Annotated in this window: 52 protein-coding genes (2 of these 52 cut by a window edge); 31 read left to right on the top strand and 21 right to left on the bottom strand. The window is 66.1% G+C overall.

The genetic code is table 11. From position 1 onward, the window contains the following. From nifN to DWA33_RS09790, 15 genes are all read left to right on the top strand, one after another. On the top strand, positions 1–1125 hold the 3' portion of the coding sequence (nifN, locus tag DWA33_RS09860) for a nitrogenase iron-molybdenum cofactor biosynthesis protein NifN (RefSeq protein WP_114357894.1). 249 nt of this gene lie to the left of the window's left edge; 1125 of the gene's 1374 nt are visible here — the last part of the coding sequence; its start codon lies beyond the left edge, outside the window; its stop codon occupies positions 1123–1125. A gap of 55 nt (positions 1126–1180) precedes the next feature. Beyond that, entirely contained in the window at positions 1181–1579 is a 399-nt protein-coding gene (gene nifX, locus DWA33_RS09855) for a nitrogen fixation protein NifX (protein WP_114357893.1), read from the top strand. A gap of 1 nt (position 1580) precedes the next feature. Then, positions 1581–2045: a NifX-associated nitrogen fixation protein gene (locus DWA33_RS09850; RefSeq protein ID WP_114357892.1), complete on the top strand. Its 465-nt coding sequence runs from the start codon at positions 1581–1583 to the stop codon at positions 2043–2045. Between the two features lie 17 nt (positions 2046–2062). Then, positions 2063–2269, top strand: a complete 207-nt coding sequence (locus tag DWA33_RS09845; RefSeq protein WP_114357891.1) for a CCE_0567 family metalloprotein — start codon at positions 2063–2065, stop codon at positions 2267–2269. Positions 2270–2327: 58 nt separating this feature from the next. Beyond that, complete coding sequence (gene fdxB, locus DWA33_RS09840) at positions 2328–2639, top strand: ferredoxin III, nif-specific (RefSeq protein ID WP_114357890.1); 312 nt, start codon at positions 2328–2330, stop codon at positions 2637–2639. Between the two features lie 17 nt (positions 2640–2656). Then, a complete protein-coding gene (locus DWA33_RS09835) occupies positions 2657–3361 on the top strand; it encodes a nitrogen fixation protein NifQ (RefSeq protein WP_114357889.1) in 705 nt (234 codons plus the stop codon). A 361-nt stretch (positions 3362–3722) separates the two neighbouring features. Continuing rightward, positions 3723–4043 (top strand): HesB/IscA family protein, encoded by a 321-nt coding sequence (locus tag DWA33_RS09830; protein WP_013504427.1) that lies wholly within the window; start codon positions 3723–3725, stop codon positions 4041–4043. A gap of 27 nt (positions 4044–4070) precedes the next feature. Continuing rightward, positions 4071–5060 carry a Fe-S cluster assembly protein NifU gene (gene nifU, locus DWA33_RS09825; protein WP_114357888.1) on the top strand — a complete coding sequence of 330 codons (990 nt, stop codon included), beginning with the start codon at positions 4071–4073 and terminating at the stop codon, positions 5058–5060. After that, positions 5057–6289 (top strand): cysteine desulfurase NifS, encoded by a 1233-nt coding sequence (nifS, locus tag DWA33_RS09820; protein WP_114357887.1) that lies wholly within the window; start codon positions 5057–5059, stop codon positions 6287–6289. Before nifU ends, nifS begins: the two co-directional genes overlap by 4 nt. Next, positions 6282–7475 carry a homocitrate synthase gene (gene nifV / locus DWA33_RS09815; RefSeq protein ID WP_114357886.1) on the top strand — a complete coding sequence of 398 codons (1194 nt, stop codon included), beginning with the start codon at positions 6282–6284 and terminating at the stop codon, positions 7473–7475. The genes nifS and nifV overlap by 8 nt, the downstream gene beginning before the upstream one ends. Positions 7476–7504: 29 nt before the next feature. Beyond that, on the top strand, positions 7505–7855 hold the full coding sequence (gene nifW, locus DWA33_RS09810; RefSeq protein WP_114357885.1) for a nitrogenase stabilizing/protective protein NifW: 351 nt from the start codon (positions 7505–7507) through the stop codon (positions 7853–7855). 327 nt (positions 7856–8182) lie between these two features. Then, positions 8183–9028 carry an electron transfer flavoprotein subunit beta/FixA family protein gene (locus DWA33_RS09805; RefSeq protein WP_114357884.1) on the top strand — a complete coding sequence of 282 codons (846 nt, stop codon included), beginning with the start codon at positions 8183–8185 and terminating at the stop codon, positions 9026–9028. Positions 9029–9052: 24 nt separating this feature from the next. Beyond that, entirely contained in the window at positions 9053–10159 is a 1107-nt protein-coding gene (locus tag DWA33_RS09800) for an electron transfer flavoprotein subunit alpha/FixB family protein (RefSeq protein ID WP_110786510.1), read from the top strand. 11 nt (positions 10160–10170) lie between these two features. After that, a complete protein-coding gene (locus tag DWA33_RS09795; RefSeq protein ID WP_114357883.1) occupies positions 10171–11478 on the top strand; it encodes an FAD-dependent monooxygenase in 1308 nt (435 codons plus the stop codon). Between the two features lie 33 nt (positions 11479–11511). Then, the gene (locus DWA33_RS09790; RefSeq protein ID WP_107346146.1) at positions 11512–11808 is read left to right on the top strand and encodes a ferredoxin family protein; all 297 of its coding nucleotides are present in this window, start codon (positions 11512–11514) and stop codon (positions 11806–11808) included. A 324-nt stretch (positions 11809–12132) separates the two neighbouring features. Here DWA33_RS09790 and DWA33_RS09785 read toward each other — a convergent pair whose 3' ends face one another. The 3 genes from DWA33_RS09785 to DWA33_RS09775 form a co-directional block, all read right to left on the bottom strand. Beyond that, positions 12133–12741 (bottom strand): DUF2478 domain-containing protein, encoded by a 609-nt coding sequence (locus DWA33_RS09785; RefSeq protein WP_244601240.1) that lies wholly within the window; start codon positions 12739–12741, stop codon positions 12133–12135. A gap of 153 nt (positions 12742–12894) precedes the next feature. Continuing rightward, positions 12895–13350: a cupin domain-containing protein gene (locus DWA33_RS09780; RefSeq protein ID WP_114357928.1), complete on the bottom strand. Its 456-nt coding sequence runs from the start codon at positions 13348–13350 to the stop codon at positions 12895–12897. 74 nt (positions 13351–13424) lie between these two features. Continuing rightward, on the bottom strand, positions 13425–13697 hold the full coding sequence (locus DWA33_RS09775) for a phosphopantetheine-binding protein (RefSeq protein ID WP_114357882.1): 273 nt from the start codon (positions 13695–13697) through the stop codon (positions 13425–13427). A 364-nt stretch (positions 13698–14061) separates the two neighbouring features. Between DWA33_RS09775 and DWA33_RS09770 the strand changes: the two genes are divergently transcribed. Together DWA33_RS09770 and DWA33_RS09765 are read left to right on the top strand one after the other, a co-directional pair. Then, complete coding sequence (locus DWA33_RS09770; protein ID WP_114357881.1) at positions 14062–15291, top strand: acyl-CoA dehydrogenase family protein; 1230 nt, start codon at positions 14062–14064, stop codon at positions 15289–15291. Between the two features lie 32 nt (positions 15292–15323). Then, positions 15324–16265 (top strand): amino acid--[acyl-carrier-protein] ligase, encoded by a 942-nt coding sequence (locus DWA33_RS09765; RefSeq protein WP_114357880.1) that lies wholly within the window; start codon positions 15324–15326, stop codon positions 16263–16265. Between the two features lie 74 nt (positions 16266–16339). Here DWA33_RS09765 and DWA33_RS09760 read toward each other — a convergent pair whose 3' ends face one another. Genes DWA33_RS09760 through DWA33_RS09750 form a run of 3 tightly spaced genes read right to left on the bottom strand, consistent with a single transcriptional unit; the run spans position 16340 to position 18675 of the window. After that, a complete protein-coding gene (locus DWA33_RS09760; protein ID WP_114357879.1) occupies positions 16340–17071 on the bottom strand; it encodes an SDR family NAD(P)-dependent oxidoreductase in 732 nt (243 codons plus the stop codon). Further along, positions 17064–18443, bottom strand: a complete 1380-nt coding sequence (locus DWA33_RS09755; RefSeq protein ID WP_114357878.1) for a class I adenylate-forming enzyme family protein — start codon at positions 18441–18443, stop codon at positions 17064–17066. The genes DWA33_RS09760 and DWA33_RS09755 overlap by 8 nt, the downstream gene beginning before the upstream one ends. Beyond that, a complete protein-coding gene (locus tag DWA33_RS09750; RefSeq protein ID WP_167443172.1) occupies positions 18430–18675 on the bottom strand; it encodes an acyl carrier protein in 246 nt (81 codons plus the stop codon). Before DWA33_RS09750 ends, DWA33_RS09755 begins: the two co-directional genes overlap by 14 nt. Before the next feature lie 100 nt (positions 18676–18775). Between DWA33_RS09750 and DWA33_RS09745 the strand changes: the two genes are divergently transcribed. After that, the gene (locus DWA33_RS09745) at positions 18776–19657 is read left to right on the top strand and encodes an acyl-CoA acyltransferase (RefSeq protein WP_114357876.1); all 882 of its coding nucleotides are present in this window, start codon (positions 18776–18778) and stop codon (positions 19655–19657) included. Positions 19658–19685: 28 nt separating this feature from the next. On the opposite strand, the gene DWA33_RS09740 is transcribed toward DWA33_RS09745, so the two are convergent. Then, the gene (locus tag DWA33_RS09740) at positions 19686–20558 is read right to left on the bottom strand and encodes a branched-chain amino acid aminotransferase (RefSeq protein WP_167443166.1); all 873 of its coding nucleotides are present in this window, start codon (positions 20556–20558) and stop codon (positions 19686–19688) included. Positions 20559–20569: 11 nt separating this feature from the next. Next, positions 20570–22387 (bottom strand): long-chain-acyl-CoA synthetase, encoded by a 1818-nt coding sequence (locus DWA33_RS09735; protein ID WP_114357875.1) that lies wholly within the window; start codon positions 22385–22387, stop codon positions 20570–20572. A 266-nt stretch (positions 22388–22653) separates the two neighbouring features. On the opposite strand from DWA33_RS09735, the gene DWA33_RS09730 reads away from it, so the two are divergent. After that, complete coding sequence (locus DWA33_RS09730) at positions 22654–23958, top strand: O-acetylhomoserine aminocarboxypropyltransferase/cysteine synthase family protein (RefSeq protein ID WP_114357874.1); 1305 nt, start codon at positions 22654–22656, stop codon at positions 23956–23958. Positions 23959–23967: 9 nt separating this feature from the next. Continuing rightward, positions 23968–24969 (top strand): homoserine O-succinyltransferase MetA, encoded by a 1002-nt coding sequence (gene metA / locus DWA33_RS09725; protein WP_114357873.1) that lies wholly within the window; start codon positions 23968–23970, stop codon positions 24967–24969. Positions 24970–25047: 78 nt separating this feature from the next. On the opposite strand, the gene DWA33_RS09720 is transcribed toward metA, so the two are convergent. Beyond that, positions 25048–26406 (bottom strand): lipopolysaccharide biosynthesis protein, encoded by a 1359-nt coding sequence (locus DWA33_RS09720; RefSeq protein ID WP_244601239.1) that lies wholly within the window; start codon positions 26404–26406, stop codon positions 25048–25050. A 257-nt stretch (positions 26407–26663) separates the two neighbouring features. Here DWA33_RS09720 and DWA33_RS09715 point away from each other — a divergent pair, with 257 nt between their 5' ends. Then, a complete protein-coding gene (locus DWA33_RS09715; RefSeq protein WP_114357872.1) occupies positions 26664–27023 on the top strand; it encodes a hypothetical protein in 360 nt (119 codons plus the stop codon). A gap of 19 nt (positions 27024–27042) precedes the next feature. Here DWA33_RS09715 and DWA33_RS09710 read toward each other — a convergent pair whose 3' ends face one another. Both DWA33_RS09710 and DWA33_RS09705 read right to left on the bottom strand, forming a co-directional pair. Further along, a complete protein-coding gene (locus tag DWA33_RS09710; RefSeq protein WP_114357871.1) occupies positions 27043–28572 on the bottom strand; it encodes a glucosamine inositolphosphorylceramide transferase family protein in 1530 nt (509 codons plus the stop codon). A 26-nt stretch (positions 28573–28598) separates the two neighbouring features. Then, complete coding sequence (locus DWA33_RS09705; protein ID WP_244601241.1) at positions 28599–29705, bottom strand: glycosyltransferase family 4 protein; 1107 nt, start codon at positions 29703–29705, stop codon at positions 28599–28601. A 400-nt stretch (positions 29706–30105) separates the two neighbouring features. Between DWA33_RS09705 and DWA33_RS09700 the strand changes: the two genes are divergently transcribed. Both DWA33_RS09700 and DWA33_RS09695 read left to right on the top strand, forming a co-directional pair. Then, positions 30106–32259: a GumC family protein gene (locus DWA33_RS09700; RefSeq protein WP_114357870.1), complete on the top strand. Its 2154-nt coding sequence runs from the start codon at positions 30106–30108 to the stop codon at positions 32257–32259. Next, positions 32256–33410, top strand: coding sequence for a glycoside hydrolase family 5 protein (locus tag DWA33_RS09695; RefSeq protein WP_244601238.1), 1155 nt, complete (start codon positions 32256–32258; stop codon positions 33408–33410). The genes DWA33_RS09700 and DWA33_RS09695 overlap by 4 nt, the downstream gene beginning before the upstream one ends. Before the next feature lie 15 nt (positions 33411–33425). Here DWA33_RS09695 and DWA33_RS09690 read toward each other — a convergent pair whose 3' ends face one another. The 3 genes from DWA33_RS09690 to DWA33_RS09680 all read right to left on the bottom strand — a co-directional run bounded on the left by DWA33_RS09690 (position 33426) and on the right by DWA33_RS09680 (position 36849). Further along, positions 33426–34343 (bottom strand): WecB/TagA/CpsF family glycosyltransferase, encoded by a 918-nt coding sequence (locus DWA33_RS09690; protein ID WP_114357869.1) that lies wholly within the window; start codon positions 34341–34343, stop codon positions 33426–33428. 225 nt (positions 34344–34568) lie between these two features. Continuing rightward, complete coding sequence (galE, locus tag DWA33_RS09685; protein ID WP_114357868.1) at positions 34569–35552, bottom strand: UDP-glucose 4-epimerase GalE; 984 nt, start codon at positions 35550–35552, stop codon at positions 34569–34571. Between the two features lie 37 nt (positions 35553–35589). Then, positions 35590–36849: an O-antigen ligase family protein gene (locus DWA33_RS09680; RefSeq protein WP_114357867.1), complete on the bottom strand. Its 1260-nt coding sequence runs from the start codon at positions 36847–36849 to the stop codon at positions 35590–35592. A gap of 354 nt (positions 36850–37203) precedes the next feature. Between DWA33_RS09680 and DWA33_RS09675 the strand changes: the two genes are divergently transcribed. Further along, positions 37204–38169: a S1C family serine protease gene (locus tag DWA33_RS09675; RefSeq protein WP_114357866.1), complete on the top strand. Its 966-nt coding sequence runs from the start codon at positions 37204–37206 to the stop codon at positions 38167–38169. A 211-nt stretch (positions 38170–38380) separates the two neighbouring features. On the opposite strand, the gene DWA33_RS09670 is transcribed toward DWA33_RS09675, so the two are convergent. The 4 genes from DWA33_RS09670 to DWA33_RS09655 all read right to left on the bottom strand — a co-directional run bounded on the left by DWA33_RS09670 (position 38381) and on the right by DWA33_RS09655 (position 43109). Then, on the bottom strand, positions 38381–39481 hold the full coding sequence (locus tag DWA33_RS09670; protein ID WP_114357865.1) for a BMP family ABC transporter substrate-binding protein: 1101 nt from the start codon (positions 39479–39481) through the stop codon (positions 38381–38383). An 80-nt stretch (positions 39482–39561) separates the two neighbouring features. After that, on the bottom strand, positions 39562–40479 hold the full coding sequence (locus DWA33_RS09665; protein ID WP_114357864.1) for an ABC transporter permease: 918 nt from the start codon (positions 40477–40479) through the stop codon (positions 39562–39564). Then, on the bottom strand, positions 40466–41557 hold the full coding sequence (locus DWA33_RS09660) for an ABC transporter permease (RefSeq protein ID WP_114357863.1): 1092 nt from the start codon (positions 41555–41557) through the stop codon (positions 40466–40468). The genes DWA33_RS09665 and DWA33_RS09660 overlap by 14 nt, the downstream gene beginning before the upstream one ends. Then, on the bottom strand, positions 41541–43109 hold the full coding sequence (locus tag DWA33_RS09655; protein WP_114357862.1) for an ABC transporter ATP-binding protein: 1569 nt from the start codon (positions 43107–43109) through the stop codon (positions 41541–41543). The genes DWA33_RS09660 and DWA33_RS09655 overlap by 17 nt, the downstream gene beginning before the upstream one ends. Before the next feature lie 158 nt (positions 43110–43267). On the opposite strand from DWA33_RS09655, the gene DWA33_RS09650 reads away from it, so the two are divergent. The 5 genes from DWA33_RS09650 to DWA33_RS09630 all read left to right on the top strand — a co-directional run bounded on the left by DWA33_RS09650 (position 43268) and on the right by DWA33_RS09630 (position 48589). Continuing rightward, complete coding sequence (locus DWA33_RS09650) at positions 43268–43552, top strand: hypothetical protein (RefSeq protein WP_114357861.1); 285 nt, start codon at positions 43268–43270, stop codon at positions 43550–43552. 122 nt (positions 43553–43674) lie between these two features. Beyond that, complete coding sequence (locus tag DWA33_RS09645) at positions 43675–44157, top strand: hypothetical protein (RefSeq protein ID WP_114357860.1); 483 nt, start codon at positions 43675–43677, stop codon at positions 44155–44157. A 235-nt stretch (positions 44158–44392) separates the two neighbouring features. Then, positions 44393–45949, top strand: coding sequence for a Do family serine endopeptidase (locus DWA33_RS09640; protein ID WP_114357859.1), 1557 nt, complete (start codon positions 44393–44395; stop codon positions 45947–45949). A 176-nt stretch (positions 45950–46125) separates the two neighbouring features. Continuing rightward, positions 46126–47169 (top strand): SDR family oxidoreductase, encoded by a 1044-nt coding sequence (locus DWA33_RS09635; RefSeq protein WP_114357858.1) that lies wholly within the window; start codon positions 46126–46128, stop codon positions 47167–47169. 112 nt (positions 47170–47281) lie between these two features. Then, positions 47282–48589: a DUF2254 domain-containing protein gene (locus tag DWA33_RS09630; RefSeq protein ID WP_114357857.1), complete on the top strand. Its 1308-nt coding sequence runs from the start codon at positions 47282–47284 to the stop codon at positions 48587–48589. Here the strand turns inward: DWA33_RS09630 and DWA33_RS09625 are convergent. Then, positions 48586–50808 (bottom strand): alpha,alpha-trehalose-phosphate synthase (UDP-forming), encoded by a 2223-nt coding sequence (locus DWA33_RS09625; protein WP_114357856.1) that lies wholly within the window; start codon positions 50806–50808, stop codon positions 48586–48588. The genes DWA33_RS09630 and DWA33_RS09625 overlap by 4 nt on opposite strands. A 127-nt stretch (positions 50809–50935) precedes the next feature. Beyond that, positions 50936–52081: a mechanosensitive ion channel family protein gene (locus DWA33_RS09620; protein ID WP_244601237.1), complete on the bottom strand. Its 1146-nt coding sequence runs from the start codon at positions 52079–52081 to the stop codon at positions 50936–50938. Positions 52082–52358: 277 nt separating this feature from the next. Here DWA33_RS09620 and DWA33_RS09615 point away from each other — a divergent pair, with 277 nt between their 5' ends. Continuing rightward, positions 52359–52766, top strand: a complete 408-nt coding sequence (locus tag DWA33_RS09615; protein WP_114357922.1) for a BA14K family protein — start codon at positions 52359–52361, stop codon at positions 52764–52766. A gap of 161 nt (positions 52767–52927) precedes the next feature. Next, the gene (locus tag DWA33_RS09610) at positions 52928–55360 is read left to right on the top strand and encodes a membrane-bound PQQ-dependent dehydrogenase, glucose/quinate/shikimate family (RefSeq protein WP_114357855.1); all 2433 of its coding nucleotides are present in this window, start codon (positions 52928–52930) and stop codon (positions 55358–55360) included. Between the two features lie 7 nt (positions 55361–55367). Here DWA33_RS09610 and DWA33_RS09605 read toward each other — a convergent pair whose 3' ends face one another. After that, on the bottom strand, positions 55368–56424 hold the 3' portion of the coding sequence (locus DWA33_RS09605; protein WP_114357854.1) for a cation:proton antiporter. The gene runs 212 nt beyond the window's last position; the window shows 1057 of its 1269 coding nt (coding positions 213–1269); its start codon lies off the right edge, out of view — the gene reads right to left on this strand; it ends in the stop codon at positions 55368–55370.

Genomic DNA, 56424 nt, shown 5'->3' with positions numbered 1-56424 from the left:
ATCGTCAACATCGTCGGCCGCACCAAGCCCGACGTGATCGGGATCTGCACCACCGGCGTCACCGAGATCAAAGGCGACGATCTCGACGGCTACATCAGGGACGTGCGCAAGAAGCATCCGGAACTCGCGCATGTCGCGTTGGTGCCGGTGTCGACGCCGGACTTCAAGGGCGCGTTCGAAGACGGCTTTGCCGCGACGGTGACGCGGATCGTCGAGTACCTGGTCGAGGCGCCGGCAGAAGGCGCCACGCCGGATGCCGGCAAGATCAACGTGCTGGCCGGCAGTCACCTGACGCCGGGCGACATCGATGAATTGCGCGATATCATCGAAGCCTTCGGCCTGACGCCGACCTTCTTGCCGGACATTTCCGGCTCGCTCGACGGCCACGTACCGGACGACTTCACCCCGACCACCCATGGTGGCGTCTCGGTCGCCGACGTCGCCGCGATGGGCGGTGCAGGCCACACGTTGGCGCTCGGCGAGCAGATGCGCAAAGCGGCAGTCGCGCTCGAAGCCAAGGCCGGCGTGCCGTTCACGCTGCTGGCGCGGGTCACAGGACTTGTCGCCGCCGATGAACTGATGGCGACGCTGGCCAGGATCAGCGGCCGTCCGGTGCCGCAGAAGTATCGCCGGCAGCGCAGCCAGCTGGTCGACGCCATGCTCGACGGTCACTTCTATTTCGGCGGCAAGAATGTCGCGATCGGTGCCGAGCCGGACATGCTGCTGAATATCGGCGGCTGGCTCGCCGACATGGGCTGCACCGTCAGCGCCGCGGTGACCACCACCACCTCGCCGGTCCTGGCGCGGGTGCCGGCCGACGAGGTGCTGATCGGTGACCTCGAAGATCTCGAATGCCGCGCCGAGGACTGCGACCTGCTGGTGACGCACTCGCACGGTCGGCAGGCCGCAGAACGGCTCGGCGTGCCGCTGTTCCGGATGGGCCTGCCGATGTTCGACCGGCTCGGCGCCGCGCACCAGGTCGCGGTCGGCTATCGCGGCACCCGCGATCTGATCTTCGCGATCGGCAATTTGTTCATCGCCAACATCAAGGAGCCGGACGTGAACAGCTGGCGGAGTGCCTCTGCTCGTCCGGATCAGACCGATGCGCCGGCTACGGCTCATTAGCAACGACGATCGTCAAGCGAAGGAGAGCGCCGATGTACAACCCAGGAGAACCGGCATGAAAGTCGCCTTCGCCACTCAGGATCTTGCGCGCGTCGACGCGCATTTCGGCTGGGCCCGGAACATCGCGATCTACGAAGTCACCGCCGACGATTATCGCTTCGTCGAAGCGGTCCAGTTCGCCGAGGAAAAGGAAGACGGCAACGAGGACAAGCTGGTCGCCAAGATCGAGGCGATCCGCGACTGCGCCATCATGTACTGCACGGCGATCGGCGGCTCCGGCGCGGCGCGTGTCGTCGCCGCTCAGGTGCATCCGCTGAAGCTGGCGCAGCCGGAGCTGATCACGGATCTGATCACCAAGCTGCAGGGCGTGCTGCGCGGCGTGCCGCCGCCGTGGCTGCGTAAGGCGCTGATGAAGGGTGAAGAGCGCACCTTCGATTTTGCCGACGAGGCCTGACATGACCGACACCACCACTGCTTCCGACGCCGCGCTCGACTCGCTGTTCGTCAAGGAATTGGTCAAGCAGCTCCGCGCCCAGGACACCCACGGTGTCTGGGAGGGCAAGACCGATCTCAAACTGCTGGAGCCGTTCATCGTCGACAAGGCCAAGCGCCGCGAGATCCCGATCATGGGCGATCCGGATCCCGAGACGTTGTGGCGGCTCGAGCTGTTCTACAACGCGGTCGCTTTGTCGATCGAGCGCGAGACCAAGGTCATGGTGTCGCCGATGATGAAGATGCACCACGAGGGCTTCGGCCGACTGATCCTCAGTGCCGGCCGGCTGATCGTCATCAACAAGCACATGCGCGACGTCCATCGCTTCGGCTTCGACAACCTCGGCAAGCTGGCCGAGGAGGGCGACAAGTTGGTCGCCGCGGGCGTGCAGATGATCCTGAAATATCCCGATGTCGCCAATCTCTGAACCGGAGCGAACGCAGCATGTCCGAGATCGAAACGCTGAAGGCCGAGATCAAGAAGCTGTCCGCCCGCGCGACCACGATGAAAATGAATCTGCATGACCTGTCCGAGGAGCTGCCGATCAATTGGCAGACCATCATGACGGTGGCGCAGGAAACCCAGGATGCCTACGCGGCCCTTGAAGCCGCGCGGAAGGCTTTGAAGGAGCTGGAAGCGAAAGCCGCCTGAACGCGGTCGGCTGCTTCAGCCCGAACGGCGCGGCCGCGAGCCGTGCGAGGAGCGAGCAATGGCGATCTTTTCCACCCGCGACGGTCAGCCGTGGGAACCGACTTATCTCACCGCGATCGACGACAAGAAGTGCATCGGCTGCGGCCGCTGCCACAAGGTCTGCTCGCGCGACGTGATGCATCTGATGGGCGTCAACGAGGACGGCGAACTGGTCGCCTGTACGCTCGACGATGACGATGACGACGAGGAATTCGTCCGCAAGGTGATGGTGCTCGACGCGGCCGGCAATTGCATCGGCTGCTCGGCGTGTGTCCGGGTCTGTCCGAAGGCGTGCCAGACCCACGTCAAGGCCAGCGAACTCGGGCTCTAAACAAGGGAGCGACGGGCATGCTCGGCGCGGCGGGAATCCAGACGGCAGGGGCGGCGGCGCTGCCGCTGCGCGTGACGGCGTCGAGCTTCGCGTCCTCTCCGGCGGTGGTGTACCGGGCCTTGACCGGCTGCACCCCGGCCGAAGCCCAGATCGATGACGATCGGGCATTCGATCGTCACGTGCTGGCGTCGATCCTGTCGGTTGCGGTCACCGAACCCGGCTCGATCACGGAGTCCAGCGGTCTGACGGCCGACGATTTCGCGGCGCTGATCGTCGGCTGGTTCCCGCATGTCTCGGTCCTGTTGTCAGTGCTGGCGGTCGGCGAGCACGACGGGGACGAGGAAGCCGCGATGGTCTGCGATCTGCTGCTCAAGCATCGCTCGACCTCTGGCGACGTCGGTCGCTGGCTCGCCGCGATGGTGGCGCGCCGGGCAATGCAGCCGGAGCATCTGTGGGAAGATCTCGGCCTGCGCAGCCGCGCCGAGTTGAGCCGGCTGCTGATGCGGCATTTCGAGCCGCTGGCCCGCGACAACACCCGCAACATGCGCTGGAAGCGGTTCTTCTACCGCAAGCTCTGCGAAGACGATGGTATGGTGATGTGTAGCACCCCGGTCTGCTCGCAGTGCGGCGACTTCGCCGAGTGCTTCGGTGAAGAGAGCGGCGAAAGCCGGATGGCGATCCGCCGCCGTGAGGTCGACCTGCGGGGGACCGGCGCGGCTTGACGGAGTGACGCTGCTCTTCACCCCCCCGGAGGGGGGGCGCTCGCGCAGCGAGCCGGGTGGGGTGGCGGAGAGTTCATCCGCCGTGCCCGCAGCTCCCCCCCAAGCCCGTCACGCACTCCGCTTCGCGGCCTGCGTGCCAACCCTCCCCCTCCAGGGGAGGGTGAAGGGGGCGCGGTGCTTGCGGCCTTGAGATGAATAGCTGCGAGCGATTGTTGGAAACCGTCGGCTTCACGACCATGTCGGACCTCCGACATTGTCGTGTGCTGATAATCTTGCACGAAATCAGTAGCTTGTCGTTCGCGCCCGTGCTGGCACAGCGGTTGCACCAGTTCATGTCGGACCCAACCGATGGAGGCCGACCATGATCATTCTCACCGAACAAGCCGGGACCGCCGTGAAGGCCGCGATGTCGCGCGCCGGCAAGCTCGAAGCCGGGCTGCGCGTCATGGTCGAGGCGGGCGGCTGCGCCGGCTACAAATACCTGATCGGTCTCGACGCCGAGCCGCGGGTTGACGACGCGGTGGTCGAAGCCGGTGGCGTCAAAGTGTTCATCGATCCCGACTCGCAGCCGCTGCTGTCCGGCATGACGATCGACTTCGTCGAAAGCCTGGAGGGCTCGGGCTTCACCTTCGACAATCCCAATGCCGGCACCAAGTGCGGTTGCGGCAAGTCGTTCGGTTAAGCGCAACGCCAGCTACGGGAGCGGGCCATGCTCAGCCTCGGCAAGTTCGACCATCACTTCTCCACCTCCGCAAATGCCGGTCCGTTGCCGCAGGCCAACGCGGTCGGACGCTTCGGCAGCATCGGCTGGGGTGATGCCGTCAAGCTGATGCTGAAGGTCGAACCCGACGACGGGCGGATCGCACAGGCTCGCTTTCAGGCGTTCGGCTGCAGCTCGGCGATCGCCGCTTCGGCGGCGCTGACCGACATGATCACGGGCAAAACCATCGACGAAGCCAGCGGCATCAGCGCCGCGGCGATTGCCGACTATCTGGGCGATCTGCCGCGCGAGCGGATGTATTGCGCGGTGATGACTTTCGAGGCCCTGCAGCAGGCGATCGGGTCATATCGTGGCAAGGCAGCGGTGAGCGAGGCGGATGCGCCGCCGGCCTGCAAATGCCTCGGCGTCGGCCAGATGATGATCGAGCGCACCATCCGCTTCAACCGGCTGACCAGCCTCGACGACGTGACCGCCTACACCAAGGCCGCGGGCAGCTGCAGCACCTGTTTCAAGCAGATCGAATCCCTGCTGGCGCGTGTGAACGCCGAGATGGTCGAGGACGGCCTGATCCCGGCCGAAGACGCCTACCGGATCGGCTCCGCGACACCGCGCGCCACCGAGTTGAAGCCGCATGGCGCGCCGCCGCCGGGCGCCAATATTTTCGCCGCCAAGACGACGCCCGCGCATCTGCGCCCGATCGCCAAGGCCACGCCGCCGCGTCCGGCAACTCCGCCGGCGGGACTGGTGGATGCGCCGCCGCAGGAGATGCTGATTGCCGCCGCGGTCGAGGAACTGCGCCCGCTACTGCAGCGCGACGGCGGTGACTGCGAATTCGTCAGCCTGGACGGCAACATCGTCTATGTCCGGTTGTCCGGCAATTGCGTCGGCTGTCAGCTTTCGTCGGTGACGCTGTCGGGCGTTCAGGCCAAGCTCAGCGAAAAGTTCGGCCGGCCGCTCCGCGTGGTGCCGGTGTCATGAACGAGCAGGCAGACATCGTTTATCTCGACGCCAATGCCACGACGCGGACCGATCCGCGCGTCGTCGAAGCGATGCTGCCGTACTTCTCGCTGTATTACGGCAACCCGTCGTCCAAATACGCGCTCGGCGGCCATGCAGCGCTCGCCGTCAAGCGCGCCCGCGAACGGGTTCAGGCGCTGCTCGGCGCCGCGCAGCCGCACGAGCTGATCTTCACCTCGGGCGGTACCGAGAGCAACAATGCCGCGATCCTCTCCGCGCTGGAAGCGGCGCCGCGCCGGCGCGAAGTGATCATCTCGGCGGTGGAACATCCGGCGGTGCTGTCGCTGTGCGCCTGGCTAGAAAAGAACAAGGGCATCCGCGTCCATCTGATCCCAGTCGATCGCCAGGGCCGGCTCGACATCGTCGCGTATCGCGAGGCGCTGTCGGATCGGGTCGCGATCGCCTCGATCATGTGGGCCAACAACGAGACCGGCGTGATCCAGCCGGTGGCCGATCTTGCCGAACTCGCCAAGGAGGTCGGCGCGCTGTTCCACACCGACGCGGTGCAGGCTGTCGGCAAGTGCCCGATCGACCTGCAGTCCACCATGATCGACATGCTGTCGCTGTCCGCACACAAGCTGCACGGACCGAAGGGCGTCGGCGCGCTGTATGTCCGCAGCGGCCTCCGCTTCAAGCCGCAGATCAAGGGCGGCCAGCAGGAGCGCGGCCGTCGCGCCGGCACTGAGAACGTGCCGGGCATCGTCGGCCTCGGCATCGCGGCGGAACTTGCCGCCGCCGCGATGGCCGACGAGGACATCCGCGTGCGCGGGCTTCGCGACCGGCTCGAACGCGGGATCCTGGAGCGGGTCGATCACTGCGTCGCCGTCGGCGCACGCGCCGAGCGGCTGCCCAACACATCGAACCTCGCGTTCTCGTTCATCGACAGCGAGGCGATCATCACCCTGCTGGACCGTTCTGGCATCGCCGCGTCGATGGGCTCGGCCTGCGCGACCGGCTCGTTCGAGCCGTCGCATGTGCTGATGGCGATGAAGGTCGCCGAGGACGCGGTCCGCGGCGGCGTCCGGTTTTCGCTGTCACGCGACAACACCGATGCCGACATCGACCGAGCCCTCGAAGTCGTTCCCGCCATCGTCGCAAAGCTGCGGGCGATCTCACCGTTTGGGGCCGACGATGCTCCGCGGGCGGTCGGGCGTTCGTCAGGAAGTGCGCAAGGAACGCCCCATGTCTGAGATCAAGTCTGAGATCGTCCGGCCGGATCAGTCATGCGGTTTCCAGTCCGCGCCGATCGTGCTCAACGACACCACGTTGCGCGACGGCGAACAGGCGCCGGGAGTTGCGTTCACCACCGCTGAAAAGGTCGCGATCGCGCGCGCGCTGGCGCGGGCCGGCGTGCCGGAAATCGAGGCGGGAACGCCGGCGATGGGTGCCGACGAGATCTCCGCGATTCGCGCTATCGTCGAAGCCGGGCTGCCGCTGACCACCATCGCGTGGTGCCGGATGCGCACCGAAGACGTCGATGCCGCGCTGAAGGCCGGCGTCTCGATGGTCAACGTCTCGGTGCCGGTGTCGGACGTACAGATTGCCGCCAAGCTCGGCGGCAAGCGGTCGAATGCGATCGAGACCGTCAAGCGCGTGGTCGGTTATGCCCGGGACTGCGGCCTCGATGTCGCGGTCGGCGGCGAGGATTCGTCGCGGGCCGATCCCGAATTCCTCGCCGAGGTGATCGCCACCGCAAAGGCGTCCGGTGCGCGCCGGTTTCGGATCGCCGATACACTGAGCGTGCTCGACCCGTTCTCCAGCCATGCGCTGCTGGCGACGCTTCGCGCCTCGACCGACCTCGAGCTGGAATTCCATGGCCACGACGATCTCGGCCTCGCCACCGCCAACACCCTGGCGGCGTTGCGCGCCGGCGCCAGCCACGCCTCGGTGACGGTGATCGGTCTTGGTGAGCGTGCCGGAAACGCGCCGCTCGAAGAAGTGGCGGTGGCGCTCAAGCAGCTCTATGGCCGCGACACCGGCATCGTGCTGTCGGAGCTTGGTAACGTCGCCGACCTGGTCGCGACCGCGGCGGCTCGCACCATCCCGCTCAACAAGGCGATCGTCGGCGAACACGTCTTCACCCATGAATCGGGGATACACGTCGACGGCCTGCTCAAGGATCAGCGCACCTACCAGTCGCTCGATCCGAACTTGTTTGGGCGCTCGAACCGCATCGTCATCGGCAAGCATTCCGGGCTGTCGGCGATTACGTCGTCGCTCGCCAAGCTGGATCTGCCGGCGACCGCGGACGAGGCTCAGGGAATTCTAGCCCAGGTCCGCCGTTATGCAGTCACCCACAAGGGCCCGGTCGGCAACGAGACACTGATCGCGATCTGGCGCGAAGTCCGCGAGCGGCCGCTCACCAACTGCGCCTAAGCGGCGACAACAGACCCAAGGAGATCGAGATGAGCGCATCTGCCGTCACCGACCCCGCCGACATCGTCGCCCGGCTGCAGCGCGCCGGCTCGGCCGAGGAGTTCTTCGAGCTGCTCGGCGTGGAATACGATCCGAAGCTGCTCAACGTGGCGCGACTGCACATTCTTCGGCGCATGGGGCAGTATTTGGCCGGCGAAGATCTCGAGCATCTGCCGGGCGACGAAGCCGCGGCGCGCTGCAAGGCGGTGCTGGAGCGGGCCTATGCCGACTTCGTCGCGTCCTCGCCGCTCGATCAGCGGGTGTTCAAGGTGCTGAAGGACGCGGTGGCACCGAAGGCGCCGAAGCGTCCGGCCTTCGTCCCGCTCGACGCACTGAAATAACCACGCGATCTCTTCGCCATCGCCGGCCCGTCGCTCTCGCGGCGGGCCGCTTTGCTGCGGCCGGCTGCTGCGCTTTCTCACATCCACGTTGTGTTCGTCGCGCGATTTCACGCGCCCGTGAAATGTCTGGTCGGTCACGCCGCTGTCGCCTTCCCGACAAGTGTCGCGGTTGTCGGATTGCAACCCTCGGAAGCGCCGGTAACAATCCCAGTCCCTCACAGCAAGTGATTGGTTTGCCGCGATATTCTCTGCGCCGGAAAAGTTGGTACGAGGCTTGCTCATAAGTCTCCGTCGTCAAGCTTCTGTCAGCAAGCGCGGAGCCACTCCATGCATATCGTCGTCTGTATCAAGCAGGTTCCGGACTCGGCCCAAATCCGCGTGCATCCGGTCACCAATACGATCATGCGCCAGGGCGTGCCGACGATCATCAATCCCTACGATCTGTTCGCGCTCGAAGAGGCGCTGCGGCTGCGCGACAATTTCGGCGGCGAAGTCACCGTGCTGACGATGGGGCCGCCGACTGCCGAGGACTCCCTGCGCAAGGCGCTCACCATCGGCGCCAACCGCGCCGTGCTGCTGACCGACCGCTTCTTCGCCGGCTCCGACACGCTGGCGACCAGCTACGCGCTCGCCGCCGCGATCCGCAAGATCGGCTCCACCTTCGGCGCCGTCGACGTGGTGTTCACCGGCAAGCAGACGATCGACGGCGACACCGCCCAGGTCGGCCCCGGCATCTGCAAACGGCTCGACTACCTGCAGCTCACCTACGTCTCGAAGGTGTCTTCGCTCGACCTCGAAGGCCGCACCATCGAAGTCGAGCGCCGCTCCGAAGGCGGCGTCCAGGTGCTGCGCAGCAATCTGCCGTGCCTGATCACCATGCTGGAAGGCACCAATCAGGTGCGTCGCGGCTCGATGATCAATGCGCTCAACGCCGCCCGCGCCGAAGTGGTGAAGTGGAGCGCGCAGGATGCCGGCGTCGAGGACATCCAGAAGTGCGGCCTGCGCGGTTCGCCGACGGTGGTGAAGCGCGTGTTTGCGCCAACTCCGCGCGCCGAGAAGGCCAAGGTCGTCGAGGCCGCCGGCCAGCCGCCGGCCGAGGCGCTGATCGATGAAATCTTCAAGCTCCGGCCCAAGCTCGAGAACGAAATGTTCGAGCTGGCGCGCGGATTCTGACAACCCGAACAGAGAGCCGCTTCGATGAGCCAGCCCGCCAAGCCTGCCCCGCAGCCCGCCGGACGCGCCGCCGCCAAGAAGGAGCTGCCGGAGCATTTCAAAGCCTATAAGCACGTCTGGGTGTTTATCGAGCAGGAGCGTGGTCACGTTCACCCCGTATCCTGGGAGCTGATGGGCTCCGGCCGCCGCCTCGCCGACAAGCTCGGCGTCGAGCTCGCCGCGGTGGTGATCGGCCCGACCGGCGACGCCACCAAGGCCGCGGTCGCCGAGTCGTTCTGCTACGGCGCAGACCTCGCTTACGTCGTCGCCGACGACGTGCTGACCGACTATCGCAACGAGTCCTACACCAAGGCGCTGACCGACCTGGTCAACACCCACAAGCCGGAGATCCTGCTGCTCGGCGCCACCACGCTCGGCCGCGACCTCGCCGGCGCGGTGGCGACCACGCTGCTCACCGGCCTGACCGCCGACTGCACCGAGCTCGAGGTCGATGCCGACAATTCGCTCGCCGCGACCCGCCCGACCTTCGGCGGCTCGCTGCTCTGCACGATCTACACGCTCAACTTCCGGCCGCAGATGGCGACCGTGCGACCGCGGGTGATGTCGATGCCCGAACGGGTCGAAAAGCCGGTCGGCCGCGTCATCGAATTCCCGCTCGGCTTGGTCGAAGCCGATATCGTCACCAAGATCCTGGCCTTCGTACCGGATCGCGACAAGGCGACCTCGAACCTCGCTTACGCCGACGTCGTCGTCGCCGGCGGGCTCGGTCTGGCATCGCCCGAGAACTTCCAGCTGGTCCGCCAGCTCGCCGGCGTACTCGGCGCCGAATACGGCTGCTCGCGGCCACTGGTGCAGAAGGGCTGGGTCTCTGCCGATCGCCAGATCGGCCAGACCGGCAAGACCATCCGGCCGAAGCTGTACATCGCCGCCGGCATCTCCGGCGCGATCCAGCACCGCGTCGGCGTCGACGGCTCCGACCTGATCGTCGCGATCAACACCGACAAGAACGCGCCGATCTTCGATTTCGCCCATCTCGCCCTCGTCACCGATGCGATCCGCCTGCTGCCGGCGCTCACCGAAGCGTTTCGCAAGCGGCTGTCGCCGCACACCCGCGACCGGATCGCGAGCTAAAGGAGGCTGCCATGATCGAAGAACGTTTCGACGCCATCGTCGTCGGGGCCGGCATGGCCGGCAACGCCGCCGCGTTGACCATGGCCAAGCGCGGCATGAAGGTGCTGCAGATCGAGCGCGGCGAATATCCGGGCTCGAAGAACGTGCAGGGCGCGATTCTCTACGCCGATATGCTGGAGAAGCTGGTGCCCGACTTCCGCGAGGATGCGCCGCTGGAGCGTCATCTCGTCGAGCAGCGGTTCTGGATGATGGACGGCAAGTCGCACACCGGCCTGCATCATCGCTCCGAAGACTTCAACGAAGAGAAGCCGAACCGCTACACCATCATCCGTGCACAGTTCGACAAATGGCTGTCGAGCAAGGCGCAGGAGGCCGGCGCGATCGTGCTGTGCGAGACCACCGTCAAGGAACTGGTGCAGGACGCCTACGGCAAGGTGATCGGCGTGATCACAGACCGTGAAGGGGGCCAGGTGCATGCCGATGTCGTGGTGCTGGCCGAAGGCGTCAACGGCCTGCTCGGCACCAAGGCCGAGCTGCGCGAGCGGCCGACGCCCGAGAACGTCGCACTGGCCGTCAAGGAAATGCACTTCCTGCCGCGCGAGACCATCGAAACCCGCTTCAACCTGAAGGGTGACGAGGGCGTGGTGATCGAGGCCGCCGGCACCATCTCGGCCGGCATGACCGGCATGGGCTTCATCTACACCAACAAGGAGTCGATCTCGATCGGTATCGGCTGTCTGGTGTCTGACTTCCAGAAGACCGGAGAGACCCCGTACGACCTGCTCGAGCGCTTCAAGAAGCATCCGTCGGTGGCGCCGTTGATCGAGGGCTCCGAAGTCAAGGAATACGCCGGCCACCTGATCCCGGAAGGCGGCTACAAGGCGATCCCGCAGCTCTACGGCGACGGCTGGGTGGTGGTCGGCGACGCCGCGCAGCTCAACAACGCGATGCATCGCGAGGGCTCGAATCTGGCGATGACCTCGGGCCGGATCGCCGCCGAGGCGATCTTCCAGGTGAAGTCGCGCAAGGATCCGATGACCAAGGAGAACCTCGCGCTCTACAAGAAGATGCTCGACGACTCCTTCGTCATCAAAGATCTCAAGAAGTACAAGGATATGCCGGCGCTGCTGCACATCCAGTCGCAGAATTTCTTCCTGACCTATCCGCAGCTCGTCAACAAGGCGCTGCAGAACTTCGTGCGGGTCGACGGTACGCCGAAGATCGAGAAGGAGAAGACCACGATCAAGTCGTTCGTGGCGGCGCGGTCGTGGGGCGGATTGTTCGGCGACGCGCTCCGCTTCGCGCGGGCGTGGCGATAAATCAGCGAGATTCGAGAGAGCGGAGAACGGACAATGACAACGGAAGCCCCGGTTCGTGTCGAAGACAAGCTGTATCAGAACCGCTATCTGGTCGACGTCGGCAACGCCCACATCAAGGTCAAGCCCCACACCAAGCCATCGCCGCAGCTGTTGGCGCTGCTGAAGATCTGCCCGGCGCACTGCTACGAGCTGAACAGCAACGGCCAGGTCGAAGTGACGCCCGACGGCTGCGTCGAATGCGGCACCTGCCGGGTGCTGGCCGAAGGCGGTGGCGACATCGAGTGGAGCTACCCGCGCGGCGGCTACGGCGTGCTGTTCAAATTCGGCTGAGCATCGCGCCTGCGACGGCGGGGCGTGCGGGCAGGAGAGGCTCGCGCCTCCGAAGCTCTTCGCTTCGGCCATGGTTTGTCACTGGCACATTACACGATGCCCGGGCTGCTCCCGGGCATTGATGTTTCTGGACTAGTCCTGCTGTTGTGGCTGTGTCTGCTCGCAGCGCGTGCAACCTCATAGTGCGAAGAGGCGCGTAGCGCCGTCTCGAACCATGTGCCACAGTTGATGCGATGAAGCGCGACAGATAGAGACCGGAAACACCTGGGCAACCGAACCGCCTCGATCATGAGGCTGCCGAGGACCTCCCGGTCTGCTGTCGCCTCAAGCGGCCGAGTTGAACACGTGCTGTGGGCTCACCGGGCTGCGCCGGAGGCCGAAACCGCGGCGGGCCAGCCATTGCTGGATGCGTGGCGAGTCCAGCGAGGCCTCTTCGGCGAGGCCGCTGGTGAAGCAGCGCCAGCTCGCCAGATGCCGCTCGGGTACGCCGGCGATCACCGGAATTCCCTGATCGACCGCATCGCTGATGACGTCGCTGAGGCCGCCGCCTTCGGCCTCGAGCTGGCCGAATTTGTTGACGATCAGCAGCTCAGGCGCGTTGCGGAACGACGCTGCGATCAGCGCGGCGGCTTCCTGCACGGCTTCCGGATCGACCCGGCAGCCGTGTGGCTGCTTGCCGCGGTCTTCCGCGAGCTGAAGGATGAAGTGGGAGGACAGCTCCTCGACCTCCATGTCGCAGCGTGGGGTGCCGTCGTCGGCCGCGGCCTGATATGGCACCAGCCCCGTGACCATCACCCGGGCGTCGCGCAGCCTGCGGCCGAGATCGGACATCAGCCTGCAAGCGGCCGCGCCGTCGGTGTACACGATCGCGAGAATCGAAGGTCGTCCTGACCTGCCGTGAGAAGAGTCCATCGCGTCTGCTTTGCCCCACATGCGACTTTCGCCTTAGGACATGCCAGAACCCGCAAATTGCTTCTTTGCGTCAAATCAATCCGACTTCAGTAGGGCTGGCGAACGAAGACGGCGGATCGCCGCGCGATCCGCCGTCTGATTTGGGCGGCCTTGCGCCGCGGCGATGGTGATCGGTCAGTTGGCGCCGAGCAGCGACTGCGCCGGCCGATTGGCGGAGGGCAGCAGCAGCGACCGCAGCTTCGCGAACGCCCGCACCGCAAGCCCGACCAGGCGCGGCTGGGTGCGGCGGCAGAACGCAATCTTGCGGATGTGGCCTTCGACATGCCAGCGCGCACTGGCACCGTCCTTGAAGAAGATCACGTCACCGGGACCGTAACGCTTGGCCGGCATGCCCGCGCTCTCGATCACCACCGAGCCTTCGAGAATGCAGATCGTCTCGTCGATGTCGTAGTGCCACTCGAACTTGCCTTCGGTGCACTGCCAGATGATCGTCGACGCCATGCCGTCGGCGCTGCGCGACAGCGTGCAGTTGGTGGCGACCGGATTGCCTTCGATGATCCACGACGGCTCGATCGGCGCCGGCTTCAATTCGACGTCGGTGCGCGAGGTGACGATCAGGTCGTTTGGCATCATGGCGTCTCCTGCTGATTGTTCGTTGGGTTGCGATGCTGGTCGCATCGGGGATTAGTTCAGAAAATCGAGTGCTAAGCGGCTTTGGCATGCTGCCGGCGTAGCACGAGCTGCGCGACGGTTGCTGCCGAGGTGAAATTCTCCGGCGTGATGTCCGACTGCGGCAGCGTCATGTCGAATTCGGATTCGACCGCCAGCATCAGGTTGACCATCTCCATCGAGGTCAGCCCTGCATCGGCGAACGTCGTATCGCGCTGTATGCCGCCGGCCAGCCCGTTCTGTGCCAGGATCGACTCCACCAGAGCGATGATCTTGCTCTCCAGTACAGTCGATGATCCAGCCTGCATGACGCGATCTCCATGATGTGTTCGATGTCTACGGTGCGCGTGCGGATGCTCGAATTCACACGCACGGCTCGCAATGTTGCGATGATGTAATCGCAACTGCCTCGCGGAAACAATCCTCGCGCGCTTGTCGACATATTCATTCGAATTTTAACGCTAACGCGAATCCCGAAAATCTTCGCGATCGGAGCAAACTCCGATTAACCCTCAATTCGAATCCAAATTGATTCACTTTGAATTCGCCTCGACGCGTTGGGGATCGATCCATAACTTGCTACCAGCCGCGATCGACACTTAGGCGCAGCCGACAGACGCCGGGTCGCGAACGAACACAGCGCAACGTCCGCATCAGGGAGCTCACGACGCCATGGCGATCATCACCGACAACGCGGTCCGCGACTTCGCGCGTCAGCCCGCCAACGACAAGTTCGGCACGGAGGCGATGCCCCTGATGCAACGCGTGGTGCAGGTCGCGGCGATCGCCGCCGCTCATGCGGAAGCGGTCGATCGCGAGTCGCGCTTTCCCAAGGCTGCGATCGACGCGGCGCGAGAGCATGGTCTGCTTGGTGCGCAGATCCCGATCGAGTTCGGCGGCGAGAGCGCCTCGATCCACGACATCGCCGAGATGTGTTACGCGCTGGGACGCGCCTGCGCTTCGACCGCGATGATCGTGGCGATGCACCAGACCAAGGTGGCCTGTCTGGTGCGGCACGGCCGCGGCAGCGCCTGGCACGAGCAATTGATGCGACGGATCGCGGCCGAGCAGATGCTGCTGGCGTCGTCGACCACCGAGGGCAACAACGGCGGCAACATTCGCGCCAGCGCAGCGGCGATCGAGCGGACCGAGACCGGCATCACGCTGCTGCGCGACGCGACCGTCATCTCCTATGGCGCCGAAGCCGATGGCGTGATGACTATCGCCCGCCGAGCGGATGACGCGGCGGCGTCGGATCAGGTTCTGGTGGTGTTTACCAAGGACGACTACACGTTGAAGCAGACGCTGGGCTGGGAGACGCTCGGCATGCGCGGCACCTGCAGCACCGGCTTCGAGTTGAGGGCGAGCGGCCGCGCCGAGCAGGTGTTTACCGAACCCTATGATCGCATTCACGCCCAGACCATGACGCCGGTGGCGCATCTGAGCTGGTCGTCGGCCTGGGCTGGCATCGCCGCCGCCGCGGTGGAGCGGGCGCAGGCGTTCGTGCGCAAGGCGGCGCGCGGCGCCGGCGGGCAGTTGCCGCCGGGCGCAGCGCATTTCACCAGCGCCAAGCGCTCGCTGACCAAGCTCCGGGCGATGATCGCCACGCAGCTCGACGCCTACACGGCGCATGAATTCGACGAACGCGCACTGACGTCGCTCGATTTCCAATCGTCGATCAACCTGCTCAAGGTCGAAGCCTCCGAACTCGCCGTCGACACGGTGATGAGCGCACTGCGGGCCTGCGGCCTGTCCGGCTATCGCAACGACGGCGACTTCACGCTCGGTCGCCACCTGCGCGACGTGCTGTCGGCACCGCTGATGATCAACAACGACCGAATCCTCGCCAATATCGGCACCGCGAACCTGATGAGCCCGGTGCCGGCGAGCCTGCGCGACTAATCGACGTCAATCGTCAACGAGGAGGCCGCTTCATGAATATGGCTATCCGCACCCCGCGGGCTGGGGCCGCGCTGCAGCCGGTCGATCCGCTCGACCATCTGGCCGAACACTTGTTCCACAAGCTCGGCGCCGACGGCGTCTATGCGCGCACTGCGCTGTACGAAAACGTGGTCGAGAAGCTGGCGGCGCTGATCTCGCGGCATCGCGAGGACGGCACCGAAGTGATGCGGTTTCCGCCGGTGATGAGCCGGAGCCAGCTCGAGAAGTCGGGCTATCTAAAGAGCTTCCCGAATCTGCTCGGCTGCGTCTGCGGCCTGCACGGCAACGAGCAGGAGATCAACGCGGCGGTCAGCCGGTTCGACGCGGGGGGCGACTGGACGACGTCGCTGTCGCCGGCAGATCTGGTGCTGTCCCCGGCGGCCTGCTACCCGGTATATCCGATCGCGGCCAGCCGCGGCCCGCTGCCGGCAGGCGGCGCGCGTTTCGATGTCGCCGCTGATTGCTTCCGCCGCGAACCGTCCAAGCATCTCGATCGGCTGCAATCCTTCAGGATGCGTGAATATGTCTGCATCGGCGCGCCCCAGGACGTCGCCGACTTCCGTGAACGCTGGATGGTGAAGGCACAGGCGATCGCCCGCGATCTCGGGCTGAAGTTCCGGATCGAGACCGCATCCGATCCGTTCTTTGGTCGCGTCGGCCAGATCAAGGCGATCAGCCAGCAACAGCAGGCGCTGAAATTCGAACTGCTGGTCCCGCTACGCTCGGAAGAGCAGCCGACCGCCTGCATGAGCTTCAATTATCACCGCGAGCACTTCGGCGTCACCTGGGGCATCGAGGACGCGGCCGGCAATCCGGCCCACACCGGCTGCGTCGCCTTCGGCATGGACCGCCTCGCCGTGGCGCTGTTCGCGACCCACGGCATTGACACCGGCGCGTGGCCGGCGAGCGTGCGGGACGTGCTGTCGCTCGACTGAAGTACTCTCCATTCCATTCCGGAGCGCGTGTAGCGCGCGCCCCGGAATGACGAGAGGTTGGCAATTCCGGCGACCTACGCTGTGTTCCCGGCGTCGATGGTTTGAACCGTGCCGGTGATGTTGCGGCCGCCGTCGCCGAGCAGAAATTCGACCATGCGGGCGACGTCGTCCGCCTCCGCCAAGCGCCGTAGCGCGCTGCGGCCGGCGATCTTCTGGCGGCCTTCGCCAGCGAGGCCGGCGGTCAGGTCGGTGTCGATGAAGCCGGGTGCGATGGCGTTGACGGTGATGCCGAGCCGGCCGACCTCGCGTGCCAGCGAGCGGGTGAAGCCGATCGCCGCCGCCTTGGTGGCGCCGTACACCGACAGGCCGTTATAGCCGGTCGAGCCGATAATCGACGACATGTTGATCACGCGCCCGGCGCCATCGGCCATCATCTGCCGCACGATATACTTGGTCAGCACGATCGGCGAGGTGACGTTGATCCGCAGTAGCGTTTCGATTTGGCTGTTGTGCATGGTGGCGAGCACGCCCTCGGTGCCGATGCCGGCGTTGTTGACGAGGCCGTAGATCTTGCCGAAATCCTGGCGCAGCGACTTGGCGAAGCCGGCGAGACCATCGATGTCGCCGAGATCGTAGGCCTTGAACGCGATCGAGCCCGGCCCTTGTGAAACTTCGGCGATCGCCGCGGTCAGTTCCTCGCTCTCGCGCCGCGCCACCGCGATCACGCCGTAGCCGGCAGCGGCAAGGCGCCGCGCGATCGCAAGACCGATGCCGCGGCTGCCGCCGGTCACCACCACCCTATGCATGGCGGGCCAGCTTCCCCGAGGCGGTGACGTCAAGCTGTTGCACGAAGCGGATCGCCGCTGGAACTTTGTGCGGCGGCAGCGCAGCGCGGCAATTGGCGAGAATCGCCTCGCGGATCGCGCCGGTGCGTCCCGCATCGGCGACACTGGCGAGCACCGCTTCGGCGACCACCAGGGCGCCGGTGATCGGACTGCGGCGCGAGCGCACCCGCGACATCCGCACGGAGGGATGCTGATTGATCACGGCTTCGACCTCTTCGGGGTGCACTTTGAGGCCACCGACATTGATCACGCCGTCGCGCCGGCCGACAAAATAATAACGATCGCCGCGGAGCTCGACCATGTCGCCGGTGTCGACGAAGCCGTCGGCGTCGGTCAGCGCTGGCGCGATACGTCCGACATAGCTGTGCGCGGTGCGGTTCGATTTGATGCGCAGCGAGCCGTCGACCACTTTCATGGTGATGCCGGCGGCGTTGCCGACCAGCGACGCGGGAAAGCCTTCGCGGCCGTCGTCGACCGCAAAGCCGACGCCGGCTTCGGTCGATGCGTAGGCATGGCCGATCGAGGCGAGTGGGAAGGCGTGACGCAAACCGTCGAGCACGGCTTGATCGGCGATTTCGCCGGACAGCCGGACGTAGTTCGGGCGGAAGCTGCCGATCGCAGGGTTCATGAGCGCCTTGCGCCAATGCGACGGTGTGCCGGAGATGTGCGTGACGCCGCGCGCGGCGAGGCGCGCCAGATGATCACCGATCGCTTCGCCGGGTGCGGACAGCACCAGCGAGCCGCCGCCGAGCACGGCGCGGAGGAAAATCTGCAGGCCGCCGTAGCGGCGGATATCGTAGAACGTCGCCCAGACCGGGTGTGCGTCCTTCGCGACGGTGTCGCCGACGATCGCGCCGGTCAGCGCCGCCAACGTGTGCGCGACGATCTTCGGCCGGCCGGTGGTGCCGGAGGTCAGCATCAGCCATGAGGTCGCATGCGTGATCGCGACCGGGGCCGCGGGATGCAGCGGCAGGCCCGCTGTGACGATGGTGTCGAGTCCGAGGTCGCGCCAACGCTCTGGCGCGTCGGTGACGATCGCGTCGATCTCCGCGTCTGCGATCAGATCGGCCGCGTAGTTCATTTCGACGTCGGGCGGGCAGAGCAGCATCCGCCGCGCCACGCCGTCGAGCTCGATCATCGCGATTCCGGTGACGAACTGCGTCGACAGCGACAGCAGCACCGAGCGTCCGGCGAGTTCGGAGAGCTCGATACGGAGGCAGCTCGCATGTGCGATGTCGGCGAACGCGACCTCGTCGGTTACGTCCGAGAGGGTTCGGGCGTCCGGTCCGTTTGTGAGATAGTGGCGCAGCGCGACGATCTCACGCGGGGACATTCTCATAGGCTCCGATGAAGTCGCCCAGCGTCTCCGGAAAGAAAGCGTCGTCGGCGGTGCTGAACGGGTCGATGCCGAGTTCGTCCTCGAGGCGGGCCACCAGCACGGCGAAGCCGAGCGAGTCGAAGCCGGACTGATGCAACACCAGATCGTCGGTGAGCTCGGGAGTCTTGAAGCCCTGTTCCTCAGCAACTTGTCGCATGGCCGAGACGATTGTTAACCGTACAGACATCGATACTTCGCCTTTCTGCTCGTTCCGTGAGACAAGGAGCATATGGCGCAAATTCGAAACAAATCCATGCGCTTCACTTGCAATTCGGGCCGCTTGGTAAATGGCTTTGGAAGCCCGCAAGGTGCGTTGCCGTGAGATCGGCAACGCCGACATCGACGCCGTATCGGACCTGCTGACGCGCGGCTTTCCCGGCCGCCGCCGCGACTACTGGTTGCGCGGTCTGCACCGTCACGGTGCGCGCGACCTTCCGGAAGGCTGCCCGCGTTACGGCTATCTGCTGGAGAGCGCCGGCCGTCCCGTCGGTGCGTTGCTGTTGCTGTATTCGGCACGCCGTCCCGGACCTGAACAGATCCTGCGTTGCAACGTCTCGAGCTGGTACGTCGAGCCCCAGTTTCGTAACTACGCCACATTGCTGACCTCGATGGCGCAGAAGAACAAGCAGGTCACCTACGTCAACATTTCGCCCGCCGAAAACACCTGGCCGATCGTCGAAGCGCTCGGCTTCAAGCGCTACTGCAACGGCATGTTCTTCGCGCTGCCGCTGCTGTCGCGCGCAGAGAAGGGCGCCCGCATCGAAGTGGTGACCCGGGCCACCCGCGCCGTCGCGGGACTGAGCGATGCCGAGTGCGAATTGCTCCGCAGCCATGCGGATTACGGATGCCTGGCCTTCGCGGTTCATCTGCGTGATCGCACGATGCCGTTCCTGTTCGTCCCGAAGCGGGTGAAGCACGGCCGTTTCCCGTTCCCGGCGATGCAACTGGTGTACTGCCGCGACGTCGCCGAATTCGTCCGCTGCGCCGGCCCGCTCGGCCGGGCGCTGCTTCGGCGTGGTCGGCCGCTGGTGATCGTCGATGCTCTGGGGCCGATCGAAGGGCTGACCGGATTCTATGTCGATTCGCGCGGCCGCAAATACTACAGGGGGCCGAATCCCCCGCGACTCGCCGACCTCACCGAGACCGAGCTGGTGCTGTTCGGGCCGTGAGCGGCCACGGGCGGCGAAACGCGCCCGCTCAACTGTGCGCAAATTCCCAATACAGCTCTCGGGCCCTGGAGTAGAACGGGCCAGGCTGCAGCGCGCGGTCGTCGATCCGGGTGATCGGCTGCACCTTGGCGAAGTTGCCGCTGGCGAAGATCTCGTCGGCCGTTTCGAAGTCGCGGTAGGTCAGCGAAGTCTCGATCACCGTGACGCCGTCGCCGCGCAGCAGCGCGATCACCCTCTGCCGGGTGACGCCGCTCAGAAACGTCCCGTTCGGCGCCGGCGTATAGACCACGCCGTGCTTGGCCATGAAGATGTTGGCATTGCCGAGCTCGGCGACGTGGCCGAGCATGTCGCGCAACAGGCAGTTGTCGAAGCCTCGGCTCTTGGCCTCCATCATCGCGCGGGAATTGTTCGGATACAGGCAGCCCGCCTTGGCTTCCACCGGGGCGGATTCCGCGGTCGGGCGTCGGAACGGCGACAGCGTGATCGACAGGCCCGTCGGCTTCGGCATCGGCGCTTCGTAGATGCATAGGCACCAATGGGTGGTGTCCGGATCGAACAGCACGCCGCCGCCGATCCCGTTCTGCGCCCAATACATCGGCCGGATGTAGAGCTCCGCGTCGGCGGCGAACCGCTTCAGGCCGTCCTGCACCAGGCCGTGCCAAGTCGCCCCGTCCACCAGCGCCTTCAGCTTGAAGTTGGTCGCCGACCAGTTGATCCGCGCCAGATGCCGGTCCAGATCCGGCGTCACGCCCTCGAACGCGCGGGCACCGTCGAACACCATCGAGCCGAGCCAGGCGGCGTGGGTGCGCGGCCCCATGATCGGCACGTTGCCGTCGTGCCAAGCGCCTTCGAAGAAGGTCCAGGTTCGCGAGTAGTGGATCGGTGCGGCAGTGGCCATCATCGTCAGGTCCATCACAGTCTGAATGCGCCGCGGGCGATGCGGCCGAACATGTCGTCGTCGAGCACCACGTAGCGTCCCGCAGCGGAATCGGCGACATAGAGCGGGTCGCTGACGATCCGCGGGTCGAAGCCGTCGCCGATCAGCGTCTGCTTGGCCTGCTTGAAGGTGCCGGTGAGATCGAGCGCCGGCCGCAGCCGCAGGAACAGCGGCCGCGCATAGGTCGGCAGCCGCTCGGCGAGATGGCGATACAGTGCGGCGAGATCGAATCCGTCGCCCGTCACCAGCGCCGCCATCCCGGCACGGCCGTCGTGGTGTGGAACGCTGACGCCATGGACGCAGGCGTCGATCACGCCGGGGCAGGCAGTGAGCGCGTCGGCGACCTCGCTCGCCGCGACGTTCTCGCCCTTCCAGCGAAAGGTGTCGCCGATCCGGTCGACGAAGCGGAAGAAGCCCTTGGCGTCCTGCAGCATCAGGTCGCCGGTGCGGAACCAAGCGTCGCCCGGCGCGAACACGTCGCGCAGGATCTTACGCTCGCTGTCGCGGTCATTGGTGTAGCCTTCGAATCGGCCGCCGCCACGCTCGGCTTCGCCGATCCGGCCGATCGCTTCGCCGGCCTCGCCGCGTGCGCAGCGGATGCAGCGGCCCTGGTCGTCGCGGACCGGCAGCCCGGTATCGAAATCGAACCTCACCAGCGCGGCCGGGAAGCGGTGCGCCAGAAACGACGGCAGGCGTCCGATGGCGCCGGGCTCGCCCTCGACGTTGTAGAGCGAGAAATTGCCTTCGGTGGAGGCGTAGAATTCGAGGATGCGCGGGATCGCGAACCGGGCCTGAAACACTTCCCAGACGTCGCCGCGCAGGCCGTTGCCGCAGGCGAGCCGGAGACGATGCCGCGTTTCGTTCGGTACGCTCGGCGCCTGCACCAGATAGCGGCACAGCTCGCCGATATATTGAAACAGCGTGCAGTCGAACCGAACGATATCGTCCCAGAATCGTCGCGCGGAAAATTTCTCGGCGATCACCACCGAACCGCCGGCCATCAGCAGGCTGCCGGTCGCGACCACGCCGCCGACGCTGTGATAGATCGGCAGGCTATCGTAAATGCGGTCTTCCGGCGTCGCTCCGGTGAGGCCGGCGAACCAACCGGCCCAGCTCATCACCCGGCGATGACTGACCCGCGCAGCCTTCGGCAGGCCGGTGGTGCCCGAGGTGTAGATCAGCAGCGCAGTATCATCGATCGTGACGGTGGGACGTTCGTCGGCCGTCATCGGACTATCCGTGATCGCCGCCAGCGCGGCGGAGAGGCTGAAATCGGTGGCATCGTCGCCGTGCCGCCACAGCCGTGGCGCAGATGCCAAATGCGGTTTCGCGCTGTCGTAAGCGCCGCCCAGCTCATTCGCCACGATGATGTGGCCGGGCGCGGCGACATCGACGCAATGCGCCAGCGAGGCGCCGGTGAGCTGGGCGTTGAGCAGCGCCACCACGCCGCCGACCTTGGTGATGCCGAGCCAGATCGCCAGATAGTCGGCGCGGTTCGGCATCAGCAGTGCGACGGTGACGCCCTTGCCGATGCCGTGGGCGAGTGCCCAGCGGGCGTAGCGATCGATTTGCCGCGCCAGTTCGAAATAGTTGTATTGCTCTTGATCGGAAAGCAGCGCGGGCGCCTCCGGCGTGCGTGACGCCCAATCGGCGACGGCGTCACACAGAAGGCGCGTGGGCTCACGCTCGATCCGCGCGGTGATCTCGATCGCGCTCAGCCAGCTCTTGGCGGCCGACGGGCGCGCGGTCGCGACGTCAGGAGAGCGGATAGCAGTGGCTGCATGCGCAGTCATCGGCGCCGGTTCCGAAAGTTCGAGACGAGTTTGAGCGCAATTGTAGGCGAATGCGGTTGGGGATTCGTTGCAAATGCCTCGACGAAGCGAGCTTAAGGTAAACAAATCCAGATTGATTCAAATTGTACTCAAATCGGTGAGGGAAATTAGGGTTAGTTTGTCGTCATCTTTGAAATGTGTTGTCGGCTAATGCGGCGCGTTCTAGCAAAGACCAGACGCGGAGCTCTGTGTGTCGAGGTGCAGCCGCGGCGAAGGGAGGACAGCTCATGCGTAAAGAGACGCTTGCCATCCACGCCGGCTACGAGCCCGATCCGACAACCCATGCGGTTGCGGTGCCGATCTATCAGACTGCGTCCTACGCATTCGACAGCGCCGATCACGGCGCGGCTCTGTTCAATCTGGAGACCGAAGGCTATCGATACTCGCGGATCGCAAATCCGACCACCAGTGTGCTGGAAAAGCGCCTCGCCGAGCTGGAAGGCGGCGTCGGCGCCCTGGCTGTGGCGAGCGGCCAGGCGGCGCTGCATTTCGCCTTCGTCAATCTCGCCGATCACGGCGGCAACATCGTCACGGTGCCGCAGCTCTACGGCACCACCCACACCCTGCTGTCGCACATCCTGCCGCGGCAGGGCATCACCGGCCGCTTCGCTGCCAGCGACAAGCCCGACGACATCGCCAGGCTGATCGACGACGACACCCGCGCGGTGTTCTGCGAGACCATCGGCAATCCCGCCGGCAACGTCTGCGACATTGAGGCGATCGCTGACGTGGCGCATCGTGCCGGCGTGCCGCTGATCGTCGACAACACCGTGGCGACGCCGATCCTGCTCAAACCGATCGACTACGGCGCGGACGTCGTAGTGCATTCGCTCACCAAGTTTCTCGGCGGCCACGGCACCACGCTCGGCGGTGCCATCGTCGACAGCGGCCGGTTTGATTGGGCCAGGCAGCCCGAGCGGTTTCCGGCATTCAATCAGCCGGACCACTCCTATCACGGCATGATCTATGCCGAGCGATTCGGTCCGACCGCTTACGTCGAGCGCGCGCGCTCGATCTATCAGCGCACCATGGGGTCGGTGTTGTCGCCGTTCAACGCCTTCCTGCTGCTGCAGGGGATCGAGACGGTGGCGCTGCGGATGGAGCGCCACGTCGAGAATGCTCGCAAGGTCGCCGAATTCCTGCGCGACGATCCGCGCGTCGGCTGGGTCAACTACACCGGATTTCCGGACAGCCCGTACTATCCGCTCGTCCAGAAGTATCTCGATGGCCGTGCGTCGTCGCTGTTCACCTTCGGCATCAAGGGCGGAATGGAATCCGGCAAGGCGTTTTACGATTCACTCAAGCTGATCACCCGGCTGGTGAATATCGGCGACGCCAAATCGCTCGCCTGCCATCCGGCCTCGACCACGCATCGCCAGATGTCGGCCGAGCAGCAGCGCCAGGCGGGGGTACTGCCGGAGACGATCCGGCTGTCGATCGGCATCGAGCACATCTCAGATATCATCGAGGATCTCGATCAGGCGTTGGCGCGGGCCTGCGGGGCGCAGCCGCGGCTTGCCGCGGCCGAGTAAGCGACGCGCATGACCCTGCTGTTCGACAGTGCCGATCCGATCGTCAGCCCGGCCCTGGTTCCGGATGGCGCCGGCGACGGGCGCGGCAGGCGAGGATATTGCGATCGCCGCAAGCCGATCGAGATCGGGTTGGTCAACAACATGGGCGACGCGGCGCTGCGCGCGACCGAGCGGCAATTCGCAAGGTTGCTGCGCGACGGCGCCGGCACCCGGCGGGTCCGGCTGCATTGCTTTGCGCTGCGCTCGGTGCCGCGCTCGGCGACTGCGCGCCACCGCATCGACAGTCTGTATTCCGACATCGCCGATCTCGGCCGCGTGCGGCTCGACGGCCTGATCGTCACCGGCGCCGAGCCGCGTACACCGGCGCTGCGGGACGAGCCGTATTGGGACGAGTTTCGCCGTCTGGTGGATAGGGCCGAAGCGAGCACCCGCTCGACGATCTGGTCGTGCCTTGCGGCTCATGCCGCGGTGCTGCACCTCGACGGCATCGAACGGCGCCGGCTGCCGCAGAAGTGCTCCGGCGTCTACACCTCCGAGGGCTTGCGCGACGATGCGCTGCTGACCGATTTGCCGGCGACCGTTGCGGTGTCGCATTCCCGGCTGAACGATCTCGACGGGGACCAGTTGACCGCCGCCGGTTACGACGTGCTGATGCAGGCTGCGGGAGCCGGTGTCGACGTGTTCGCGCGGTGTGATCGCAGCCGCATGGTGTTCTTCCAGGGTCATCCGGAATACGACGCGACGACGCTGCAGCGCGAATTCCTGCGGGATCTCGGCCGCTATCTTGCCGGCGAACGCGACGATTGTCCGGCACCACCGGAAAACTATTTCTGCGCCCGGACTGAAATGCGGCTCGCCGCGTTTTGCGATCGTGCGCGGGCGGATCGGCGGACGGAGCTGATTGCGGAGCTGCCGCCGCTGGAGCCGCGGCCGGGGCTCGCCGCTGCACTGGACGCGTCCGCTGCGGCGCTGTTCCGGAACTGGCTGTCGCTGCTCGCGACCGCAGCCTGATCTCAGTCTCGATCGACATCGAGGAATCGCAATCCGGAGGCGATGTCGCCGGACGGGCGAGGCTACGGTCAGCGTAGTCTATTCTGCCGGCTGGGACAGTCGGCGCAGTCGCCATCCGTTCAGAAGTCGCAGCACCGAGCCGTCGATCCCGGCAAGGTGTATCGACGCACTGCGCATCAGCAGCGCCAGTGCGATGAACGAGATCGCGGTCGCCGCCACCGCACCGGAGATCCCGAACAGCGGGATCAGCACGAAGAATCCGACCGCACGCATCAGCACCGTGCCTCCGATGATCGCCATATAGCGACCTTCGTGTCCGGTCAGCATCAGGATCGAGCCGCACGGACCCGCCGCGGCGACCGCTGCGGTGCCTGCAGTCAGGATCGCCAGCGCGCCGTAATAGGGCACATAATCGGCATTGAAGAGATATAGAATCCAGTGGCCGCCGCCGAGCACCACCATCAGGCCGCCGGCGACGATCGCCAGCGTCACCAGCGCCACCGAGTCGAGCAGCCCGTCGAGTTCGCGGTGCTGCCGGCTGTAATACAGATGCGGAAAATGCCGGGTCGAAAAGATATACACCGCGCCGGTCGCCATCGCGAAGGCGTTGGCGATCCGGGTGGTGACGAAGTACGCGCCGGCCACGGTCGGGCTCATCAGATATCCGATGATCACGACGTCGGCGTATTGATTGGCGGCTTCCAGGCTGCTGGAAACCCACAGCTTGGCCGATCGCGCGCTCCAGGTGCGCAGTTCGAAGGCCGGGCGCGAGCGGCCGATCTGCGGGAACTGGGCGCGAACCCGTCGCCGCAGCAGTGTCATCTGCACCATCACGGTGACGCAGGAAGCCGCCGCCATCGTCAGGAAGATCGTGTAGATCTGAATGGTCGCGCCGACCGCAAGGCAGCCGAACAGGTACAGGATCGGACAGGTGGCGACCAGGAGGTAGGTCAGGCCGTCACTGACGCCGACGCCGACCGCACCGCGGGTGACGTGCGCCGACGTCAGCATCAGCGCGAAGCAGACGAGGTGCAGCGTCGCCGACAGCGCCAGCAGTGTGTCGTGCTCGGCCGACAGCCAGACGAAGAACGGCAGACCGACCAGGATGCCGCCTGCAAGACAGGCGAGCGCGGTGAAAGCCATCGCGCCCTTCAGCTTCGCCTCGTCGCCGGCGTTGCTGTATTCACTCCACGACCGCATGATGAAGATCTGCTGGCCGAAGGTCGCGACCACGCTCAGCAGGCCGGCGGCGCTGAACAGCATCGAATAGGTGCCGAAGTCGTGGCCGTTGAGGGTCCGCGCGGCCAGAGTGACCAGGCCGAGATTGACGATCGTGATCACGACGCGCAGCGCGAATGCGCCGGTCATGGCGCGGATCCCTGCGTTGTTGCGCAGGTCGATCAGTCTGTCGAGCGTGGCACTGAATTTCAAAGTCATCAACCTCGCCCGACCGATGGGCTTGCGGATTTTCGAGAAGGAGCGCGATCTGGGAACCACCGGTCGGCGACCGGGTTCACCACGTCGACATTCCCGCCGCTACCATCCTGGCGCACTGTGGCAACTTATCGTATTTGAACGATCAGCGAGCGACTGCCGTTCGATATTCGTCAAGGACGGTAAAGATGCTCGCGGACCCGACCGAAGCGGGGGCGCTTTGGCATTAACCATCAGCTCACCAGCGCGGATATCGGATCGTGAACACTCGTATCGTCGAACTTGAAACATTGCTTCGGTTTGCTGCGTGGGGGTGCCTCGCGGTCATCGCCTTCGCGACCCTCAGCCCGATCGGACTGCGGCCGACCACGGGGCTGTCGCCCTCGATCGAACGGTTCGTGGCATTCGCTCTGGTCGGTGCATTGTTCGCTTCGGCTTATTCGCGTTACATCCTGTTCGCCGCCGCCGTCGTGATCGGCGCAGCGGTGCTGTTCGAACTGCTGCAGGTGCTGGAGCCGTCCCGGCACGGCCGGCTGTTCGACGCCAGCGTCAAGCTCGCCGGCGGCACGGCGGGTCTCGCCGTCGGATCGATCGTCGGCCGATGGCTGCGCCGAGGCTGACGTCGGCACCGGCGACCCTTCAGCGCGCTTCGACAGCGACCGGGTCGTTCGCCCGCGCGACCGTTCGCAGGCCGGCCAGCTTGGGCTGGATGATACTGCCGTCGATCAACTCCAGGCGGCCGCAGCGATTGAGCGTGTGCAGCTTGCGGCCCGGCCATCGGGGGCCTGGCTCGACGATGTGGCGCACGGTCTGGGCGAAGCTTGTCGGAGACAGATCGGTGATCTCGGCAAGCCCCAGCGCGCTGCCGTAGCCCCGCGTGCAGTCCTGCACCGGCCGCCATAGCCGCCCGCCGCGCCGAACGAAATGCCCTGCCGGACGCGCGCTGGCGCGGTCGACCAGCGCCGGCCGAAGCGCGTGCGGGCGCCACGGTCCGAACAGGTCGTCTGCGACGAAGATCGACAGCGTGTCGGAATAGCCGCCGTCGCCGTCATCGTCTCGGGTGGCGCCGAACAGATAGTACTGGCCGTCGTGTTGCGTGATGGTTGCGTCGGCCAGCTCGACGCCCGACACTAGCGTTGCGTGCCGTTGCCAGCGGTCGGGAAAGCCGACGCAGCGATAGATCGCGACGTCCTTCTGCGTGCTGCTCTCCGGGATCATCCAGATCGCGTCGCCGTGCACGATCAGGAACGGATAGGAGAGGTGCCACGGTTCTTCGAGCACCGGGATGGCTTCGCCGATGGGACCGTGGTCGCCGAACTCCACCGCCGAGATCGTCCCCTTGCCGACGTGGTGATCGAGATCTTCGAAGAACACAAAGGTTCGGCCCTTCCACGTCACCGCGAATGGATCGGCGTAGAATCGGTGACCCGGGCTCGGCAATGCCTGCCAGCCCGGTCCGGACAGATCGGCGGAACCCCAGATCCCGGCGTCCCCGGTATGGCGCCAGCCGATGCGCCAGTGCGGCGCATAGCAACACATCCGGTAGATCGCTTTGGCGAGCGACATTGTGAGGTTGCGGGCGACGAAACCCGCGGCGGAGTGCGCGTGGCCGAGATTGGCGCCGACGCGGCCGATGGTCTGCGGTCGCGGGCCGGACTCCAGAACGCCCTTCAGCAGCGTCGCGGTGCGAGCCATCGTGGCGCCGAGCGCGCCGCCGAGCCCGCTGGCATTTTCACCGGAAGGCTGACCAGACCACATCACCGCGCCACCGACCTCGTCGCGTATCTCGATCACCGGAAGATCGCCAGCGAGGATCGCTGCGAGTGCGGCGTTCTCACCGGCGTGACCGTCGAACAGCGGACGCAGGTACAGCCGGGCCGCGCAGTCGGCCTCTGGCGCTGCCGTCGTAAAATCGATCACCACGTCGGGCGCGCCGTGCGAGCCGTATGCGTCCTTCAGCAATGCCGGATCGGTGTCGCCGCCGCAACGGCGGCCGCGCCGCAGCAGCATTCGCTCCAGATCAAGCAGCGCCTCGAGTCCGGCCGGGCGTTCCGCCGCATCGTCGACCCAGGAGACCTGAATGGTGCAATTGTCGTTCGTCAAAACACCGATCGCGTGCCGTATCCACGACCGTGGGCGTTGCCTGTCGAAACGAAGCTCAACAATCATTCGTCGATCCGTCGGAGAATACGCGCCTATATCGCCTGTTCGAGAATGCGGACGTATTCATCGACCATGGCCTCGACAGAGTATCTGGTCTTCAAGCCTTCGCCACTGCGCTGAAGTCGCACCCTGAGCTCAGGGTCGTCGAGTACGGCGGCGACAGCGGCGCCGAGCGCCTCGGCGTTCGCAGCGTCGACGATCAGCGCTGCCGGTTCGCCATGATACGACAGCACCTCGCGCAGCACTGGCAGATCGTTGGCGACGACCGGAACCCCGGCATGCGCAGCTTCGACGGCCGCGAGCCCGAAAGTCTCGGCGAGCGAGGGAAACACGAAGACGTCGAGACAGGCGAGAAAGTCGGCGACCTGATCCGGCGTGATCTCGCCGATCAAGAACAGGCGGTCTGCGACGCCGAGCTGCTCGGCGAGCTTGCGCAGCCGCGCCTCGTCCGGCCCGTGGCCGGCCAGAGCCAGCCGCCAGGTGGGATGCGCCGGCAGGACGCGGATAGCGGCATCGAGCTGCTTCAGCGGATGCAGCCGTGCGGCGGTGCCGAGTACGATTTCGTCGACGGGCAGCCCGAACCGGCGGCGGGCCTCGGTCTTGGACAGCGTCGAATGCTTCTGGTCGAAGCCGTGTGGAACATGAGTGAGGTGTTTGCGGTAGGATTCCGGATAGCGCGAATAGTCGCGCATCATCTCGTCGGAATTCACCGTGATGGTGTGGAAGATGCCGAGCCGGCCCATCATCAGGTCGAGTTTCTGCAGCCAGCCCGGCATCGTCAGCCGCGCCGAAACCTGATTCGCGATCACCGGCGCCGGGCTCACCAGCCGCGCGATCGCACCGCCGATGGCGTTGCCGTAATGCTGAAATGTCAGGATCGCATCCGGACGCGTGGCGCGGATACGGCGGCCGAGCGACACCAGGAAGCGCAGAAACGACATCGGATCGCCCGGTCGACGCGGTGCGCAATAGGTCGTATTCGCCGGCTCGTCGAAGCCACGCGACTGCCGGAAGAAGAACAGGTTGTGGACCTCGTAGCCGCGTGCGGCCAGTCCGGCGCCGACGAGACGCGAAATCTCCTGAGCGCCGGCGTTCTCGGCTTGGGTCTGGATCAGCAGAACGCGGCGGCGCGTCGGAATCGCCGAGGATCTCGTGGCCGCCGCACGCGCGTGCGCGCGGGGAGCGCGTGCGTCGGCCGTCAATGCGGGCTCGGCCAGGGTGATTTGATCGTTCACGTGCCTCGTCTCCTCGCCTCGTGCGCGTGCCTCCCGCCTCAGCCGTGGCAGGTCCGGTGGTTAACGAAAGGTGCACGTTCCGGCTGTGTAGTTGTACACGCCCGCGGCTGCGCTTGGACAATTTCGTTGTGGTGCGGTTAATTGGTGCAGAACGCACGGAGCAAGTCGATCGGACCGAATTGGCGGCCGGGTTCCTTAACCATCTGGTCATCAACGATGTGGCCGCTCCCAAGTAACCACGGATTAACCGTAGATATTTACTTTGCTGGAGTGGAAAGACGGGCGGTTCGTGTGGAGTGTGCGTATGTCGGGTAGCCAACCAGGCGGAGACAAGGCGGTCCCTGCCACGCGTCCGACGGCGGACATCTGGGAGAACCCGGACCAGCTTCCGACCGGCCGCAGCGGTCTGATCAAGGCCAGGCTGTCGCCCGCTGTCGTGTCCAAATTTCTCCGCGGCAATCTCAAGCGGATTGCCATTCTGGCCGGCGCGTTGTTCGTGCTCGGCATGGTCGTCCTGTGGCTGCTGCCGGTGCGCTATGCGGCGACCGCCCTGGTGATCGTCGATCCGCGCGAGCAGCGTGTCACCACCGATCAGGAGGTTTTGCCGGGCATCGGCCAGGACGCCGCCGCGCTGCAGAGTCTGATCGAGATCGCCAAGTCGGACGGTTTCCTTCGGCCGCTGGTCGAGAAGCTGAAAGTCGCCGAGGATCGCGAGATCGCCGGCAACGAGACCGATCCCGCACGCGTGCTGGACCGGTTTCGCAAACATCTCGAGATTTCGCGGCGCGGCCTGACTTACGTGATCGAGATGACGTTCGTCGCCAAGGACCCGCAGCGCGCGGCGTACTACGCCAATGCGGTGGCGGAGGCGTTCGTCGCCAACCAGACCAGCGGTCGCACCATCGCGGCCGACGAGGCGGCGGCCTGGCTGAACAACCGGCTGAAAACGCTGAACGAGAAGCTGCGGGCGTCGGAAGACGCGGTGGCGGCGTTCAAGACGCAGTATCGTATCGTGGATGCCGGCCGCGAAAGTACGACCCGCCAGCTTCGCGTCACCGAATTGACCCAGCAGGTCTCTGCGGCGCGGCTGCGCACCGAAGAAGCCAAGAACCGCTACGAGCAGGCACAACGCGATCTGAAGTCCGACGTCGACGGATCGACCGGCTCGAAGTCGGATCTCGTCAGCGTGCTGCGGACCCAGCGGACCCAACTCAACGACCAGATCGCGCAGAAGCGCGCAGTGCTCGGCGATCGGCATCCGGACTTGGTGATGGCGTACAATCAGCTTGCCGAGCTCAACCGCCAGATCGAAACCGAGCGCAAGCGCAACATCGCCAGCGCAAAGTCGGATTACCAGGCGATGCTCGACCAGCAGAAGGCGCTTGAGCAGCAGTTGAAATCGCTCGAGAGCGAGATGCTCGGCGACGATCAGGCGGCCGTGAAGCTGAAGGAGCTGCAGCGCGAGGCCAACGCCAACCGAGTGATCTACGAGCAGTTCCTGGAGCGCTACAATGCCACCAACCAGCAGCGCCTGCTGCAGGCGAGTCAGACCAAGGTGGCGTCGTTCGCGACACCACCGACCCGGCCGACCCGGCCGCCTTTGCTGGTGCTGATCGCCGCCATCGCGGTGGCTTCCGTGCTCGGCGCGATCGCCATCACCGCGATCCTGTCCTCGATGTCGACCCAGCCGGCGACGGCCGACGATGTCAGTCCGCCGGACGATGCGAACGCAGCGGCGCAGGCTGAAACCGCACCGACACCCGCAGTCGCGCCTTCGCCGGCAGGCGATACAAAGCGTGGCGCGGACGACGCCGATCTTCCGATCGTGGCGCGGATTCCCGACCTCGGCGGAGTTCGCACGCTCGGCGGCAAGCTGGCGATGCTGGGCGGCGAACGGCGGCTCGATCACTACGTGGTCGGGGTGCTCGATGCGATCGGCGTCAAGCCGTCGCAGCGCGGCAAGGTCGTTCTGGTGACGTCGGTCGATCCCGGTGCGGGCAAAAGCTCGGTTGCCCGCGCGCTGAACGCGATCGCGGTCGATCGAGGTCTGCTCAGCGTGGTGATCGAGGTCGCCGGGCAGTCGCGGACATCACCGGCGGGCCGCGCCGAGCCCAATGCCGGAGCGCAGGTCCGGGTGCTGAAGACGACGATTCCGTCGGTGGTCCGACTGATTGGACCCGCGCCGGATGCATCGGCGCAGAGCGACGTCCGCAGCGAGTTCGATCTGATCCTGATCGACGCCCCCGCGCTGGCCGAACAGCCGGAGGTCGCGGCCATCACCGCGCACACCGATCTCAGCCTGCTGGTGGTCGATCGCACCGTCACCGAGCCCGGGGCCGCGCTGGAGGCGCAGGCGCTGTTGTCGCGCCGCGGCCGGGCACCGGTCGGCGTCATCGTCAACAGGGCGAACCCCCACCGGCCTCCTGCGGCGACGAGTGCCGCACGGCTGGCGAGTTGATCGGCGTCCGCCGCGTGGCCGCCGCCGGCGCGGTCGCTCGTGCCATCATCTTCATGATGACGCTCGTCTGGGCGGCACAAGCCGGTGCGCAGAGCCGTTGCAGCGGGCCGACCTCCGGCGTTCCTGAGCAGACAATCGCTGCGCTGGCACGCGGCATCAACGTTTCGAACTGGACCGAGAATGCACGCCTGCAGGGACCGCGTCCGGAACTGCTGCGCATAGTGCGGAGCGCGGGCTTCACCCACATCCGACTTCCCGTCGCCGGTGACCTGGTGATGCATGCGTTCAGTCCGCAGGTGACAGTCGAGCGACAGCTTGCCGGCGTCGATGCGGCGCTGACCGAACTGATCGGCCTCGGCTTCCACGTCTCTGTCGATCTCCACCCTGGCGAGGGTTTCGGCCGGCTGCACCGCGACGACCCGAAATCCTCGATGGCCGCAATGATCGACGCTTGGAGTGGTCTCGCAAGGGTGATCCGCAAGCATCCGGTCGAGCGGGTGTTCGCCGAGCTGTTGAACGAGCCGGATGTCGCGCCGGACCGCTGGCAGAGCGAAGTCGAACAACTCGCTGCCTTTGTGCGGGGGCAGTTGCCACAGACCACGCTGATCGTCGGGCCCACCTATTGGCAGCGCGCCGACTCGCTGCCGCAGTTCAGGCCACTCGCCGATCGCAACGTCGTCTATGCGCTGCACTTCTACGATCCGATGGTGTTCACCCATCAGGGCCATTGGGATCCGGCCAATCCGCTCAGCCGGATTCACGACCTGCCGTTCCCGCTGGTTGCGGACGATCCGGCGGTGGTGCGGTTGCGTAGCGAGCTGATCGCGCGTGGCGACACCCAGGCGCTGCAGGCGTTCGACAAGGCGATCGCACAGTCCGGTTCGGCGAGCTACGTGGCGCGCCAACTGGTCCCGGCCGTCGCCTGGCAGGAACGCTACGCGCGGCCGCTGATCATCAACGAGTTCGGCGTATTCAAACAGGCGGCGCCACGCGACAGCCGACTGCGCTGGCTGGAGTCGGTGGTGGATTCGGCCGAAGCCAATTGCTGGGGCTGGACTTATTGGGAGCTGGATCAGGGGTTCGGTCTGACCGATCCGCGCACCGGCAGGTTGGATGCCGATGTGATCGACGCGTTGATGCACCCGCGTTGAACGGGCAAGGCGACGTCAGCGCGACCGCGTCAGCAGCAGATACATCGCGTACGGGTTGGTCTTCAGATAGCGCACGCCGAGGCGGCGCGGCTCCAGCGCCATGCGCCACAGCCATTCCAATCCGACCCGCTGCATCCATTGCGGCGCGCGCGGCTTCGAACCCGACAGGAAGTCGAACAAACCGCCCGAGGTCTTGATCACGCCGATCGTGGTCAGGCGATGACGGTTGCGGACGACGAAAGCCTGCTCGCGCGGAACGCCCATCGACACCCACAGGATGTCCGGCGCCAGCGCGCCGATCTCGCGGCACACCGCGACCTCCTCGGCCTCGTCGGCGAAGTAACCGTGGCGATGCCCGACCAGACGCAATCCCGGATAACGACGCTGCACGCGCTCGACAGCAAGCCGGTTGGACGCCTCGTTGGCGCCGAGCATGTACATCGTCGCGCCGCGTCTGCATGCCTGGCGCGCGACTTCGTGGAACAGATCGGTGGTGGCGACGCGCTCGGGCAGCGACTGGCCGCAGCGGAAGCGCGAGACGAACACCAGCGGCATCCCATCGGCGTGAATCGCGTCGGCTTCCATCACCAGTTCGCGTTCGGTCTCGTCGACCGCGCAACGGTAGGTCACTTCCCCATTTGCCGAGGTCATGTAGGCGGGGTAGCGCCACAACCCGCGGCGCCGCAGTGCCTCGTCGACCATCACCCGTGCGGTCTCGGCCTGATCGCTGACCACGATCGGCAGGCCGCCGAGCAGCACGCGCGGCCACTGTCCGAACCGCTCGCGACGGCGGTCGCCGGAGACGCGGCGTTCGCCGTGCGGCAGATGCCGGTCGAACGGAATCCAAAACGCAGCCTTCCTGCGATCCGACTCGCGCCGATCGGCGCCCGTCGTCGCAGCCGGCGTGTCGCCGCTATTTTGCGCGTTGGACATTCCACTTCCTCGCGACCATCGGTCGATCGACGTTGCGGCAGAACAATCGATCAATTGAGCAATGGAAGCAACCTTTGGCGAACTTCCTCCGTGCAACAAGGTAAAGTGGTTAAGGCGCCATCGCCGCGACCGCGGAAAGGCGGCGGTAGCTGTCCAGCAAACGATCGCCGCTGTGCCGATTTGGCGCGCCGTGCCGAGCTGAGACAGTGCCGGCCAAGGTGACCGTCAGCCGAGCCGACGTTCCCAGTCGAGCGCGTGACGTACGATGGTCTTGAGATCGTCGTAACGCGGCGTCCAGCCGAGCATGGTGCGGGCACGCCGATTGGCGGCAACCAGCGCCGCCGGGTCGCCGGCGCGGCGCCCCTCGATCCGGACGTCGAAGTCGGTGCCCGACACACGCTTCACCACCTCGATCACATCGAGCACGGAGTAACCGCTCGCATAACCGATGTTGCAGGTGAGGCTGGGCTTGCCCGCGCGCAGATAGTGAAGTGCGTCGAGATGCGCCTGCGCAAGGTCGGACACGTGCACGTAGTCGCGGATACACGAGCCGTCGGAGGTCGGGTAGTCGGTGCCGTAGACGTCGAGCCCCGGCCGCTTGCCGAGCGCCGCCTGCACCGCCAGCTTGATCAGATGAGTGGCGTTCGGCGTCGATTGTCCGGTGCGGCCCTGCGGGTCGGCACCGGCGACGTTGAAGTAGCGCAGCGCCGCGTAACTGAACGGATACGCCTGCGCCACGTCTGCTAACATCCATTCGACCATCAGCTTGGAGCGGCCGTAAGGGTTGATCGGCCGGGTCGGATCGTCCTCCTCGACCGGCGTACGGTCGGGTTCGCCGTATACGGCGGCGGTCGACGAGAACACCACGTGCGGCACGCCGCGCTTGATCGCGCAGTCGAGCAGCGTACGCGCGTTGGCGGTGTTGTTGCCGTAGTAGGCGAGCGGCTTGGCGACCGATTCCGGCACCACGATGCTGGCGGCGAAGTGGATGATCGCCTCGATTGGATGCGCATCCATGATCCGGCCGACGAACTCGGCGTCGCCGACATTGCCCTCGAACAGCGGCACCTCGGCGGGCACCACGGCACGCGAGCCGGTGGAGAGATTGTCGATCACCAGCGGGCGCTCGCCGGCGCCGAGCAGGGCCAGGGTCATGTGGCTGCCGATGTAGCCGGCGCCGCCGGTGACGAGGATGTGACGTTTGTCCATGCGGCGTTCGATCGGTTCCGAGGAGCGAGCGTGGCGGTCAGCCGATGCCGGGCGCGTCGGGCTGGCGAATTCGCAGCCGTGTGCTGGCGATCGCCAGGCTCCAGGTCAAGCCCAGTAGCATGAAATAATGCCGCCAGTGGTCGGTGTCGATGATGAAGCTCTCCAGCAGCGTCACCACCATCGCGGTCACCACCACGATGGTGATCCGCTGCCACGGCGTGCGCACGAAGACGTGTCGTAGACCATAGGCCGCGGTCACGAACACCAGAGCGGGATACAATGTGCCGCTGATCCAGCCGCCGGACATGAAGGCGTTGAGAAACGAATTGTGGGTGTCTTCCGGGAAGAACCGTCGGAATTGCAGCGGACCGATTCCGGTCGGATAGTCCAAGGCCATCGCGGCGCCGAGCAGATGTCGCCCGAACCGGCCGAACCTGCCGCTGTCGTAGGGCTGCGCCAGGCTGGCGCGTTCCTTGAACAGCGCGTCGATCTGGTCGAACGACAGCAGTACCGCGATCGTCGCGCCGAGCACGCCGAGCGCGAGCGCAGCGAGAACGACGATCCGCAGCCGCCGCTGCTGCGTCGGTGCGGTGATGAACATCAGCGCCACGGTCAGCAGCGAGGCGCCGGCCAGCATGCCCCAGGCGGCGCGCGAGAACGCCAGGAAGATCGCCAGCGAGATGATGCCGAACGCGGCGCCGTTGCGCATCATGCGCCAGAACGAGCCTTCGATCGCCCGCTGCAGGCTGTAGATCGCCGGAAAGATCAGGAACGCGCCGAGCACGTTCGGATCCTTGAAAGTGCCACGGGCGCGGCCGGCGTAGGTGAGCAGGTCCTGGCCGCCCGGCAGCAGGTTGAAGTAGCCGGCGATGCCGGCCAAGGATGCGATGATGCCGCCAATCAGGTAGCCGTTGGCGATCGCTTCGGCGCGCTGCTGAGTGTCCTGGAGGCACACCATAGCGAAGAACACGGCGGTCACCGCCATATACCAGGATGTCAGGATCCAATTCAGGATGACGGGGTCGTTCATCAATTCGACCGCACCGATGCTGTAGCCCAGCTCGATTCCCAGAAGCAGGCCGATCGGCACGATCAGTGCCGGAGCCATGAGCAGGCCGCCGGTGACGGCGAACACCGCCAGCGCCAGCACGATGACGATCTCATAGGGGCTTGGCTCGATGAACACGATCGCGCCGCTGGCCCCGACCAGCCACAGCAGGCCGAGCTGCAGCGCCTTGAGGCGGGGGGCATGGCTCGATTGGATGCCGGCGGACGGCGCGAAGGCAAAGTCGGTCATCGGTTCAACCTTGCGTCGTCCGGTCTGGAAAGGTCCCGTTAACCTTTGCCGCTGGCAGCGGTCCGCCGCTTCTGGCCCAACACCCGGCGGGCGCGGTCCGCGCCTGGGCCGACTATGAAGCCGCGGAATTAACGACGACTTATCGCTGGGGCGCTGCCGATCGGCGACACGCGACGCGCGATTGTCTGACAGTTCGGCACGGAGCAGGATCGGACTTCGGCGGTGACGAAACGGCGACGGTTCCAACGTCCGGTGTTGCGCTGTCCCTGCGGCGCACGGGCGCCGGCTTGCAAATCGCAGGGCCGGCCCCGATATTTCCGGTCGCACGCGGTGTTGCGCAATAGGAGACGCCGGATGCCTTCGCTCCCCGAATGGAACGTCCCGGCCGCGATCCGGCCACGCTCGGCCGATTTCGGCTTCGATCTCGATCGCGCGCTGTCGGCGGTGGTCGGGTTGCACGCGATCATTCCAGCCGACGCCTATACGGCCGGCACGCTCGGCACCGAGCGCGCCGGCAACGGCGTGCTGATCGACGATGGCCTGGTGCTGACGATCGGCTATCTGATCACCGAAGCCGAAACCGTGTGGCTGCATCTCGGGGACGGCCGTGTCGTCGAGGGCCACGCTCTCGGCTTCGATCCGGAGAGCGGCTTCGGCCTGGTGCAGGCGCTTGGCCCGATCGACCTGCCGCCGCTGCCGCTCGGTCGTTCCGCTCTCGCCAGAGCCGGGGATCGCGTCATCATCGGCGGCGTCGGCGGCCGCACCCGCTCGGTCGCCGGCCGCATCGCCGCGCGTCAGGAATTCGCCGGCTATTGGGAATACCTGCTCGACGACGCGATTTTCACCGAGCCGTCGCATCCGAATTGGGGTGGCACCGCGCTGCTGTCCGCGACCGGTGAACTGATCGGCGTTGGCTCACTGCAAATCGAGCGCAGCGGCTCGAATGATCATTACAATATGAGCGTGCCGATCGACCTGCTGCCGCCGGTTCTCGACGACATGCGCAAGTTCGGTCGTCCCAACAAGCCAGTGCGGCCGTGGCTCGGGCTGTATTCCACCGAGATCGAGGACAAGGTCGTGGTCGTCGGTATCGCCCCGAAGGGACCGGCGGCACGGGCGGAGCTGAAGACCGGCGACGTCATCCTTGCGGTCGCTGGCGACAAGGTGAAATGCGAGGCCGAGTTCTATCGCAAGGTCTGGTCGCTCGGCTCCGCCGGCGTCGAGGTGCCGCTGACGCTGTTCAGCGGCGGCGCGACTTTCGACGTCGTGCTGCATTCCTCCGACCGCGCCAAGTTTCTCAAGGCACCGCGGCTGCATTGAGCGAGCAGGCCTGCACGTTGGGCAGGCGTGTCAGATGGACAGGCGTGTCATCAGTCTCCATCAACGTCATTGCCGGACTTGATCCGGCAATCCATCGTCTTCGCAAAGTCGTAGCAAGCCCGCTTCGCGCGCGATGGATACGCGGATCAAGCCCTCGTATGACGTTCATCTCGGGCAACGCTTGTGCTCTGCGCACCCGCGCCTCGCGCCGTTACTTCCCCGGAATCTTGTCGTCGATACCCTTGACGTAGAAGTTCATGCCGCGGATCTGGCCGTCGTCGAGCTGGTCACCGCCCTTGCACTCGACCTCCTTGCCGTCCTGATCGAGGATCGGGCAGGCGAACGGCTTGATGGTGCCGGCGATGATGCCAGCCTCGGTGTCGGCGGCGAGCTGCTTCACGTCGCCTGGCATATTGGTGTAGGGCGCCATCTGGATCATCTTGTCCTTGAGGCCCTCCCAGACATCCTGGGACGCCCAGCTGCCGTCGATCACCGCCTTGACGCGTGAGACGTAGTACGGTGTCCAGTTGTTGACGATCGCGGTAAGCTGCGCCTTGGGACCGAATTTGATCATGTCGGAATCCTGCCCGAAGGCGCGGATGCCGCGCTCGTTGGCGATCTGCATCGCCGCGGCGCTGTCGGTGTTCTGCATGATGACGTCGACGCCCTGGTCGATCAGCGCCTTGGCGGCGTCGGCTTCCTTGCCGGGATTGAACCAGGAGTTGACCCAGACGATCTTGACCTTGATGTCCGGGTTGATCTTCTGCGCCGCCAGCATCGTGGCGTTGATGCCTGAGATCACTTCCGGCACCGGGAACGAGCCGATATAGCCGAGCACGCCCTTCTTGGACATTTTCGCCGCGATCGTACCCTGCACATAGCGGCCTTCGTAGAACCGACCGGAATAGGTCGCGACGTTGGCCTCGCGCTTGTAGCCGGTGGCGTGCTCGAACTTCACGTCGGGATACTTCTTGGCGACCTTGATCACCGAATCCATGTAGCCGAACGAGGTGGCGAAAATCAGCTTGTTGCCGGCGCGGGCGAGCTGTTCGATCGAGCGCTCGGCGTCCGGGCCTTCGCCGACCTTTTCGAGGAACGTGGTCTCGACCCGATCGCCGAACTCCTTGACGATCGCCTGCCGCGCCTGGTCGTGCTGATAGGACCAGCCGAAATCGCCGACCAGCCCGACATAGACGAAGCCGATCTTCAGCTTGCCCGGCTTGGTGTCCGGCTTGTCCTGGGCGGCCGCCTGCGACAGACCGGCGCAGCTCGCCGTCAGCACCAGCGCCGCCGTCATGATCGCCTTGTTCATCCCGATTCTCCGCTTCACCGTCGGGGACCGTCGTGTTTCCGAGCCCCGCGCCCCGGCCGCGCGACTCTCGTGGATAGCGTCTATCGCTCCGGCACGAACGTTGTTCCGAGCGCCGCCGGCGCCACCGAGCCGCCGCGGCGGACCCGCGAGATCAGCACCAACACCAGCACCGTGGCAAGATAGGGCAGCGCAGACATCAATTGCGACGGCAACCCGAGCCCGAACGCCTGGACGTGAAGTTGCAGGATCGAGACCGCACCGAACAGCGCTGCGCCGGCCACCAGCCGGCCCGGCCGCCACGAGGCGAACACCACCAGCGCCAGCGCGATCCAGCCGCGGCCCGCTGTCATGCCGGGCGCGTAGAACGGCGTATAGGCCAGCGTCAGATACGCGCCGGCGAGCCCGGCACAGCCGCCGCCGAACAGCACCGCGAGTGTCCGGATCGCGGCGACGTTGTAGCCGAGCGCATGCGCCGAAGCCGGATCATCGCCGACCGCGCGCAGGATCAGCCCGGTCCTGCTGCGGGCGAGCAAAAAGGCGATTGTAGTGATCAGCCCGACCGCCAGATAGACCAGGGCGTCCTGGCCGAACAGCAGCTTGCCGATCAGCGGCAGGTCCGTGAGCCACGGCAGCCATAGATGCGGCGCAGCCGCGATGCGCTCTCCGACGAATGGCGCGCCGATCAGTCCCGCGAGGCCGGTGCCGAGGATCGTCAGCGCCAGGCCGGCGGCGACCTGATTGATTGCCAGCCCGATCGTCCCCATCGCGAACAGCGCCGCGAGCGCTACGCCGGCTGTGATCCCGCACACCGCGCCGATCGCAGTCGAGCCGGTCGCCCAGGCACCGGCGAAGCCGCACACCGCGCCGATCAGCATCATGCCTTCGACGCCGAGATTGAGCACCCCGGCGCGCTCGGCAACGAGCTCGCCGCTCGCGGCGAGCAACAGCGGCGTCGACGCGGTGACGATCGACAGCAGAATCGCTTCAACGAGGCCCATGGGGCGCCTTTCGTTGCGGCGTGCGCCAACGGATCCGGTACAGAATCAGCGAGTCGCAGGCGAGCACGTAGAACAGCAGGATGCCCTGGATCACGCCGGTCATGTCCTGCGGCAGTTTGAGCGCAATCTGCGCCTGCTCGCCGCCGATGAAGGTCAAGGCGAGGAACAGGCCGCTGGCGAGAATGCCCAGCGGATTGAGGCGGCCGAGAAACGCCACGATGATCGCGGTGAAGCCGTAGCCCGGCGAGATGTCCGGCTGCAGATGGCCGATCGGGCCGGCGACCTCGAGGATACCGGCGAGGCCGGCCAGGGCGCCGGAGATCGCAAACGTCGTCAGCACCAGGCGGTCGGCATTGAAGCCGGCGAACCGCGCCGCGCGTGGGGCAGTGCCGACCACGCGAATTTCGAAGCCTTTCAGGGTGCGGCCGAGCAGCACGGCTGCCGCCGCGACCGCGACCAGCGTCAGGATCAGGCCGGCGTGGACGCGGCTGCCGCCGATCAGCAGCGGCAGCGTCGCGGCGGGATCGAACTCGGCGGTGGTTGGAAAGTTGAAGCCGGCGGGGTCGCGCCACGGCCCACGCACCAGATAATCGAGCAGCAGGCCGGCGACATAGACCAGCATCAGGCTGATCAGGATCTCCGACGCGCCAAACCTCACCTTGCACAGCGCCGGGATCAGGGCGTAGCCGGCACCGGCGAGCGCTCCCGTCAGCAGCATCGCCGGCAGCAGCCAGGGTCCGGGATCAGTCCCGTGCGTCATCACCGCCAGTGCGCTGCCGGCGATCGCGCCGACCAGCAATTGGCCTTCGGCACCGATGTTCCAGGCATTGGCGCGGTAGCACAGCGCCAGCCCGACCGCGATCATCACCAGCGGCGAAGCCTTGACCGCGATCTCCTGAAGCGAATAGCCGTCGGTCAGCGGCGTGATGAAATACACTGTCAGCGCCGCGGCCGGGTTCTTGCCGAGCGCGGAGAAGATGATCGTCAGCGTCAGCAGCGTCAACGCGATCGCCAGAAGCGGCGACAGCAGCGCGATCGCCACCGATCGCTCGCTGCGCCTCTCAAGCACCAGCGGCATCGCGTGCCTCCGTCCGCGGCCAGCCGGAGCCACCCATCAACAGCCCGAGCTGATCGCGGCCGATCTCGCTGATGGCGCGCGGCGGCGATAGCCGGCCGTGAAACATCACCCCGATGCGATCGGCGATCTCGATCAACTCGTCGAGATCTTGGCTGATCACCAGCACCGCGGCGCCGCGCGCTGCGAGATCGAGTAGTGCCTGGCGGATCGCGCTGGCCGCGCCAGCGTCCAGTCCCCAGCTCGGCTGATCGACGATCAGCAGCTTCGGCTGCCGCAGGATCTCGCGGCCCAGGATGAACTTCTGCAGATTGCCGCCGGACAGCCGCGCCGCCTCCGGATCGCGGCCGGGTTTGCGCACGTCGAAGGCTTCGCTGACGCGGTCGACCAGTGCCTGCGTGGCCCGGCGATCGATCAGCCCGAACCGCACCAGGCCGCCGGTCGCATGGCCGGTCAGCAGCGCGTTGGCGGAGAGCGGCATCGTCGGCACCGTGGCATGGCCGAGCCGCTGTTCCGGCACGAACGCGACGCCGAGCCGCCGCCGCTGGTTGATCGACAGTCCGCCGGCGACTTCGCCGACCATCGTGATGGCGTCCGCCCGTTCGATCGGCGTCTCGCCGGACAGCGCCGAGAACAGTTCGTCCTGACCGTTGCCGGCAACTCCTGCGATGCCGACGATCTCGCCGCTACGGACATCGAAGCAAAGATCGCGCAGCGCCACGCCGTGCGGATCGTCGGGCCGCAGCGTCAGATCGCTGACTCTCAGCGATGGGTCGCCGATCGGATGACGGGCCTGCTTTGGTGTCGCCACGTCGCTGCCGACCATCATCCGCGCCATCGAGGCGGCGCTTTCTTGGCGCGGATCGCAGCGGCCGACGACGCGGCCGCCGCGCAGGATGGTGGCCGTGCCGGCGAGCCGCTTCACCTCGTCGAGCTTGTGCGAGATGTACAGCAGCGCCCGGCCGTCGGCCTTCAGGCGTTCCAACACGTCGAACAGCCGGTCGGCTTCGGCCGGCGTCAGCACGGCGGTCGGCTCGTCGAGGATCAGAAGCTGCGGGTCTTGCAGCAGCGCGCGGACGATCTCGATCCGCTGCCGCTCGCCGACCGACAGCCGCCATACCTCGCGCTTGGGATCGAGCGGCAGGCCGTAGCGCTGCGCGATCTGACCCAGCTCCGCCGCCAGCTTGCCGACCGAGACCCGGCGATCGAGCCCGAGCGCGACGTTCTCGGCGACCGTGAGATTGTCGAACAGCGCGAAATGCTGCGACACCGCCGCAATGCCGCGCGCCCGCGCCTCCGCCGGACCTGAAAAAATGAGGCGGGCGCCGCGCCAGGTCATCTCACCTTCGTCCGGCTGCAAGAGGCCGGTGATCAGCTTCACCAGGGTCGATTTGCCGGCGCCGTTCTCGCCGAGCAGCGCGTGAATCTCGCCGCCGGCAACATCGAGATCGATCTCCTCGTTGGCAGTGAAGCCGCCGAATCGCTTGGACAGCCTGCGGCCCCGAAACAGTGGCACCGGCCGAGTCGGCAGAGCGGGATCAGATAGCGAGACCATGCACCATCACATCGCGGAGGGGTAATTCGGTAAGCAACAAAAGCCGTCACAGCGCGCCCATGACGCGATAATGTAGTGCAAATCCGCTGCGGCGGCGATCCGTCATCGGTTCGTCGACTGCGCCGGATAGGTCGTCTTCTGTACCTTGGAAAACCGTCATGGCTGTCCGTCTGATCATCGCTTGGGTGCTGCTCGCCGTCGTCGTGGCGTGGGGCGCGTGGTTCGTCGTGCGTGCGTCGCGCCGGGCGCTGTGGGTCAGGGTGGCGATCGCCTCGATCGTCCTGGTCGGATGCGCAGCCTCGTTCTGGATGTTCGGTGACCATCTCGACAAGACGTTGGGAGCAGTGATCGGTTATTTCCTGCTGTGGGGTTCGGTTTTTGTGTTGTCGGGCGCCTGCGCTGGTGTGATCGTCGGCACGGTGATCGCCCTCTCGCTGGGATAATGAACCGGCTCACCGGGAAGTTATGAAACCGGTCGCCTTGAAGAGTGTTCTCTCCGCTCGCGTGCTGGCCGATGTCCGATTCACACAGCATTTTTCCATCGTCCGTTCTCCGGAGGCCTGACATGACCATTCGCTACGCTGCACCTTTCGCCGCTGCACTCGCATGCACGGTGCTCGCTCCGACGGTGGGCAACGCCGCTGGTGCCTTCGACGGCCTTGCCGGCTATTGGTCAGGCTCCGGACGCGTGCAGATGTCGGACGGCTCGGCCGAGCGGATTCGCTGCCGTGCCTCCTATGCGGTCGGCGGCGGTGGCCGTCTGATGCAGCAGAAGCTGACCTGCGCCAGCGACAGCTACAAGTTCGACATTTCGAGTAACGTCGAAGAAACCGGTGGTCGCATTTCCGGCACCTGGAGCGAGGCCACGCGCAACGTCACCGGCAGCGTCTCGGGCACGGTCCGCGGTGGAGGCATCTCGGCTCAGGTGGCGGGACCGGGCTTCAATGCCTCGTTGTCGGTCGCGACCCGCGGCGCGTCGCAATCGGTCACGATCGTGCCGCAAGGCAATGACGTGCGGCAGATTGCGGTCTCGATGAAGCGCCGCTGAGCGAACCGAAGGCGGCGTGTGCCAGCGCATGCGCCGTCAGCCTCGCGTGTGATCTGTCGGACAGAAGCGAAGTCATCGTCGCTCTCTCAGCGTCTCTCCGCACAAGTCTCCCGTCGCTTGCTCGCGTGCGTGTGATAGCAGCTTGCCGAAGATTAATATCCGGAACAGCTCGCCGTAAGGTCGCCCTCCTATATTCGGTCGCATCGCTCACGATCGATCAGATGGAGACCATGTCATGGAAGGCGACCACTTCGACCACCTATCAGTTCAAAACGATGCTCACATCCGAAAAGTGTTGAGGCCGCGGCGGCTTTCGCTGCTGGCCTCCGTTGCGGGCTTGAGCATGGTGGTGGCGCTCGGCGGTGCCGGCTTTCTCAGCCGCGAGATGCCGTCGCTGACTTCGCCGGCCTACGCGGCCGAGGCCGGCAAACCTGCGCCCGCCGGATTCGGCGACCTGGTCGAGAGGGTGAAGCCGGCGGTGATTTCGGTGCGGGTCAAGATCGACGATGACCGCCAGGTCACGCCGCTGGTGCGCGACGATGGTGACGGTGACCAGATGCAGTTGCCGCCGGGTTTCCAGCAGTTCGAGCGCCAGTTCGGCTTCCGCAGTCCCGACGGCATGCCGAAGCGGCATCAGATGATCACCGGCGAAGGCTCCGGCTTCTTCATCACCGCCGACGGCTATGCGGTCACCAATAATCACGTGGTCGATCACGCCAAGTCGGTGCAGGTGACGACCGATGACGGCACCGTCTACACCGCCAAGGTCGTCGGCACCGATCCCAAGACCGACCTGGCGCTGATCAAGGTCGACGGCAAGACCGATTTCCCGCACGTCAATTTTGCCGAGGCGCCGGCGCGAGTCGGCGATTGGGTGATCGCGGTCGGCAATCCGTTCGGTCTCGGCGGCACGGTGACGGCCGGCATCGTCTCGGCGCGCGGCCGTGATATCGGCTCGGGCCCGTATGACGACTACGTGCAGATCGACGCACCGATCAACAAGGGCAATTCCGGCGGCCCCGCGTTCGACACCAACGGCAACGTCATCGGCGTCAACACCGCGATCTATTCGCCGTCCGGCGGTTCGGTCGGCATCGGCTTCGACATCCCGGCGGGGACGGCCAAGCTGGTGGTGGCTCAGCTCAAGGACAAGGGCTACGTCACCCGCGGCTGGCTCGGCGTGCAGGTGCAGCCGGTGACCGCCGAGATCGCCGACAGCCTCGGCATGAAGCAGGCCCGCGGCGCACTGGTCGACAGTCCGCAGGACGGCAGCCCGGCCGCGAAGGCGGGGATCAAGGCCGGCGACGTGATCACCGCGGTCGACGGCAGGGAGGTCAAGGATTCCCGTGCGCTGGCGCGCACCATCAGCACGCTGGCGCCGGGCTCTTCGGTGAAGCTCGACGTGCTGCACAACGGCCAGTCCAAGACCATCGATCTGACGCTCGCCGAAATGCCGGGTGATCGCCACAAGGTCGCGGACAATGGCGGCGGCGATCGCGACGCCGGCCGACCCTATCTCGGCCTGCGGGTCGCGCCGGCGAGCGAAGTCGACGGTGCCGGCCGGAATGGTGTCGTGGTCACGGGCGTCGATCCGAGCGGACCCGCCGCCGACAAAGGGTTGCGCACCGGCGATGTCATCCTCGACGTCGGCGGCAAGGCGGTGGCCAACACCGGCGACGTCCGCAGCGCGCTGGCGGCAGCCAGCAAGGACGGCAAGAAGAGCGTGCTGATCCGGGTGAAGACCGCAGACGCGGCGGCGCGCTTCATCGCGGTGCCGATCGCCAAGGGCTGAGCGAACGGCCCATCCCGAACCCGTTGAATGAGGGGCGGCTCCGCGTCGGCCCTCATTCGTTTGCGCCTTTGCTGCGAGACGCCTGACCGAGATTTCACCTTCGGCAGAGCAACCTGGAATGCTGCCCCCGCGTTGTCGGCATAAATCGCATGTGTCCAATAGCAAAGGGAATCCTGATGACCAGGCGCGACGTCATCGAAACCGTCGTGGTGACCGGTGCCAGTGCGGGCGTCGGCCGGGCGATCGCTGTGGCGTTCGGTCGTCGCGGCTGCAAAGTCGGCCTGATCGCTCGCGGGCGCGAGGGACTGGAGAGCACAATGCGCGAGATCATCCGCCTCGGCGGCGAGGCGCTGGTGATCGAGGCCGACGTCGGCGACGCGGAAGCGATGATGGTCGCTGCGGACCAAGTCGAAGCCGAGCTCGGGCCGATCGACCTGTGGGTCAACAACGCCATGGTCACGGTCTACGGCGCGAGCGTCGACATTTCCCCGGAAGAATTCCACCAGGTCACCCGAGTCAGTTACCTCGGCCAGGTGCACGGTACGCTGGCAGCGCTGCGCCAGATGCGGCCGCGCAACCGCGGCGCGATCATCTCGATCGGCTCGGCGCTGGCGTATCGTTCGATCCCGTTCCAGGCACCGTATTGCGCCGCCAAGGCCGCGACCCGCGGCTTCATCGATTCGCTGCGCAGCGAACTGATGGCCGAGCACAGCGCGATCACCCTCACCATGGTGCATCTGCCGGCGGTGAACACCCCACAGTTCGATTGGGCGCGTAACAAGTTCGACCGCAAGGCGGCGCCGGTGCCGCCGATCTATCAGCCGGAAGCAATCGCTGCGGCGGTGATACGCGCCGCCGAGCGCGCGCCGCGCGAATACTGGGTCGGCGCCTCGGCGGTGAAGGCGATCCTGGGGCAGATGCTGATGCCTCCGGTAGTGGACCGGATCCTGGCCCGGGCCGGCGTCGACAACGAGACCAGCGACGAGCCGGAAGCGCCGCACCGCCCCGACAATCTGTTCGACGCCGGGCGCGGTGATCCCGGCGCCCACGGACGCTTCGACCGGCTTTCCTCCACCTCCGCGTTTCCATTCAACCCGGACCTGCTGCGGGCCGGCGTTGCGGTCGGCGCGGTGGCGGCTGGGTTGGCGTTGTTGTTTGCCGCGGTGCGAACGGAGCATGGGCGTCAGCGCGCGCCCAGGCCTCTCTCCCCGCCGCGTTAGTCGTTCCTGTTCCGCGACGGGAACCTTTGCGGCCGTCTCGGTTTACGTTTGGAGCCCCCCGCCTTCGCCTCGCCGCCCTCGAGAGCGTGCGGAGGCCCAGCGAGGAATTGGATTGACCGCACGCCTTCGCAAACTGATCGACGATCTCGCCGAATCGTTCTGGCTGCTCCCGGCGCTGCTGGTGGCGTTCGGCGTGATCTCGGCCTGGGCACTGGTGGCGGTCGACCGCGAGGGCATCGTCCCTGATTGGGCGGAGGAGTGGCTGTACAACGGCGGCGCGACCGGGGCGCGGACCCTGCTCGGAGCCGTCGCCTCCTCGACCATCGGCGTCGCCGGCACGGTGTTCTCGATCACCATCGCGGCGCTGTCGCTGGCGGCAGGGCAGATGGGACCGAGGCTGCTGCGCAACTTCACCCGCGATCGCGGCAACCAGATCACGCTCGGCGTCTTTCTCGGTACCTTTTGCTATGCGCTGGTGGTGCTGCGCAGCGTCCGACTGCCCGACGAGGGCGCCTTCATCCCGCATCTCGCGGTCAGCGTCGGCATCGCGCTCGCCTTCGTCTGCGTCGCCACCCTGGTGTATTTCGTCGGCCACATGTCGGGCCGGATCAACGTCGACACCGTGATCGGCCTAGTCAGCGAGGATGTTCGCGACGTGATGCGGACGCTCGCCACCGATGACCGGCAGCCGGCGGCGCCGCCCCCCGCGTTCTGGCGCGGCGCGGAGCCGATCGCGGACGATCGCCGCGGCTATCTGCATCAGCTCGACGAAAACGGGCTGGCGACATGGGCGTGCGAACACGACACCGCGATCAAGATGCTGGTGAGGCCCGGCGACTACGTTTTCCCCGGCGCGCCGATCGCGATGATCAAACCGCTCCGCGACGGCGCGGCCGAAGCGATTCGCAACGCGACCGCGCTGAGTCCGCAGCGCTCCACCTCGACAGATCTGCTGTTCGCAGTCCGGCAACTCGTCGAGGTCGGGGTGCGGGCGCTGTCGCCCGGCATCAACGACCCGCACACTGCAATCAGCGTGCTCGACCGGCTGGGCTCGGCGTTGTGCGAGATGAAGCCGCTGCGGCTGCAGACCGGGGTGTCGATCAAGGACGACCGCACGGTGCTGGTGGTGCCGCATGTCCGCTACGACGAGCTGGTCGGCGCGATGTTTCACATGATCCGCCAGAACGCCGCCGGCAAGCCGTCCGTGCTGATCCGGATGATGGAAGTGATGACCTGGGTGGTGAGCTGCGAGCGGGATCCGGCGCGGATGGAAGCGGTGCGCAAGCATGCCGACTTGGTGATGCGCGATGCCGAACGTGACGTGGCATCACCGAGCGACCTCAGCGACATCCGAGTCCGCCACCGCGCTTTCGCCGATATGATCGCCGGAGGGCCCGACGGCACGCTCGATGCGATTTAGCGCGCACCCCCGGCGAGGTCGAAGATTCGCTGGCGGCGACGAGACGCCGCGGCGTCGATCAGCATCCGCGCCGCCCAGCGATACACGTTCCATTCCCGGATCTGCTGGCGCATCGCCCGCATCCGTTCCTGCTGCTCGCGATCCGGCATCCGCAGCGCGGTGTCGAGCGCAGTGGCCATTTCGTGCAGATGATACGGGTTGACGATCAGCGCCGCGGCAAGTTCACGCGAGGCGCCGGTGAAGCTCGACAGCACCAGCACGCCTCGCTCGTCGTCGCGCGCAGCCGCGAATTCCTTCGCGACCAGATTCATGCCGTCGTGCAGGCTGGAGACGACGCAGCAATCGGCGGCGCGAAACAGCTTGAACACTTCGGCGGCGCCGTGGTGGCGGATCAGCAGCCGGATCGGCGTGTAGTCCGCCGAGCCGTGGCGCGCGTTGATTTCGTCGGCGAGCGCCACCGCGTCGTCCTGCAGCGACGAATAGCTCGACAGCTTGCTGCGGGTTGGCGCCGCCACCTGCACGAACACCAGTCGACCCTTCCAGTCCGGCTGGCGGGTCAACAGGTCGTCGACCGCGCGCATCCGGTCGAGAATGCCTTTGGTGTAGTCGAACCGCTCGATGCCGACTGCGATCCGGGTGTCCGGTGCAAGGCCGAGCGCCGCGCGCACCTCGGCGCGGCAGACCTCGACCGGCGGCTGGCCTTCGAGCGCCGCCGGCGGCCATTCGATCGAGATCGGATAGGCGCGCACCATGGTCTCGTGGCCGCCCAGCGTGACGGTGGCGTGCTCGCGGTCGATCCGGCTCTCGATGAAGCGGTCGACGGTTTCGAAGAAATTGTTGCAGTGGAACTGGGTGTGGAAGCCGAGGATGGTCGAGCCGAGCATGCCGTCGATGATCTGTTCCTTCCAAGGACAGATGCTGAAGGTCTCGGCATTCGGCCACGGAATGTGCCAGAAGGTGATGATCGTCGCCTTCGGCAGCTTGTTGCGGATCATCCGCGGCGCCAGTGCAAAATGATAGTCCTGGACCAGGACGATCGGGTCGTCGGTCTTCGCCTCCTGCACCACGGCATCGGCGAAACGTTCGTTGATCGCCTGATACAGCCGCCAGTCGTTCTCGCGGAAGGTCGGGCGCACGAACGCAATGTGGCACAGCGGCCAGAGCCCTTCGTTGGCGAAGCCGTAGTAGAAGCCTTCCTGCTCCTCGTCGCTGATCCAGATCCGCCGCAGGCTGTAGGCGGGACGATCCGGCGGCACGTCGATCCGGTCGTGACGGTCGACCGTCTCGCGGTCGGCGCTGCCGCTGCCGTGCGCGATCCAGGTGCCGCCGCAGGCACGGATCACCGGCTCCAGCGCCGACACCAGGCCGCTCGCGGGCACCTGCACCGAGACGGTGTCGCCGTCGCGGTTGTGGATATAGGGCTCGCGGTTGGAGACGATCAGCACCTCCGCTTCGGGCAGCGAGTCGCGCAACAATTGCTGCAGCGTGGTCGGCGACCATTCGATCTGCGTGGCATTGATCGCGCTGCGGCCAACCTCGACTTCGCTGAGCAGCTTCTTGATCTGCACGTCGATCGCGCTCTGATCGCGCGTCGCCGCGAGCGAGCTGGTACCGGTGCGGACGTCCTCGACGGCGCGGCGTAGCGACTCCATCCAGCCGCGCAGCGTCACGAATACGAAGATCATCGCGCCGCCGGCCATCGCCACGGCGACGCCGAACAGCACCGCGATGATGAACGCGCGGGCCTCCCCGGAGCGTTTGTCGATGAAGCTGAGATCGTGCAGGATCACCAGATAGGATCTGGTGGTGCCGGACGACACGGGAAACGCGCCGACCATGATGCGGTGGCCGTCGATCGCGATCGTCGAAAAACTCTCGGCGTCGGAGCGCGCGACCTTCTCACAGGAGAACGCCGCCGGCATCATCTTGGTCGGTGCGATCAGCCCGCCCTGAGGCGCGCACAGGCCGACCGCAAGAATGCGTTGATCGAGCGCGATGGCGCTGAACAGCAGTGAGAGCTGCACGTTGTCGCCATCGGCCATCGCGGCCACGATCTGGCTCTGTACCGCATTGTACACCAGCCTCGACCGTGCCTCGACGTCGTTGCGGGACCACTGCTCGATCAGTCGTTTCGAGAACGGGGCGATCGCGAGCCCGAGCATCACGGTCACGGCGATTCCGAGTCCGAGATATTTCAGGGCGGTCTTGGTACGCTGCATCTGCGGCCGATCTCCCTTCGCGGTCCGCAGGCTGTTTACACCACCGCGCACGGGGCGTCAGGCCGTTTCTACAAGGCTTGGGGAAACTGTGAGTTGCGCCCGGGCTGGAATTCGGCCAAGCGCCGCTTCATTCCGCGGCGTGCTGCGGCATGGCGCTGATCTTGACGCCGGCGTCGGCCGCGCGAATCGCCACCGGCTTCGTCTCCACTACCTGCTGCCGGCTCCGCGGCAGAGCGCGCGCCATTTCCTCGCGCACGAATGCGATCAGTTGCTCGCGAACCGCACAGCGCAAGTCCCACAGAGTGGCGGCCGAGCCTGCGCTCACCAGTGCGCGCAGTTCGATCGACCGCTCGGTCGCGTCGGTCACCTGGAGATTCACCACTTTCTTGTCCCACAGCGGATGAGACTCGACGATCTCGTTGAGCTTCGTTCTGATCCGGCCGACGTCAGCCGAATAGTCGACGTTGAAAGTGACGGCGCCGATCAGCGCCGCGCTGTCGCGCGTCCAGTTCTGGAACGGCTTCTCGATGAAGTAGCTGAGCGGAATCACCATCCGCCGCCAGTCCCACAGCTTGACAACCACATAGGTCGAGGTGATCTCTTCGACCGTGCCGTATTCCCCCTCGACGATCACCACGTCCTGCAGCCGGATCGGCTGGGTCAGCGCAATCTGGATGCCGGCGATCATGCTCGACAGCAGCGGTCGCGCGGCGAGGCCGATCGCGAGGCCGGCGACGCCGGCAGATGCGAACAGGCTGACTCCGTATTGTCGCACCGATTCGAATGTCATCAGCGCCGCCGCAATGCCGACCACCGTGATCAACGTCGCGGCTGCCCGTTTCAGGATGCGGATCTGCGTTACCTGCTTGCGGGCGAGGAAATCGTCGGTGGATTCTTTGTGGAATCGGCGCAGATACACCGCGCCGAAGATGTCGGTCATCCGGGTCGCGATCCAGGTCAGCAACGCGATCACCGTGATCTGAAGAATCCGGATCAGCGTTTGCGCGAGATCGGCTTCGAGCGGCATCAGCCGCAGCACGGCCACGGCGACGAACAGCGTCACTGCGAGGGCGGAGGGACCGCGGGATTTCTGCAGGATCAGCAGCCATGCGAATCGCTTGGCACGTTTCAGCCGGCGTTCGAACAGCGAATACATCAGCCGATGCAGCAACAGCGCGACGAACGCAGCGGCTGCGACAATCAGCGTCACCGTCAGCCATGCCGGCATCAAGCTGAATTGTGCGGTGAGATCGGCGATCACGCGTTCGAACAAGGGTGGACCTCGCTGATTGACGACGGGCTGCGCGCCAGGCGCATCAATCTTGATGCCTTGCGGTAGAGGTTGGTTCCCGACGGATGTGAGCGGCAGTCCGAGGGCGCCGCAATTATTGTGTTTGGGAACCCGGAAGCGTGCGCTGGCCGACCGAGCACCGCGTCGCACCCCGAGACACGGAACGGTCGATGGTATCGCCCGTTGTCGCAGCGGACCGTCTGCCGGCGCGAGTCTGCGCGGACGAGGTCGAGTGCTAACGACAACAGGGAGAATGTCGATGAAGATTTCGCGTATGCTACCCGCAGCCGCGTTGGTGATGGGTTCGCTGGCGGTGGCATCCGCTCCGGCGGCTGCTGCTCCGATGATGTCGGGTGCGGCCACGCATCAAACGACGTCCGCCGCGCAACAGGTGCAGTGGCGGCATCACGGTTGGCACGGCCACCGCGGCTGGGGTCACCGTGGCTGGGGACATCGCGGTGGATATTACCGCCACGGCGGCTATGGCTGGGGTCCTGCGATCGGCGGCCTCGCGGCCGGGGCGATCATCGGCGGCGCGATCGCCAACAGCCAGGCGCAGGCGCGCGGCGCAGACGCCGACGCGTACTGCTCGCAGCGGTTCAAGTCCTATGATCCGTCGTCCGGCACGTATCTGGGCTACGACGGTCAGCGGCACCCCTGCCCGTAACTAGCAATCCACGACTCGACGATATGAACGAGCCGCGCGGAACCCCCGCGCGGCTCTTTTGTGTAGGTCTGCCACAGTACAATGCCGGGCGGCGCAGCGGAGGAACGGCGCATGACGAGGGGCGTTGCTCGGTTCATTCGGTGAAACCAGGAGCGCGCGCCATGACCGACCGCATTGATCGCCGCCGTCACGGCGCAGGTGTCTGGTTCGTAGCCGCGCTCGGCGTGCTGTTCTTCTTGTGCGGAGCGGTGCTCGCCGTTGGCGGCGTCTGGCTGGCGGCGCTAGGCGGTTCTCTTTACTACGTCGTTGCCGGCATCGGACTGCTCGCCACCGCGATCCTGCTGTGGATGCGGAGAGCCGAGGCGTTGTATCTGTACGGCGTTGTGGTGGCCGGCACCGTCGCCTGGGCCTTGTGGGAAGTCGGGCCGAACGGCTGGGCCCTGGTGCCGCGGCTGGTCGGGCCGCTGGTGCTGTTGGTCCTCGTCGTCGCCGCGACGCCGTGGCTGGCGCCGTTCCGCCATCGGCCCGGCACCGCGTTGGGCTGGGCGACCGCCTGCATTGTCATCATTGCGGCGGGAGCGGGGGCGATCGCGCTGATCAGCCAGCCGAGCACCGCTGCCCTGGCGACGATCGCGCCGCCTTCGGGCAGCATGGCGGATCCATCGCGGATTCACACCGGCGCTGACTGGCCGGCCTACGGCGGCAGCTACGCGGCGCGACGCTATTCGCCGCTCGACCAGATCAAGCCCGGCAACGTCGCCGAACTGCGCAAGGTCTGGACCTACCATACCGGCGATCTGCCGAGCGAGGCCGCCAAGGGGACGTACGGCGCAGAGACCACCCCGCTGAAGATCGGCGAAACGCTGTATTTGTGCACGCCGAAGAACATCATGATCGCGCTTGACGCGGCGAGCGGCAAGGAGCGCTGGCGCTACGATCCGGAGGTGTCCGACAAGTACATCCCGTACACCGCGGCATGCCGCGGCGTCGTCTACTACACCGTTCCCGACGCCGACCCGCAGTCGGCCTGCGCCACGCGGATCATCGAGGGTACGCTCGATGCGCGCCTGATCGCCGTCGACGCCCGCAGCGGCGAGCCGTGCGCCGATTTCGGCCGCAACGGCGCCGTCGACACCGCGGTGGGCATCGGCCAGAACGTCCCCGGGATGTATTCGATCACCTCGCCGCCGACGGTCGTGCGCGGCGTGGTGGTTGTCGGTCATCAGGTGCTCGACGGGCAGAAGCGCGATGCGCCGTCCGGGGTGATTCTCGGCTACGACGCCGTCACCGGCGAGCTGCGCTGGGCCTGGGATATGGTGAAGCCGGAGCTCACTGGGCTGCCGCCGCCGGGCGAGACCTTCACCCGCGGCACCCCGAACATGTGGACCATCGCCTCGGGCGACGAGCAGCTCGGGCTGGTGTATCTGCCGCTCGGCGTCTCCGCGGTGGACTATTGGAGCAGCACCCGCACTGAACGCGGCAAGGAGTTTGCGACCTCGCTGGTCGCCCTCGACGTCACCACCGGCAAGCCGGCGTGGCACTTCCAGACGGTGCGCAACGACGTCTGGGACTACGATCTCGGCTCGCAGGCGACGCTGGTGGATTTTCCGGGGCCGAACGGATCGGTGCCGGCGCTGATCCTGCCGAGCAAACGCGGGGATCTGTTCGTGCTCGATCGTCGCACCGGCACGCCGCTGACCGGTGTCGAGGAGCGCAAGGTGCCGCAGGGCGGGGTCGAGCCCGAACAGCGCGCCAAGACGCAGCCGTTCTCGCTCTACGCCACGCTGCAGAAACCCGATCTGGTCGAAGCCGACATGTGGGGCATGTCGCCGATCGATCAGATGGTATGCCGCATCCAATTCCGGATGGCGAGCTACGAGGGCATCTTCACGCCGCCGACCACCGATCGGCACTGGATCGAATATCCCGGCTACAATGGCGGCTCCGATTGGGGCGGCATCGCGGTCGATCCGACTCGCGGCCTGATCGTCGCCAACTACAACGACATGCCGAACTACAACAGGCTGGTCCCGCGCGCCGAGGCGGACCGCCGCGGTTGGGCGCCGCGCAACCAGGCGCGCGGCGAGATCGGCGGCGCGGAGGGCGCGGGCGATCCGCAGGCCGGCACGCCGTTCGCCATCAATGTCAACGCCGGCTGGCGTCTGCCCGGCACCGGGTTGCTGTGCAAGCAGCCGCCGTATGGGGGCCTGCGCGCAATCGATCTGAGGAGCGGCGAGACGGTCTGGGACCGGCCACTCGGTCAAGCCCGCACCAATGGGCCGTTCGGCATTCCGTCGATGCTGCCGCTGACCATCGGCACGCCGAACAATGGCGGTCCGGTGGTGACCGCCGGCGGACTGATCTTCATCGCCGCGACGACCGACAATCTGATCCGCGCCGTCGATCTGGCGACCGGCAAGACGGTGTGGACGGACGTGCTGCCGGCCGGCGGCCAGGCGACGCCGATGACCTACGAGGTCGCCGGCAAGCAGTACCTGGCGATCATGGCCGGCGGGCATCACTTCATGGAGACTCCGATCGGTGACGAGCTGGTCGTCTATGCCCTGCCGGACTCCGCCGTCGCCTCGCGCTGAGCCCGAGTCACTTCGGCGACGGCTTCGGCTGCCCGACGCCGAGGCGGCGCGCAACCCAGCCGAGGCTGAGCCCCTGCACCACGATGGTGAACAACGCCACCGTATAGGTCGCCGCGGCGAGCGCAGATCTGTGCTCGTTATCCGAGATCGCCAGTACCAGCGCCACCGAGATGCCGCCGCACACGCCGCCCCAGGTCAGGATCGTCACCGTGCCGCGTTCGAAGTGATAGCGGAGACTCAGTAGCCCGATCGGCGCCGCGACCGAGATCAGCCGCGCCATCATCACGATCGGGATCGCCGCCAGCGCCAGCGGCGCCAGCGTCGGATCGAAGCTCAGCACCAGCACCTCGATGCCGATCAGGAGAAACAGCACCGAGTTCAGGATCTCGTCGATCAGCGTCCAGAACCCGAACAGATAGCGCCGGGTCTGCTCGCTCATCGCCAGCTTGGCGCCGCGATTTCCGATCAGCACGCCGGACACCACCACCGCGATCGGACCGCTGACGTGCAGGCGCAGCGCAAGCGCGTAGGTCCCGGTCGCCAGCGCGATCGAGATCAGGACCTCGATCGGATAGTCGTCGATCGCCCGCATGGCCCGGTAGGCGACGTAACCCGTGACCAGTCCGAGCAGTGCGCCGCCGCCGGCTTCCACCACGAACAGCTCGCCGAAATGCACCAGTTCGAACTCGCCGCTTGCAGTCGTCGCGGCGGTCAGCAGCAGCGTGAACAGCACCACACCGACGCCGTCGTTGAACAGCGATTCGCCGGAGATATCCATCTCCAGCGTTTCCGGGATGCTGATCGTCTTCAGCGTCGACAGCACCGCGATCGGGTCGGTCGGGCTGATCAGCGCGCCGAACACCAGCGCCCAGGCGAACGGCATCGGCACGTCGAACAGGCGGGCGGCGTACCAGAAGCCGGCGGCGATCAGGACGGTGGAGATGAAGACGCCCACCGTCGCCATGGTGGCGACGATCCATTTGCGCGCCCTCAGCCGCGACAGGTCGATCTGCAGCGCGCCGGCGAACAGCAGGAAGCCGAGCATGCCGTTGAGCGGCGTCTCG

Origin of the sequence: Rhodopseudomonas pentothenatexigens (assembly GCF_900218015.1) — a bacterium.
GTDB classification, from domain to species: domain Bacteria; phylum Pseudomonadota; class Alphaproteobacteria; order Rhizobiales; family Xanthobacteraceae; genus Rhodopseudomonas; species Rhodopseudomonas pentothenatexigens.
Note: the sequence above shows the minus strand (reverse complement) of the source record. Positions and strands in the feature narration are given on the sequence as shown.

Bases quoted from the DNA above. Each gene is read 5' to 3' on its own strand.
- DWA33_RS09785 (WP_244601240.1), bottom strand. From the start codon at position 12,741: ATGTGGGGCAAAGCAGACGCGATGGACTCTTCTCACGGCAGGTCAGGA.
- nifU (WP_114357888.1), top strand. From the start codon at position 4,071: ATGCTCAGCCTCGGCAAGTTCGACCATCACTTCTCCACCTCCGCAAAT.
- DWA33_RS09755 (WP_114357878.1), bottom strand. From the start codon at position 18,443: ATGTCCCCGCGTGAGATCGTCGCGCTGCGCCACTATCTCACAAACGGA.
- DWA33_RS09740 (WP_167443166.1), bottom strand. From the start codon at position 20,558: ATGATGGCCACTGCCGCACCGATCCACTACTCGCGAACCTGGACCTTC.
- DWA33_RS09765 (WP_114357880.1), top strand. From the start codon at position 15,324: ATGAATATGGCTATCCGCACCCCGCGGGCTGGGGCCGCGCTGCAGCCG.
- DWA33_RS09610 (WP_114357855.1), top strand. From the start codon at position 52,928: ATGACCGACCGCATTGATCGCCGCCGTCACGGCGCAGGTGTCTGGTTC.
- DWA33_RS09680 (WP_114357867.1), bottom strand. From the start codon at position 36,849: ATGACCGACTTTGCCTTCGCGCCGTCCGCCGGCATCCAATCGAGCCAT.
- DWA33_RS09775 (WP_114357882.1), bottom strand. From the start codon at position 13,697: ATGCAGGCTGGATCATCGACTGTACTGGAGAGCAAGATCATCGCTCTG.
- DWA33_RS09850 (WP_114357892.1), top strand. From the start codon at position 1,581: ATGACCGACACCACCACTGCTTCCGACGCCGCGCTCGACTCGCTGTTC.
- nifW (WP_114357885.1), top strand. From the start codon at position 7,505: ATGAGCGCATCTGCCGTCACCGACCCCGCCGACATCGTCGCCCGGCTG.
- DWA33_RS09665 (WP_114357864.1), bottom strand. From the start codon at position 40,479: ATGGGCCTCGTTGAAGCGATTCTGCTGTCGATCGTCACCGCGTCGACG.
- metA (WP_114357873.1), top strand. From the start codon at position 23,968: ATGACCCTGCTGTTCGACAGTGCCGATCCGATCGTCAGCCCGGCCCTG.
- DWA33_RS09750 (WP_167443172.1), bottom strand. From the start codon at position 18,675: ATGTCTGTACGGTTAACAATCGTCTCGGCCATGCGACAAGTTGCTGAG.
- DWA33_RS09800 (WP_110786510.1), top strand. From the start codon at position 9,053: ATGAGCCAGCCCGCCAAGCCTGCCCCGCAGCCCGCCGGACGCGCCGCC.
- DWA33_RS09770 (WP_114357881.1), top strand. From the start codon at position 14,062: ATGGCGATCATCACCGACAACGCGGTCCGCGACTTCGCGCGTCAGCCC.
- DWA33_RS09795 (WP_114357883.1), top strand. From the start codon at position 10,171: ATGATCGAAGAACGTTTCGACGCCATCGTCGTCGGGGCCGGCATGGCC.
- DWA33_RS09845 (WP_114357891.1), top strand. From the start codon at position 2,063: ATGTCCGAGATCGAAACGCTGAAGGCCGAGATCAAGAAGCTGTCCGCC.
- nifV (WP_114357886.1), top strand. From the start codon at position 6,282: ATGTCTGAGATCAAGTCTGAGATCGTCCGGCCGGATCAGTCATGCGGT.
- nifX (WP_114357893.1), top strand. From the start codon at position 1,181: ATGAAAGTCGCCTTCGCCACTCAGGATCTTGCGCGCGTCGACGCGCAT.
- DWA33_RS09710 (WP_114357871.1), bottom strand. From the start codon at position 28,572: ATGATTGTTGAGCTTCGTTTCGACAGGCAACGCCCACGGTCGTGGATA.
- DWA33_RS09650 (WP_114357861.1), top strand. From the start codon at position 43,268: ATGGCTGTCCGTCTGATCATCGCTTGGGTGCTGCTCGCCGTCGTCGTG.
- DWA33_RS09640 (WP_114357859.1), top strand. From the start codon at position 44,393: ATGGAAGGCGACCACTTCGACCACCTATCAGTTCAAAACGATGCTCAC.
- DWA33_RS09700 (WP_114357870.1), top strand. From the start codon at position 30,106: ATGTCGGGTAGCCAACCAGGCGGAGACAAGGCGGTCCCTGCCACGCGT.
- DWA33_RS09730 (WP_114357874.1), top strand. From the start codon at position 22,654: ATGCGTAAAGAGACGCTTGCCATCCACGCCGGCTACGAGCCCGATCCG.
- DWA33_RS09690 (WP_114357869.1), bottom strand. From the start codon at position 34,343: ATGTCCAACGCGCAAAATAGCGGCGACACGCCGGCTGCGACGACGGGC.
- galE (WP_114357868.1), bottom strand. From the start codon at position 35,552: ATGGACAAACGTCACATCCTCGTCACCGGCGGCGCCGGCTACATCGGC.
- DWA33_RS09735 (WP_114357875.1), bottom strand. From the start codon at position 22,387: ATGACTGCGCATGCAGCCACTGCTATCCGCTCTCCTGACGTCGCGACC.
- DWA33_RS09670 (WP_114357865.1), bottom strand. From the start codon at position 39,481: ATGAACAAGGCGATCATGACGGCGGCGCTGGTGCTGACGGCGAGCTGC.
- DWA33_RS09745 (WP_114357876.1), top strand. From the start codon at position 18,776: ATGGCTTTGGAAGCCCGCAAGGTGCGTTGCCGTGAGATCGGCAACGCC.
- DWA33_RS09615 (WP_114357922.1), top strand. From the start codon at position 52,359: ATGAAGATTTCGCGTATGCTACCCGCAGCCGCGTTGGTGATGGGTTCG.
- DWA33_RS09780 (WP_114357928.1), bottom strand. From the start codon at position 13,350: ATGCCAAACGACCTGATCGTCACCTCGCGCACCGACGTCGAATTGAAG.
- DWA33_RS09805 (WP_114357884.1), top strand. From the start codon at position 8,183: ATGCATATCGTCGTCTGTATCAAGCAGGTTCCGGACTCGGCCCAAATC.
- DWA33_RS09720 (WP_244601239.1), bottom strand. From the start codon at position 26,406: ATGACTTTGAAATTCAGTGCCACGCTCGACAGACTGATCGACCTGCGC.
- DWA33_RS09790 (WP_107346146.1), top strand. From the start codon at position 11,512: ATGACAACGGAAGCCCCGGTTCGTGTCGAAGACAAGCTGTATCAGAAC.
- DWA33_RS09835 (WP_114357889.1), top strand. From the start codon at position 2,657: ATGCTCGGCGCGGCGGGAATCCAGACGGCAGGGGCGGCGGCGCTGCCG.
- DWA33_RS09635 (WP_114357858.1), top strand. From the start codon at position 46,126: ATGACCAGGCGCGACGTCATCGAAACCGTCGTGGTGACCGGTGCCAGT.
- DWA33_RS09830 (WP_013504427.1), top strand. From the start codon at position 3,723: ATGATCATTCTCACCGAACAAGCCGGGACCGCCGTGAAGGCCGCGATG.
- DWA33_RS09660 (WP_114357863.1), bottom strand. From the start codon at position 41,557: ATGCCGCTGGTGCTTGAGAGGCGCAGCGAGCGATCGGTGGCGATCGCG.
- DWA33_RS09625 (WP_114357856.1), bottom strand. From the start codon at position 50,808: ATGCAGCGTACCAAGACCGCCCTGAAATATCTCGGACTCGGAATCGCC.
- DWA33_RS09645 (WP_114357860.1), top strand. From the start codon at position 43,675: ATGACCATTCGCTACGCTGCACCTTTCGCCGCTGCACTCGCATGCACG.
- DWA33_RS09675 (WP_114357866.1), top strand. From the start codon at position 37,204: ATGCCTTCGCTCCCCGAATGGAACGTCCCGGCCGCGATCCGGCCACGC.
- DWA33_RS09655 (WP_114357862.1), bottom strand. From the start codon at position 43,109: ATGGTCTCGCTATCTGATCCCGCTCTGCCGACTCGGCCGGTGCCACTG.
- nifS (WP_114357887.1), top strand. From the start codon at position 5,057: ATGAACGAGCAGGCAGACATCGTTTATCTCGACGCCAATGCCACGACG.
- DWA33_RS09760 (WP_114357879.1), bottom strand. From the start codon at position 17,071: ATGCATAGGGTGGTGGTGACCGGCGGCAGCCGCGGCATCGGTCTTGCG.
- fdxB (WP_114357890.1), top strand. From the start codon at position 2,328: ATGGCGATCTTTTCCACCCGCGACGGTCAGCCGTGGGAACCGACTTAT.